The 54,051-nt window shown below is 43.1% G+C and carries 51 protein-coding genes and 1 riboswitch; of the genes, 26 read left to right on the top strand and 25 right to left on the bottom strand.

Going from position 1 to position 54,051, the window contains the following annotated elements; translation table 11 throughout:
* From HYS07_03925 to HYS07_03815, 23 genes are all read left to right on the top strand, one after another.
* On the top strand, positions 1-2,146 hold a 2,146-nt coding region (locus tag HYS07_03925), incomplete at its 5' end, for an NAD(P)/FAD-dependent oxidoreductase (GenBank protein ID MBI1870325.1).
* Positions 2,143-2,487 carry a nitrite reductase small subunit NirD gene (nirD, locus tag HYS07_03920; protein MBI1870324.1) on the top strand — a complete coding sequence of 115 codons (345 nt, stop codon included), beginning with the start codon at positions 2,143-2,145 and terminating at the stop codon, positions 2,485-2,487. The genes HYS07_03925 and nirD, both read left to right, overlap by 4 nt.
* Positions 2,488-2,638: 151 nt before the next feature.
* The gene (locus tag HYS07_03915) at positions 2,639-4,216 is read left to right on the top strand and encodes a dimethyl sulfoxide reductase anchor subunit (protein MBI1870323.1); all 1,578 of its coding nucleotides are present in this window, start codon (positions 2,639-2,641) and stop codon (positions 4,214-4,216) included.
* A gap of 442 nt (positions 4,217-4,658) precedes the next feature.
* A complete protein-coding gene (locus HYS07_03910) occupies positions 4,659-6,857 on the top strand; it encodes a nitrate reductase (protein MBI1870322.1) in 2,199 nt (732 codons plus the stop codon).
* Positions 6,858-7,065: 208 nt separating this feature from the next.
* Positions 7,066-8,307 (top strand): NarK/NasA family nitrate transporter, encoded by a 1,242-nt coding sequence (locus HYS07_03905; GenBank protein ID MBI1870321.1) that lies wholly within the window; start codon positions 7,066-7,068, stop codon positions 8,305-8,307.
* A gap of 349 nt (positions 8,308-8,656) precedes the next feature.
* On the top strand, positions 8,657-9,637 hold the full coding sequence (gene moaA / locus HYS07_03900) for a GTP 3',8-cyclase MoaA (protein MBI1870320.1): 981 nt from the start codon (positions 8,657-8,659) through the stop codon (positions 9,635-9,637).
* A 200-nt stretch (positions 9,638-9,837) separates the two neighbouring features.
* Entirely contained in the window at positions 9,838-10,320 is a 483-nt protein-coding gene (locus HYS07_03895; protein MBI1870319.1) for a hypothetical protein, read from the top strand.
* On the top strand, positions 10,286-10,546 hold the full coding sequence (locus HYS07_03890) for a nucleotidyl transferase AbiEii/AbiGii toxin family protein (GenBank protein ID MBI1870318.1): 261 nt from the start codon (positions 10,286-10,288) through the stop codon (positions 10,544-10,546). The genes HYS07_03895 and HYS07_03890 overlap by 35 nt, the downstream gene beginning before the upstream one ends.
* An 85-nt stretch (positions 10,547-10,631) precedes the next feature.
* Positions 10,632-11,948: an alginate export family protein gene (locus HYS07_03885; protein MBI1870317.1), complete on the top strand. Its 1,317-nt coding sequence runs from the start codon at positions 10,632-10,634 to the stop codon at positions 11,946-11,948.
* Positions 11,949-12,058: 110 nt separating this feature from the next.
* Entirely contained in the window at positions 12,059-13,732 is a 1,674-nt protein-coding gene (locus HYS07_03880; GenBank protein MBI1870316.1) for a c-type cytochrome, read from the top strand.
* A gap of 15 nt (positions 13,733-13,747) precedes the next feature.
* Positions 13,748-17,212 (top strand): molybdopterin-dependent oxidoreductase, encoded by a 3,465-nt coding sequence (locus HYS07_03875; GenBank protein MBI1870315.1) that lies wholly within the window; start codon positions 13,748-13,750, stop codon positions 17,210-17,212.
* A gap of 92 nt (positions 17,213-17,304) precedes the next feature.
* Positions 17,305-17,667 (top strand): hypothetical protein, encoded by a 363-nt coding sequence (locus HYS07_03870; protein ID MBI1870314.1) that lies wholly within the window; start codon positions 17,305-17,307, stop codon positions 17,665-17,667.
* Positions 17,664-18,902 carry a 4Fe-4S dicluster domain-containing protein gene (locus HYS07_03865; protein ID MBI1870313.1) on the top strand — a complete coding sequence of 413 codons (1,239 nt, stop codon included), beginning with the start codon at positions 17,664-17,666 and terminating at the stop codon, positions 18,900-18,902. The genes HYS07_03870 and HYS07_03865 overlap by 4 nt, the downstream gene beginning before the upstream one ends.
* On the top strand, positions 18,868-19,623 hold the full coding sequence (locus HYS07_03860) for a molecular chaperone TorD family protein (protein MBI1870312.1): 756 nt from the start codon (positions 18,868-18,870) through the stop codon (positions 19,621-19,623). Before HYS07_03865 ends, HYS07_03860 begins: the two co-directional genes overlap by 35 nt.
* Before the next feature lie 150 nt (positions 19,624-19,773).
* Positions 19,774-20,694 carry a hypothetical protein gene (locus HYS07_03855; GenBank protein MBI1870311.1) on the top strand — a complete coding sequence of 307 codons (921 nt, stop codon included), beginning with the start codon at positions 19,774-19,776 and terminating at the stop codon, positions 20,692-20,694.
* Positions 20,681-21,046, top strand: coding sequence for a hypothetical protein (locus HYS07_03850; GenBank protein MBI1870310.1), 366 nt, complete (start codon positions 20,681-20,683; stop codon positions 21,044-21,046). Before HYS07_03855 ends, HYS07_03850 begins: the two co-directional genes overlap by 14 nt.
* A 66-nt stretch (positions 21,047-21,112) precedes the next feature.
* A complete protein-coding gene (locus tag HYS07_03845; protein MBI1870309.1) occupies positions 21,113-21,292 on the top strand; it encodes a twin-arginine translocase TatA/TatE family subunit in 180 nt (59 codons plus the stop codon).
* Positions 21,290-21,442: riboswitch (molybdenum cofactor riboswitch) on the top strand. Its footprint overlaps the gene before it by 3 nt.
* A complete protein-coding gene (moaA, locus tag HYS07_03840) occupies positions 21,435-22,454 on the top strand; it encodes a GTP 3',8-cyclase MoaA (protein MBI1870308.1) in 1,020 nt (339 codons plus the stop codon). It overlaps the preceding riboswitch by 8 nt.
* Positions 22,451-23,353 (top strand): bifunctional molybdenum cofactor biosynthesis protein MoaC/MoaB, encoded by a 903-nt coding sequence (locus HYS07_03835; GenBank protein MBI1870307.1) that lies wholly within the window; start codon positions 22,451-22,453, stop codon positions 23,351-23,353. The genes moaA (HYS07_03840) and HYS07_03835 overlap by 4 nt, the downstream gene beginning before the upstream one ends.
* Before the next feature lie 177 nt (positions 23,354-23,530).
* Positions 23,531-25,303 carry a TSUP family transporter gene (locus tag HYS07_03830; protein MBI1870306.1) on the top strand — a complete coding sequence of 591 codons (1,773 nt, stop codon included), beginning with the start codon at positions 23,531-23,533 and terminating at the stop codon, positions 25,301-25,303.
* On the top strand, positions 25,300-25,545 hold the full coding sequence (locus HYS07_03825; protein MBI1870305.1) for a MoaD/ThiS family protein: 246 nt from the start codon (positions 25,300-25,302) through the stop codon (positions 25,543-25,545). The genes HYS07_03830 and HYS07_03825 overlap by 4 nt, the downstream gene beginning before the upstream one ends.
* A 1-nt stretch (position 25,546) precedes the next feature.
* Positions 25,547-25,993, top strand: coding sequence for a molybdenum cofactor biosynthesis protein MoaE (locus HYS07_03820; protein ID MBI1870304.1), 447 nt, complete (start codon positions 25,547-25,549; stop codon positions 25,991-25,993).
* A 334-nt stretch (positions 25,994-26,327) separates the two neighbouring features.
* Positions 26,328-26,918, top strand: a complete 591-nt coding sequence (locus HYS07_03815) for a molybdenum cofactor guanylyltransferase (protein MBI1870303.1) — start codon at positions 26,328-26,330, stop codon at positions 26,916-26,918.
* Here HYS07_03815 and xth read toward each other — a convergent pair.
* Complete coding sequence (gene xth, locus HYS07_03810) at positions 26,876-27,646, bottom strand: exodeoxyribonuclease III (protein MBI1870302.1); 771 nt, start codon at positions 27,644-27,646, stop codon at positions 26,876-26,878. The genes HYS07_03815 and xth overlap by 43 nt on opposite strands.
* A 115-nt stretch (positions 27,647-27,761) precedes the next feature.
* On the opposite strand from xth, the gene HYS07_03805 reads away from it, so the two are divergent.
* Positions 27,762-28,154, top strand: coding sequence for an HIT family protein (locus HYS07_03805; protein ID MBI1870301.1), 393 nt, complete (start codon positions 27,762-27,764; stop codon positions 28,152-28,154).
* Between the two features lie 10 nt (positions 28,155-28,164).
* On the top strand, positions 28,165-28,578 hold the full coding sequence (locus tag HYS07_03800; GenBank protein ID MBI1870300.1) for a peptide chain release factor-like protein: 414 nt from the start codon (positions 28,165-28,167) through the stop codon (positions 28,576-28,578).
* Between the two features lie 4 nt (positions 28,579-28,582).
* Here HYS07_03800 and HYS07_03795 read toward each other — a convergent pair whose 3' ends face one another.
* The 8 genes from HYS07_03795 to HYS07_03760 form a co-directional block, all read right to left on the bottom strand.
* On the bottom strand, positions 28,583-30,463 hold the full coding sequence (locus HYS07_03795; GenBank protein ID MBI1870299.1) for an ABC-F family ATP-binding cassette domain-containing protein: 1,881 nt from the start codon (positions 30,461-30,463) through the stop codon (positions 28,583-28,585).
* Between the two features lie 10 nt (positions 30,464-30,473).
* Positions 30,474-30,728, bottom strand: coding sequence for a hypothetical protein (locus HYS07_03790; protein ID MBI1870298.1), 255 nt, complete (start codon positions 30,726-30,728; stop codon positions 30,474-30,476).
* Positions 30,725-30,898, bottom strand: coding sequence for a hypothetical protein (locus tag HYS07_03785; protein MBI1870297.1), 174 nt, complete (start codon positions 30,896-30,898; stop codon positions 30,725-30,727). Before HYS07_03785 ends, HYS07_03790 begins: the two co-directional genes overlap by 4 nt.
* Before the next feature lie 13 nt (positions 30,899-30,911).
* Positions 30,912-31,115, bottom strand: coding sequence for a hypothetical protein (locus HYS07_03780; protein ID MBI1870296.1), 204 nt, complete (start codon positions 31,113-31,115; stop codon positions 30,912-30,914).
* 87 nt (positions 31,116-31,202) lie between these two features.
* A complete protein-coding gene (gene orn / locus HYS07_03775; GenBank protein MBI1870295.1) occupies positions 31,203-31,760 on the bottom strand; it encodes an oligoribonuclease in 558 nt (185 codons plus the stop codon).
* Positions 31,761-31,783: 23 nt separating this feature from the next.
* The gene (locus tag HYS07_03770) at positions 31,784-31,996 is read right to left on the bottom strand and encodes a cysteine-rich CWC family protein (protein ID MBI1870294.1); all 213 of its coding nucleotides are present in this window, start codon (positions 31,994-31,996) and stop codon (positions 31,784-31,786) included.
* Positions 31,997-32,089: 93 nt separating this feature from the next.
* The gene (locus HYS07_03765; GenBank protein MBI1870293.1) at positions 32,090-32,521 is read right to left on the bottom strand and encodes a hypothetical protein; all 432 of its coding nucleotides are present in this window, start codon (positions 32,519-32,521) and stop codon (positions 32,090-32,092) included.
* A 29-nt stretch (positions 32,522-32,550) separates the two neighbouring features.
* Entirely contained in the window at positions 32,551-32,787 is a 237-nt protein-coding gene (locus HYS07_03760; GenBank protein ID MBI1870292.1) for a DUF378 domain-containing protein, read from the bottom strand.
* 198 nt (positions 32,788-32,985) lie between these two features.
* On the opposite strand from HYS07_03760, the gene HYS07_03755 reads away from it, so the two are divergent.
* Positions 32,986-33,270, top strand: coding sequence for a hypothetical protein (locus HYS07_03755; protein ID MBI1870291.1), 285 nt, complete (start codon positions 32,986-32,988; stop codon positions 33,268-33,270).
* Here HYS07_03755 and HYS07_03750 read toward each other — a convergent pair.
* The 16 genes from HYS07_03750 to tig form a co-directional block, all read right to left on the bottom strand.
* Positions 33,238-33,639, bottom strand: a complete 402-nt coding sequence (locus tag HYS07_03750; protein MBI1870290.1) for a putative toxin-antitoxin system toxin component, PIN family — start codon at positions 33,637-33,639, stop codon at positions 33,238-33,240. The genes HYS07_03755 and HYS07_03750 overlap by 33 nt on opposite strands.
* A gap of 90 nt (positions 33,640-33,729) precedes the next feature.
* Positions 33,730-33,948 (bottom strand): CopG family transcriptional regulator, encoded by a 219-nt coding sequence (locus HYS07_03745; GenBank protein MBI1870289.1) that lies wholly within the window; start codon positions 33,946-33,948, stop codon positions 33,730-33,732.
* Positions 33,949-34,012: 64 nt separating this feature from the next.
* A complete protein-coding gene (locus HYS07_03740; GenBank protein ID MBI1870288.1) occupies positions 34,013-35,716 on the bottom strand; it encodes a proline--tRNA ligase in 1,704 nt (567 codons plus the stop codon).
* Between the two features lie 169 nt (positions 35,717-35,885).
* Entirely contained in the window at positions 35,886-37,184 is a 1,299-nt protein-coding gene (gene rseP, locus HYS07_03735; protein MBI1870287.1) for an RIP metalloprotease RseP, read from the bottom strand.
* Entirely contained in the window at positions 37,172-38,341 is a 1,170-nt protein-coding gene (locus HYS07_03730; protein MBI1870286.1) for a 1-deoxy-D-xylulose-5-phosphate reductoisomerase, read from the bottom strand. The genes rseP and HYS07_03730 overlap by 13 nt, the downstream gene beginning before the upstream one ends.
* 186 nt (positions 38,342-38,527) lie before the next feature.
* Complete coding sequence (locus HYS07_03725) at positions 38,528-39,361, bottom strand: phosphatidate cytidylyltransferase (protein ID MBI1870285.1); 834 nt, start codon at positions 39,359-39,361, stop codon at positions 38,528-38,530.
* Positions 39,362-40,072, bottom strand: a complete 711-nt coding sequence (locus tag HYS07_03720; protein MBI1870284.1) for an isoprenyl transferase — start codon at positions 40,070-40,072, stop codon at positions 39,362-39,364. It lies immediately after the preceding gene.
* Positions 40,073-40,202: 130 nt separating this feature from the next.
* A complete protein-coding gene (locus tag HYS07_03715; protein ID MBI1870283.1) occupies positions 40,203-41,804 on the bottom strand; it encodes an NADP-dependent glyceraldehyde-3-phosphate dehydrogenase in 1,602 nt (533 codons plus the stop codon).
* Complete coding sequence (locus HYS07_03710; protein ID MBI1870282.1) at positions 41,801-44,152, bottom strand: isochorismatase family protein; 2,352 nt, start codon at positions 44,150-44,152, stop codon at positions 41,801-41,803. Before HYS07_03710 ends, HYS07_03715 begins: the two co-directional genes overlap by 4 nt.
* A gap of 63 nt (positions 44,153-44,215) precedes the next feature.
* Positions 44,216-46,078 carry an ATP-dependent Clp protease ATP-binding subunit gene (locus tag HYS07_03705; GenBank protein ID MBI1870281.1) on the bottom strand — a complete coding sequence of 621 codons (1,863 nt, stop codon included), beginning with the start codon at positions 46,076-46,078 and terminating at the stop codon, positions 44,216-44,218.
* A gap of 137 nt (positions 46,079-46,215) precedes the next feature.
* Positions 46,216-47,499, bottom strand: a complete 1,284-nt coding sequence (locus tag HYS07_03700) for an adenylosuccinate synthase (GenBank protein MBI1870280.1) — start codon at positions 47,497-47,499, stop codon at positions 46,216-46,218.
* Positions 47,500-47,599: 100 nt separating this feature from the next.
* Positions 47,600-49,183: a phosphoglycerate dehydrogenase gene (locus HYS07_03695; GenBank protein ID MBI1870279.1), complete on the bottom strand. Its 1,584-nt coding sequence runs from the start codon at positions 49,181-49,183 to the stop codon at positions 47,600-47,602.
* 82 nt (positions 49,184-49,265) lie between these two features.
* On the bottom strand, positions 49,266-50,408 hold the full coding sequence (locus HYS07_03690; protein MBI1870278.1) for an alanine--glyoxylate aminotransferase family protein: 1,143 nt from the start codon (positions 50,406-50,408) through the stop codon (positions 49,266-49,268).
* Between the two features lie 47 nt (positions 50,409-50,455).
* A complete protein-coding gene (gene clpX, locus HYS07_03685; GenBank protein MBI1870277.1) occupies positions 50,456-51,736 on the bottom strand; it encodes an ATP-dependent Clp protease ATP-binding subunit ClpX in 1,281 nt (426 codons plus the stop codon).
* 216 nt (positions 51,737-51,952) lie between these two features.
* Positions 51,953-52,618: an ATP-dependent Clp endopeptidase proteolytic subunit ClpP gene (gene clpP / locus HYS07_03680; GenBank protein MBI1870276.1), complete on the bottom strand. Its 666-nt coding sequence runs from the start codon at positions 52,616-52,618 to the stop codon at positions 51,953-51,955.
* Entirely contained in the window at positions 52,608-53,846 is a 1,239-nt protein-coding gene (tig, locus tag HYS07_03675) for a trigger factor (GenBank protein ID MBI1870275.1), read from the bottom strand. The genes clpP and tig overlap by 11 nt, the downstream gene beginning before the upstream one ends.
* Positions 53,847-54,051 lie beyond the last annotated feature (205 nt).

Genomic DNA, 54,051 nt, shown 5'->3' with positions numbered 1-54,051 from the left:
TTCTTATGACCTCCTCCTTCTTGCCACGGGAAGCAATCCCTTTATTCCCTTGATTGAAGGGGTGGATAAGGAAGGCGTCTATACCTTTAGAAATATTGCGGATACGCGAAACATTCTTGAGAAATGTAAACTCTCTCAAAGAGCCGTGGTAATTGGCGGAGGTCTTTTGGGGCTGGAGGCCGCTCGAGGGATTTTAAATCAGGGCGTTCATGTGAGTGTGGTGCACATTGTGGATCGCCTGATGGATGTGCAACTAGATTCAAAGGGAGGAGAATTTTTAAAACGCGAGATTGAAAAACTTGGGATTGGTGTTTTACTCAATAAATATACAACTGGAATTTCAGGGAATGGAAAAGCTGAAGGCTTAACGTTTAAAGATGGATCTTCGATAAAAGCCGATATGGTGGTGATTGCATGCGGGATTCGCCCCAATGTCGAGCTGGCCCGTAAAGCCGGTATCACCGTCAATCGCGGAATTATTGTGAATGACCTGATGGAAACCGACGATCCTTCTATTTTTGCTGTGGGAGAATGCGTAGAACACCGAGGAAAAGTTTACGGCCTTGTGGCCCCCCTTTGGGATCAGGGAAAAGTTTTGGCGGCAACCATCACCGGACAAAAAGGGCCCCGCTACGAAGGATCTGTTTTGGCCACCAAACTTAAAGTGATGGGGATTGAACTTTTCTCGGCTGGGAATTTTAAGGGAGACGAACCGGGAGACGAGGTTTTGGTTTATGCGGATGACGGCACCGGTCTTTATAAAAAAGTGGTTGTGAATAAAGATCACGTGGTTGGAACTGTTTTAGTGGGAGATGCGTCCGCTGCAAATCGATTGCTCGATATGATTCGTAAGAAAACACCGATCGGCAAAGATCGTCAAGGTCTTCTCTTTGAACCCGTCTCTCTTCCAGGAACCCCAACCGATGTGATGTCTAAACCTGATTCGGAGACCATTTGCGGTTGTATCGGGGTTTCAAAATGCCAAATTATTTCTGCCATTCGTAACGATCATCTCAAGTCATTTTCAGAGGTGAAGACCCGTACAAAGGCGTCGACGGGCTGTGGCACTTGTTCAGGACTTGTGAAGGAAATTCTAAAAGCCACCGTCGGTTCAGAATTTGAAGAGGAAAAGAAAAATGTGCTCTGTACTTGCGTTCCTTTTCCAAAAGAGCAGTTAAGAATGATGATCCGAACTCAGAGATTAAAGACCGTGCAAGATGTTCTCGACATTTATGGAAACGGACATGGCTGTAATTTATGTAAACCGGCCTTAAGTTTTATTGTGGATGAAGTGTGGTGTGGCGAACATCAAGAAGACCGTTCCGCCCGTTTTATCAATGATCGCGTTCATGCCAATATTCAAAAAGATGGCACCTTTTCTGTGGTGCCGCGAATGCGTGGAGGGGTCACCAGTCCCGATGAACTTAGGAAAATTGCGGACGTAGCGGACAAATATAAAGTTCCTATGGTGAAGGTGACCGGAAGCCAAAGGCTAGATCTTTTGGGCGTAAAGAAAGAGGATCTTCCTAAGATATGGGCCGATTTAGGGATGACCTCCGGCTTTGCTTATGCGAAGGCGGTGCGCATGGTGAAATCCTGTGTGGGAACAGATTTTTGTCGGTATGGGACTCAGAATTCTATTGCGACCGGCATTGAGCTAGAAACTCTTCTGGAGGGGCTCTATACCCCAGCCAAGGTTAAAATGGGCGTGGTGGGCTGTCCCCGTAATTGCGCTGAAGCAACGGTCAAGGACATCGGCCTTGTGGGAATCGAAGGAGGTTGGCAAGTGGTGATTGGGGGCGCCGCCGGGAAGCGTGTTCGCGTAGCTGATATTTTATGCACCGTGAAGACAACCGAAGAAGCCTTAGAAGCCGCACTCCTCTTCTTTCAATATTATCGGGAGAATGGAGAGTACATCGAAAGAACCTATGATTTTGTGGAGCGAGTCGGATTAGACGAGACGAGACGCCATACTATTCTTGCTCCTGAAGATCAGAAGAAGTCATTGCTCGATCGACTCAAAAAATCAAAAGAGAAGGCCGTGAATCCTTGGGAAACCGAATCTAAAAAATGGGTGCATCCGATGCAATTTAAAGACTTTGTTCTTCCCAAAGATTCAGACGCCCTCATGGGGAGCCCTGTATGAATAAAACGCCTGCTTACAAATGGTACCGTGTTTGTGGAACCCGTGAGATTCCGGCCAAAGAAGGTCGGCGTGTGCAATTTGGAGACCACCAAATCGCACTTTTCCATCTGGGAAATGAGTTTTGTGCCATTGATAACGCATGCCCTCATAAACAAGGGCCCCTGGCCGATGGGATTCTTGCAGGAAGCTCTGTTTTCTGCCCCCTTCACGGCTGGAAAATTGATTTAAAAACAGGGTGTGCATTGAATGGAGGACAGGGGCAGGTCAAGACTTATCCAGTCAAGGTGGTTGAGGGGGATGTTTATGTGGCGTTTGGGGAGGGAAAACTAAACGCATCATAAATCAAATATCAAAATGCAAAAATCAAAATGACAATGCAAATATCAAAAATTAAAAACAAAAACCAAGTGCTTAAGCAAGTTAGAATTTTTAAATTTTGATTTGTCATTTTGATTTTTGATATTTGATTTTTGAATTTTCCCTGTGAGGCCTATGAGCGAAAACTTTTCCTTAATCGATTTATTAGATGAGCAGGAACTTCCCCTCAAAAACAGGGTGAACAAGAGCGGCTATTATAGCCCAAAAGAAAGTCTCATCCCCACTGAACCGCTGAAAGAAGGTGAGCAATATCGATTTCATTTTGACATGTCTCAGTGCATCGGCTGCCAATGTTGCGTCGTTGCTTGCAATGAACAAAACAATAATCCACCTGAAGTCAACTGGCGTCGCGTCGGTGAAATCGAAGGAGGATTTTATCCCAACACTCAGAAATTGCATCTTTCCATGGCCTGTAATCATTGCCTGGATCCCTCTTGTTTGACGGGGTGCCCCACCGACGCTTATGTCAAATTGAACGACGGCATTGTGAAACATAAGGCAGAAGAATGCATTGGCTGCGGCTACTGCACGTGGAATTGTCCTTATGGGGTTCCTCAATATAACTCAGAGCGCAACATCGTTACAAAATGCGACATGTGCCACAGCCGATTAAAAGACGGGGACATGCCAGCCTGTGTCTCCGCCTGCCCTGAACAAGCGATTCGAATTGAGAAGGTTAATGTGGCCGAGTGGCGCAAAGAGCACACTCAGGCTGATGCGCCAGGCGTTCCTAATTCTGAAATGACGATTTCAACCACGCGGATCACCCTTCCTAAAAATATTCCAACAGAAATGTTGAAGGCCAATCGCCATCATATCGAACCTGAAAAGCCTCACACCTCGCTTATCTTTATGACCGTTTTAACTCAAGCCTCTGTGGGAGGCTTTTTAATTCTTTGGTTGAGTGAACGACTCTCAACCTTTTTTGATTTTCTCAAACCTCTTCAGGATTTTATGGCTTTTGGAGCCAGTGGAATGATCATCATGACGGGAGTTGCGATGCTCGCAGCTTTATTTCATCTGGGACGTCCGCTCTATGCCTATAAAGCTTTAAGGATGTGGAGACGCTCTTGGCTTTCCAGAGAAGTTCTTTTTTTCTCTCTTTTTTCAGTGATGGGTAATATTTACGCTGGATTAGCCCTCGCAAGTCATTTTTTGAAATTTCAACTTTCAAATATTTTTTATTTTGGACTGGGTGGAACGGTTGCTCTCTTGGGATTGGCCGGGGTCTATGCAAGTGCAAAAATATATCTGGTTCCCGCACGTCCCGCCTGGAATACGATTAGAACTCCTTTACGTTTTTTCTTAACAGGTTTTATCCTAGGCCCTCTTTTTTCTTTGGTCATTTATTCTATTTATGTCGCCGTAACAACTCAAGAGATCGTAGCGAGAGTTTTTCAGGGACCCGCGATTGCTTTCCTTATCGTTTCCATGCTTGCCGGATTTTTTCAGCTGGTCGTTCTCCTGGCCAGGCTTTTTAACCTCCACGAGGATCAATCGACCGAGCTTTATGGTTCGACCTTTCTACTGATTCATCGCTTTAAAAAACATTTTCTGACACGCATGGGTCTTTTAGTTATCGCTTGTTTCATCATTCCAGAAATTCTTTTTCATTTTTTAAATCCAGAAAAGCTATCGGCAATGGGTTTAATCTGGCTTTCAAGTGCCGCCTTTGTTGGAGGAGAACATTGAGAAAATCAAATATCAAAATTCAAAAATCAAAATGACAATGCAAATATCAAAAATTAAAAACAAAACCAAATGCTTAAGCAAGCTAGAATTTTTAAATTTTGATCCGTCATTTTGATTTTTGATATGAAACATTCATGCCGACTGAGGTCGGCACAAAGGGGGATGAAAATCACCCTTGTAGTCGCCCCATTTATGGGGCTGCCCGATTCATCCCCCCACCCAATCTATCCAAGGTGGCGGGATTGTTTAGCGATCAATGCACGGGTCATAAGTGGAGGAGAACATTGAGAAAATCAAATATCAAAATTCAAAAATCAAAATGACAATGCAAATATCAAAAATTAAAAACAAAACCAAATGCTTAAGCAAGCTAGAATTTTTAAATTTTGATCCGTCATTTTGATTTTTGATATTTGATTTTTGGATTTTTACGGAGGCAAAAATGATTTGGTTAGAAGAAATAAAAAAATCGTTAGGCATTGATATCGCCAAGGAAAAATATGCCTATGGGCTGGATGAACAATTTGGGACCATGGCCAAAGAAAAAATTCCGGACCATTGGGTAAAAACCACCTGCGGTTACTGTTCTGTAGGATGCGGCATGTTCATCGGCGTGAAAAACGGAAAAGCAGTGAGCGTCAAGGGAGATCAGAATCATCCGGTCAATGAAGGCTATTTATGCCCCAAGGGATTGGCAGAACATTATGCCATCTCTACCCCGAACCGTGCCAAATGGCCCCTTCTCAAAGTGAATGGAAAATTTCGAAGAATTCGTTGGCCTGCCGCCATTCAAACCATGGTCGGACACTTTAAGGATATTCAGAGTCGATACGGTCCAGAATCTTTAGGTGTGATTAGTACAGGTCAACTTGTGACAGAAGAATTTTATACTTTAGGTAAATTGATCCAGCTTGGATTCAAGACAAAAAATTTTGATGGAAATACCACGCTCTGCATGGCCAGTGCCGTTTCGGGCTACAAACGCTCTTTTGGGAGTGATGGGCCGCCGGGAAGTTATGAAGATTTTGAAAAGGCTGATTTGATTTTTTTAATCGGGGCCAATATCGCGGATAACCACCCCATTCTCTGTTATCGCATGGAAAAAAACAAAAATAAAATTTTGATTGTTGCCGATCCCCGCGTTACTAAAACAGCCATGATGGCGGATGTTTTCTTACCCCTGAAACCCCGAACAGACATTGCACTTCTGAATGGAATGATGCATGTGCTGATGAAAGCAAATAAAATCGATCACGATTATATTGAGAAACATACTTCAGGATTTGAAGAGCTTAAAACCCATCTTGAAAAATACACACCTGAACACGTAAGCGAGGTGACAGGTCTTTCAATCGATCAAATCCAAAAAGTGGCTCTTCTTTATGGAAATGCCGAGGCCCCTTTTATCGGGTGGACCATGGGAGTTAATCACAGTACGCAAGGAACTGAAACAGTCAATGCGATCTGCAATTTGTCACTGATTACTGGAAAAGTTGGGAAAGTTGGTGCTTCTCCTTTCTCAATCACAGGACAATGTAATGCGATGGGGACAAGGGAAACAGGCTTTACCTCAAGTCTACCAGGCTATCGAAAATTTGACCGTCTAGAGGATCGTCAAGAACTGGCCGCCTTATGGAATATTGATGAATCTGAAATAACAACCTCCCGCGGCTTAGCTTATCCAGACATCATTGAAGCTATTTTAGCAAAAAAAATCAGGGGTTTATGGATTATCGCAACGAATCCCTTGGTCTCATTTCCCAATCAAACATTTCTCCATGAGGTGCTCGAAAACCTAGATTTCTTAGTCGTCCAGGATGGGTATCATCCGATTCCCACATCCAAAGTCGCAGACCTTGTTCTTCCGGCAGCCGTTTGGGGCGAAAAAGAAGGAACGTATACCAATTCAGAACGTCGCGTCAGCAAGGTCAATAAAGCCGTAGAACCTCCGGGAGAAGCGAAATCTGACTTTGATATTTTTTTGAGTGTGGCAAAAGAGTTGGGTGTTTACAATCACCTTTTTCCAAACTGGACGAAGCCCGAACACGCCTTTGAAGAATGGAAGAAAATATCGCGTGGAAGGCTTTGTGATTACTCTGGAATGAACTATGCGTTAATTGAAGAGCAAGGCGGCATTCAATGGCCTTTTCCAGAAGGGTCTCAACGTTCGCCTCGTGAAAGCACCTGGCTTTACGCCGATGGCATTTTTAAAACCGATGACGGTCGAGCAAAACTTTGGGCCATTAAAAATGATCCCCCTCCCGAAATTCCCAATGATGCATTTCCCTTCCTCTTGAATACAGGTCGCACAGTAGAACATTGGCATACCCGCACGAAAACAGGAGAGATTCCTATTCTCAATAGACTTTCCCCAGAGGCTTGGGTCGAGATGAACGCTCGAGATGCGGCCAGACTCAAGCTCAAGCATGGAGATTATGTCAAGGTCGTCTCACGTCGTGGTTTCATTGAACACATCGTCTTACGTGTCACGGAGACGATTGCTCCTGGACAAATTTTTATTCCCTTTCATTATGCCGAAGCGAACGCCAACAATCTGACCTTGAGCCATTGCGATCCCATTTCTCGAGAACCGAATTATAAACAGGCTGCTGTTCAAATTTACAAAATGGAGAATCTGTGAAACGCATGCACTTTATTCCCCTGGTAGTCGCCCCATTTATCGGGCAGGTTATTATAATCGCCCGATCTATCGGACAAGGTATTGTAGTCGCCCCATTTATGGGGCAATGCGATCTTGGCATGGATTTGCCCGATAAATCGGGCGACTACACTTCAGGGAAATCAAGGATATGCCTATTTAATTTTTATTGCATACAAAGGAGAGTCTCATGAAGATCAAAGATTTTCTTAAAAGTGGACATCCCCCCACCTTGTTTTCAGCATTTCTCTATTTCGATATCAGTTTTATGATCTGGGTTTTGATCGGAGTTCTAGGGGTCTATATCACCAAGGATTTTGGACTGACCGCAAGCCAAAAAGGTTTCATGGTGGCCCTTCCTATTCTCGGGGGATCCCTTGTCCGAATTCCCTTGGGGCTTTGGGTCGATCATATCGGTCCCAAGAAAACAGGTATTTTAGGACAACTTCTTGTTTTGCTTCCCCTGCTTGGAGTTTGGCTTTTCAGTTCGAATTTAAACTCTATTCTAGCGTTTGGACTTCTTTTGGGCATTGCCGGCGGAAGCTTTGCAGTGGCCCTTCCTTTGGCGAGCCAGTGGTATCCTCCTCAGCATCAAGGAATGGCTTTAGGCATTGCAGGAGCAGGGAACAGTGGAACCGTTCTCGCTTCTCTTTTTGCTCCAACACTGGCTGAACTGGTGGGCTGGAGAAATGTATTTGGTCTGGCTCTGATTCCTGTGATTCTCACTCTTTTGATTTTTATTAAACTCGCCCAAGAGAGTCCAAATAGACCCCCACCTAAAAAGCTTGTGGATTATTTATCCATTTTTCAGGAAAAAGATACCTTCTGGTTTTCTCTATTTTACAGCATTACGTTTGGGGGTTTTGTGGGGCTCGCCAGCTTTCTTGGAATTTTCTTTCACGATCAATATGGCTTAAGCAAGATCACAGCTGGATATTTTACAGCGCTTTGCGTTTTCGCAGGGAGTTTTTTTAGACCCGTAGGAGGCTATTTGGCAGATCGATTTGGAGGTGTGCGAATGCTCACACTTCTTTTTTCTCTTGTGAGCCTTTTGATGATGGGCGTAGGTTTTCTACCTATTCTTCCGATTGTAACTGCTCTCATTTTTTTGGGAATGACTTGCTTGGGAATGGGAAATGGAGCCGTCTTTCAACTGGTCCCTTTAAGATTTCAAAAAGAAATAGGTGTCATCACAGGCGTGGTTGGAGCCGCTGGAGGCATGGGCGGATTTTTCCTTCCGACTCTTTTGGGTTTTTTTAAAGATAAAACAGGTTCCTATGGGGTTGGTTTTATGCTTTTTGCATTGGCAGCTCTCAGTTCTCTGATGGCTCTTCGCATGGTCCAGTCGGGATGGAGCTTCCACCAAATTCTGTCAAAATTTCCTTCGCCAAAACTCAAAACCACGATGGCTTTTGAAAAAGTGGAGGAATAACTTGTTTACTTTTCCCCTCCTTTATAAGGAGGGGTGGTGGGACCAACCTCCCCGTGCTGTGAAAGTGAGGCTCATTTTGTAGTCGCCCCATTTATGGGGCCGTGCATAGACTGCCCGATTCATCCCCCCACCCAATCTATCGAAGGTGGCGGAATTGTTTAGCGATCAATGCACGGGTCATAAGCTTACGAACGTGCTAACGATAACAGCTGGATTGGGTGGGGGGATAAATCGGGCGACTACAAAAAAAATGATGGAGAGAACTTTCATCGCACACGGTAATCTTGAAAGATCATTGGAATTAATTACAAAGGGGAGGAGATCAGCAACTTAAAATGTGGTGACATCTATGACCGATCAATTTGGCCGCATACTTTCGTATTTAAGAATTTCAGTGGTGGATCGCTGTAATCTGCGATGTCTTTATTGCATGCCTGCCCAGAGCGCTGGATTTGATCCCTGGAATGAGCTTCTAACTTACGACGAAATGGCTCGCATCATCCGATGCTTTTCAGAGCTTGGAATTACAAAGGTCCGCATCACTGGGGGTGAGCCTTTGGTGAGGCCCCATATTGAAGAGCTGGTTTTTAAAATTAGAAAGATTCGCAGGATTCAAGAATTGGCCTTATCCACCAATGGCGTATTACTCAAAGGAAAGGCCCGGGAGCTTAAAGAAGCGGGGCTCGATCGAGTGAACATCAGCTTAGACACGCTTAAGCAAGATCGATTTCAAAAGATTACACGGATGGACAAACTTTATGATGTCCTGGAAGGGATTGATGAAGCTTTAAGTTGTGGATTAAATCCCGTTAAATTAAATACCGTTCTCATGAAAGGCATAAACAGCGATGAAATTTTGGATTTGGTGCACTTTGCGATTGGAAGATCGATCGAAATTCGTTTTATTGAGTTGATGACCACCTATGATTCTGTTCAATTAGACCCTAGAGAAAGGTTTTTTAGTTCTCTAGAAGCAAAGAGAATCATTGAAAAAAAATTTATGCTAAAACCTATGGATACTTATTTTTCTTCACCGGCTCAAGTGTTTGAAATTGTAGGAACGAACGCAAAAGTGGGCTTTATCAGCCCCCTTTCAAATGTTTTTTGCGCCCGTTGTAACCGCCTTCGTTTAAAGGCCAATGGGGCGCTTAAAACATGCCTTCATGGGAAAGAAGACTTGGATTTAAAACACCTTTTAAGAACTGGAACTCCCCTCGACGAGATCAAAAAGAAAATTCAACAGGTGGTCTTTGTTAGACCCGAAGAACATTTCTTAAATAATTTTACCGTCCGACACAATGACTTTCAAATGTCGAAGGTGGGAGGGTAAAAACCGCGGATCGGGGCCGGCCTTGTCCTTTTTCTTTTTGACCAGAATATCGTTATATTTTATTCTGTACATATCAGTACAGGATAAAAATATGAGAAATATAGCGGTTCTCCTTCAACAAAAAGAAAAAATCTTTCATGCTCAGGACTTGGCCGTGCTTTGGCACGTGAGTCATCCAAACACCTTGTATACAACACACCTTGTATACAACGCTGAAGCGCTATACCCAAAAAAAAATACTGTATCGCATTTACAAAGGAATGTATACGACCCTTCCCCTCGATCATGTCAATCCACTTGCTTTAGGGATCAAGGCCCTTCATCAGTATGCTTATGTGAGTTGTGAAACGGTTCTATCCCAACATGGGTTCATTAACTCAGCGGTTAAGGATATGACGCTGGTCAGTTCAAAATCACGTTGTTTCTCAATAGGAAACGAGACCTATCGAAGTCGACGGCTTCAAGATAGATTTTTGTTTCACCCTTTTGGAATCGAGGTACGTGATGAAGTTCGAATGGCAATCAAGGAAAGGGCCATTGTGGATATGCTTTATTTCAATCCAGAGTTTCATTTTGATAGACCCATTGATTGGGATATCATCGAGCGAGTTCAAAAAAACATTGGCTATTCACTGACAAGGGACCGATATGCTCCTACCTCATCCAAGGGATGCCGTTCATAAAGCTTGGCTCTGCAGGATTTTGACAGCCCTGGCTGATGACATAGAACTGTTAAAATTTTTGCGGTTCAAAGGGGGGACATGTGCGGCCATGTTGGATTATTTAGACCGTTTTTCTGTAGATTTGGATTTTGATCTGGAAGGGACGAAAAACCAATTTGCCGCGATTCGAAAAAGATTAGAAAGACGCTTAAAACTGAAACGCTCATGTTTTTGGAGGATGAATTAAAGCGGTTAGAATATGATTTACATCATAATCAGCGCCTTTAGACCCTGATAAGCTTCTCAAAACTTAAAAACGGGGAAGGGGCCTCATGAAAAAGATTTTGGGAATGATGGTGTTCTTGGCATTTTGTGAATCTTCTATTTTGGGAGCCGATTTGGGCGAGTGGCGTTTACAAACCTTGATTCCGAAGAAAGTCGAAAACAAGGTTAAAGTCTCAGCAGAGTTTCGGTATCGCCTGGAGGCAAGAGACAATTTTGATTTTGACGATGCGAAAGACGATGAGGATGTCTTTCATCTTTTTAGAACCCGCTTAAATCTTCAGCTGGACCCCCTCCCCTATGCACGGGGCTTTGTCCAATTTCAAGACGCACGCATCGCAAGTTCCGATTTTGCCAATGACGCCCCGTTTGAAGACCCCATTGACTTAAGACAAGGCTATGTTGAGCTTTATGACCCTATGAAAAAAGGGATCGGACTGCGCGTGGGTCGCCAGGAACTTCTCTACGGATCGGAACGCCTGATCGGGGCTTTTAACTGGTCCAATGTGGCCCAAAGCTTTGATGCCGCAAAGATTTTTTACTCATTCGAAAAAGCCAGGATAGACGCCTTCGCAGCACGAAAAGTGAAGATGGATCCCTCTACTATTTTTAATGAATGGGATGATGAGGACAATCTGATCGGTTTATATGGGTCTTGTCAAATGGTCCCGGACCACACCTTTGATTTGTATTATTTTTTGAGAGACACCGACCGCCCCATTGCCTTTGGCCCCAACGTTGGCTCTGACGAACTCAGTGAATCGTCGGTAGGCGCACGTCTGGCTGGAAAACAACCGATCGGTTTGGACTATCAATTGGAATCAGCTTATCAATTTGGCGACTTTGGGCGAGAAGATATCTCTGCCTGGATGTTCATTGGAATCCTGGGATATACCTTTGATTTGTCTGGGTCGCCGCGTGTGGCCTTTGAATTTGACCACGCCTCTGGCGATGAAGATGCCCAAGACCCTAAGCGCAATACCTTTGACAATTTATTTCCCACGAATCATCTCTTTTATGGCACCATGGACCTCGCCAGCCTTCAAAACATCAATGATTTTATTAGCTCGCTGAGCGTCAAACCCCTCTCCCAATGGACTCTGAAACTGGACTGGCATTTCCTCTTCCTGGATGAAACCTCTGATTCCCTTTACAATGCGGCTCGTCAAGCGACAAGAACGGCGGAAAGTCCCAACGTGAGTGATGAGGTGGGACAGGAATTGGATTTTACCTTGAACTATACAATCTCTCCCCAGGTAGGAGTCCTCTTGGGCTATTCCCATTTCTTTGCAGGGGATTTCCTTTCTGATACGGGGACTGCCCATGACGGAAACTTTTTTTATTTCCAGGTCACAACTGCATTCTAAGACTGTCTCTCCCACAACGAGGAAAATGTGATTTAAATCATATACATCCTATCTTTCATCCTCCATAGTGTACCCAAGTTTTAAAAAAAAGAGTCTCCAAAGGGCTTGCGATGATTCAGAACCACAGAAGAGTTTTTGCGACGGTGATCTGCCTTTTCGTTTTCTTGTTATTTTCAGCTTTCCCCATTTTTATCTTTGCACAGGAATCAGAAAGAAGTGGGGATCCATCTCCCATTGAAAAACCTGTTCCGACACAGGAAGCGTTTGTGAAGGGTAAGGCCTTGTTTGGAAAGCAATGTGCGGTTTGTCATGGGCCTCAGGGGGCGGGGGATGGTCCGGCCGCTTATCTTCTTTATCCGAAACCGCGTGACTTCACTCGAAATGAATTTCGTCTTATTTCTACGACTCAAATGAAGGCGACCGATGAAGATTTGTTTGAGACGATCACCCGAGGAATGCCCGGTTCTTCCATGCCTTCTTGGGAGCACTTGAGTGATCAAGACCGCTGGGCCTTGGTCTATTACGTGAGGTATTTGGCAGAATATCAAAATGACGTGAAGCGAGGTGAGATTTTTCCTGAGGTGAAGGGGGTCTCTTGGAAGACAATCGAGAAGATGTTAGCGACGGCCGTGGATCCTAAAATTGTGATTCAAGTGCCGAATGAGCCTGCGGTTAATCCAGAGAGTATCGAGCGAGGGAAAGAGCTTTTTGTAAAGGCGTGCGCTTCTTGTCATGGCCCGGAGGGTAAGGGAGATGGACAGCAAATGATGAAAGATAGTTTGGGCTTCCCCACCAAACCCAGAGACCTCACGTCTGGCATTTTTAAGGGGGAATCAAATTCGAGTGCTCTTTATGATCGAATCGTTGCAGGCTTACCGGGTTCTCCCATGCCAAGTTACGCCAGAGCTCTTAAAGATGATCAGATTTGGGACTTGATTCACTATGTTCAGACTTTGCCCCAACCGGAAGCAGAAGAGCGCTCAAGGGTTCATCGGGTGAAAATAGTTGCGCTAAGAACAAAGGAAAAACTGGATCTCAATCCTTTGGCTCCTTACTGGGAAACCGCAAGACCTTCCTTTGTCTCTTTAACCCCCTTATGGTGGAGGAACACCAGAGTGGAAGGGGTTGATGTGAGCGTACTGTGCAGTGACGAGGATATTGAAATTCTCTTGAGTTGGAAAGATGCGACAAAGGATATCTCGACATTAGATCCACAGTCTTTTTCAGATGGGGCCGCAGTTCAATTTTCTGCAGAAAAAGATCCGCCCTTTTTTGGAATGGGGAGTGCACAAAGTCCAGTATCCATCTGGCATTGGAAGGCATCTTGGCAGGAAGACATGAAAGAATGGAAAGATGTTGAAATGCAATATCCGAATACTGCTACAGACTGGTACGAGGCTCAAAAAAACTATCAATATGGCAGTTCGTTTGAAACAAAGGATTCCAAGACAAAATTTCATGACCCTCATTTTATTACGGGGTGGGGCGCTGGAAATCCTCTTTCAAATCCAGCTCCAGAAGTGGCGGCAGAGGAAGCAAGAGCCCAAGGAGCGGGGACGCTGACAACAATGAGGCCTCAACTTGAGAAGGTTGATGCGAAAGGTGTTTGGAGTGATGGGACATGGCAAGTGGTATTCAAAAGAAAGCTCGAGACCCAGGAAAAAGAAAGATTGCAATTTGAGCCTGGAGTTTCTTTTAGTTTTGCATTTGCAATATGGGATGGTTCCGAAAAAGATCGAAATGGTCAAAAGATGATTTCTATCTGGAACGATTTGGAAATTTAACAATAGGAGTTTGCAATGGAAATCACTAGAAGGCAATTTATCAAAAGAACCGGCGCTACCGCGATTGGCTTAAGCCTGGGGCTCAAAAATCTTTCGCTTTCGGCTCTTGAGGTGATTCCTGAAATCACAAATCCTCTGGAGTATTATCCCAACAGAGATTGGGAGAAAATTTATCGGGATCAATATCGTTACGATAGCACTTTCTCATGGGTCTGTTCCCCCAATGACACACATGCCTGTCGAGCTAAGGCCTTTGTCCGTAACGGTATTGTGGTGCGTTTGGGATCACAATATGACTATGAGACTTATGGGGATCTCTACGGGAATAAGGCCACCCCCAACTGGAATCCCCGTCAATGCGAGAAGGGCTTCACATTTCACCGATTAATGTACGGGCCTTATCGTCTCAAGTACCCGATCATACGCCGAGGCTGGAAGGAATGGGCAGATGCAGGCTTTCCGGATCTAACACCTGAATTGAAGTCCAAATACAAATTTGACTCCAGAGGAACCGATACTCTAGATAAGGCCACATGGGATGAAGCGAATACCTATATTGCCAAGGGCCTCACGGCCATCGCAAAGCGTTATAGCAATGAGGAGGGGAAGAAGAAGCTGCTGGCCGAGGGGTATCCGGAAGAGATGCTCTTGCCCATGGAGGGGGCCGGGACTAGAACCATGAAATTTCGCGGCGGGATGGGACTCTTAGGCGTTTTCGGAAAATACGGGATGTATCGCCTGGCAAACACGATGGCCATCCTTGATACGCATATCCGAGGTGTGAAGGAAGAGGACGCAAAGGCGGGTCGGACCTGGTCCAATTATACCTGGCATGGAGATCAGGCACCTGGACATCCCTGGGTTCATGGCCTCCAGGCCTCTGACTGCGATTTCAACGATCTTCGAAACAGTAAACTTATTATTCAGCAGGGAAAAAATCTTGTTGAAAATAAAATTACAGACAGCCATTGGTTTATTGAGTGCATGGAACGCGGAGCGAAGCTCGTTACCATTACTCCAGAATATAGCCCACCCTCAACAAAATCAGATTATTGGATTCCCATTCGCCCGGCGACGGATGCTGCTTTTTTTCTGGGAATTGCGCGTCTCATGATCGATAAGGGCTGGTATGATCGCGATTTTATCGAGAAGTTCACAGATTTTCCATTGCTTATCCGTACGGATAATTTAAAGCGTTTAAGGGCACATGAAATTTTTAAAGATTACACCCTGGGTCTTTCAAAAGAGGGTCCGAGTTTCAAGTATCAAGGATTGAAAGATGAACAGTATCAGAAACTCGGAGACTTTGTAGTATGGGATGAATTAAAAAATGCGCCCGCCGCATTGACTCGAGACGATGTTGGCGAACAATTTGCCAAAAAAGGGATTAGACCCGCACTTCAGGGAAAATTCAAAGTTCAGGCGATTGACGGAAGTGAAGTGGAGGTCATGACACTCTTTTCTCTTTATGAGATTCATCTTAAGGATTATGACCTTGACAGCGTTGCCGATATGACGAAAGCGCCAAAACATCTGATTGAACAGTTGGCTAAAGATCTTGCGACCATTAAGCCGGCATCGATCCATCAGGGCGAAGGGATCAACCACTGGTTTCACGCAACTGAAATGAACCGCGCGGCCTATTTGCCTCTGATGCTCACGGGAAATATCGGTAAACCAGGTGCGGGCTGTCACACGTGGGCCGGAAACTATAAGGCAGCTTTGTTCCAAGGATCTCCTTGGACGGGCTATGGTTTCAAAGGTTGGGTGGCAGAAAATCCTTTTCATCCACTACTCGATCCCAGCGCACCCGGTAAAGATGTGCATGTGAAACCCTTCTTCAAGGATGAAGAACCGGCTTATTGGAATCACGGGGATCGGCCTCTTATCGTGAATACGCCCAATGAGGGAAGAAAGGTCTTTACGGGGCAAACTCACATGCCCTCACCCACGAAGGCGATGATATTTACCAATGTCAATCTTATCAATAACGCGAAACACGCCTACGACATGATAAAAAATGTGAATCCGAATGTGGAAATGATTGTCTCGATTGATATTCAAATGACGGCCTCAATAGAATATGCCGACATTGCCCTGCCGGCCAATAGCTGGATGGAGTTTGAGGGTCTCGAGGTAACGGCTTCCTGCTCCAATCCTTTCCTGCAGATTTGGAAAGGCGGAATTAAGCCCATATTCGACAGTCGAGACGATATCATGATTTTGGCTGGAATCGCGGAAAAACTGGGAGAGCTTACTGGGGATATTCGATTCTACGATTATTGGAAATTTGCACTGGAGGGCCAGCGGGAAGTTTACATTCAGCGACTTCTTGATACCTCTACAACGACGGCGGGATACAAACTCGAAGACATCATGGCTGGCATTTACGGGCCCCCGGGCGGGGCTTTGATGCTCTTTAGAACGTACCCCAGAGTTCCGTTTTGGGAACAAGTTCATGAAGACCAGCCATTCTTCACCGATACAGGTCGTTTAAACGCCTATACGGATGTTCCCGAAGCCATCGAATATGGGGAGAACTTCATTGTTCATCGAGAGGGACCGGAGGCAACGCCTTTTCTTCCAAACGTGATTGTCAGTTCAAACCCTTTTGTTCGGCCCAATGACTACGGCATTGCCCAAACAGCTCAACATTGGGATGAGCGAACGGTACGAAACGTCAAGCTTCCTTGGGAGAAGGTAAAGCAAACGAAGAATTTTCTTTGGGAGCGGGGCTTTAAGTTTTATTGCCTGACACCCAAAAGCCGTCACAGGGTGCATTCTTTATGGAGCAATGTAGATTGGCATGAAATTTGGGATTCGAATTTTGGGGACCCGTATCGTATGGACAAGCGTACGCCCGGTGTCGGCGAACAGCAAATTCATATGAATCCTGAAGCGGCCAGAGATCTTGGCATCAATGACGGGGATTACGTTTATGTGGATGCAAATCCAGCAGATCGGCCCTATGTAGGTGCTAAGCCGAGCGACCCATTTTATAAAGTGGCTCGGCTCATGCTGCGAGTGAAGTATAACCCAGCTTTTCCCTACAATACCGTGATGATGAAGCACGGGACTTATATCGCGACAGAAAAATCTGTAAAGGCGCATGAGACTCGGGCCGACAAAAGAGCGCTCTCTGAAGGGGGCGCCTATCAGGCGAATTACCGCTATGGATCCCAGCAGAGTGTGACACGCAATTGGCATATGCCGATGCATCAGACGGACACCTTATTTCATAAGGCCAAGGTTAACCTCTCATTTATCTTTGGAGGAGAATCAGATAATCACGCGGTGAACACTGTTCCCAAGGAGGCCCTGGTTCGGATTACAAAAGCCGAGGACGGAGGGCTGGGGGGCATTGGAATTTGGAAGCCCGCGACAACGGGCTTTACTCCCTCGAGCGAAAACGAACTCATGAAAAAGTATCTGGACGGAGGATTTATAAAGATGGGCGGGGAGGAGAGTGAGGAATGGTGAAATATTCATGAGCCATGGCTCACAAATTGTTCAAGCTTGTGTAGTCGCCCGATTCATCGGGCAATTCATGCCAGGGGTAAGGCGCCCCATAAATGGGGCGACTACAAATTTGCGAACGTGGGGATTTTCATGTGAACAAAGAACTGGATCCTGAAGATCCTATGGAAATGGTCGGAGTTGAATTCTCTCTCCAGAGTGAAGCTGAAGTTCGAGATATGGCACTTTGTTATGCGGAGGAATTCGCCCGCGATGGCTGGAACGAGGAAAAGCTCCTGGCGATGTTTAGAAATCCCTTTTATCTGGGGCCGCATCTTGTGTGGCGTCAAAAGGGAGATTCATTTGTGCTATCTGTGATCCAAGAAGCAATAAGAATGTGGCAGCCTAAAACAGAAGACAGAAGACAGAGGACAGAAGACAGAAGACAGAAGACAGAAGATAGAGGAAAAGAAATATGAGTCAGGTATTCAACTGGCAATTAAATCGCAAGATGGAATATCCTCATGTGGGACACTACCCTCAGCGACAGTTTGCCTTCGTATTTAATTTAAACCGCTGCATCGCTTGTCAAACTTGCTCATTCGCTTGCAAGACGACCTGGACCTTTTCCAAAGGGCAGGAATACATGTGGTGGAACAATGTAGAGACAAAACCTTACGGTGGCTATCCCCAATTCTGGGATGTCAAATTGTTGAATCTATTGGAGCAGGCCAACCCGGGTGCTCAGAAATGGAGGGGCGATATTTTCGAGGGAAAGACGATTTTCGAGGCCGCTCAAAAAAATATTGGAGCTGAACCCCAGAGGGTTTTGGGTTATCTACCGACAGATGAGGAGTGGCGTTTCCCAAATATATATGAGGACACAGCGGTCTCAAGGCCAGGAAAGCCCGACACCTACGATACGGAAGGGACCTCTCTTCCCGTTCACAAGACTTGGTTTTTTTATTTGGCCCGGCTTTGCAATCATTGCACGTATCCCGGGTGTTTGGCGGCCTGCCCGCGCAATGCCATTTACAAGCGGCCCGAAGACGGTATTGTTTTGGTAGATCAAGAACGCTGCCGGGGCTATCGCAAGTGTGTTGAGGCCTGTCCCTATAAAAAGGCCATGTATCGGCCCACCACACGCGTCACAGAAAAATGTATTGGATGTTTCCCTCGCCTCGAAGGGAAGGATCCAGAATCAAATGGTCAACCTCTGGAAACCCGCTGCATGGCGGCCTGCATTGGCCAGATCCGGCTTCAAGGACTTGTGAAGATGGGGGAGGATGGCGAGTGGGCCCAAGACCGTTATAACCCCATTTATTATTTGGTGAAGATTGCCAAGGTGGCGCTCCCCCTTTATCCTCAATTTGGGACTCAGCCTAATGGCTACTATATCCCGCCGCGCTGGGTGCCCAGGAGCTATCTAGCGCAAATGTTCGGTCCGGGCGTGGATCAGGCTATCGAATCTTACAAAGTCCCTGACCGTGAACTTTTGGCGGTCCTTCAGCTATTCAGAAAAACGAACAAGATTATTTTTCGCTATGAAATAGAAGAAGGCCCGAAGGTCTATGAAACAGAAATTCATGGAAAGCCCTTTAAGATGTATAACGATACCGTCATCGGCTTTAACCAAGAGGGAAGTGAAATCATTCGAACACAAGTGGAGGAACCGTTTTATGTCCGGCCCGACAAACATCAAAACTCTATCTGAAATTGACGAGCTCTTGGGAAGGAGTTTTTTCTATCAGCTTCTAGCCTCTTTGTTTAGACATCCCAGCTCAGGCCTCGGTCGGGCGTTTGTAAGTGAGACGGGTTCAAATTGGGAACATTGGTTAGACGTTGCGCGTATTCCACGAGCCAATGAACTGAAAAATATTTTGAAGTCCCTGTTGGAACAACTTCATGCGTCAAGTGACGAAGAATGGACTCAACATTACGAAAGAACTTTTGGACATACCGCATGTGGGAAAGTCCCTGCCTATGAATTAGAGTATGGGGAGGAACACAGTCATCGTCAACCTCAGGAACTCTCCGATATTTCAGCTTTTTATCAAGCCTTTGGCCTGAAGGCGGCCGACACTGCACGCGAAAGAGTAGATCACGTCTCTTCGGAATGCGAATTTATGTATTACCTCCTTTATAAGACTGCGTATGCGCTAGAGAATCACGGTGAAGAGAAGGCTTTTGTTTGTCGAGATGCTGCAAAGAGCTTCCTGGAAAACCATCTGGGACGGTGGCTGCCTGGCCTTACGGTTCGTCTTTCCAATTCTGTGGGTATTGGATTGATGCATTCTATTGCTGAGTTTGCTTTTTGTTTCATTGTGAGTGATTGCGAAAAATCAGACGTGAACCCTGGCCCGAGAGATTTACCTATTCGCAGGATACAAGAGAAGCTGGAGACGGGATGCGTTTCTTGTTTGGCAGGCTGCTGAAAAAGGCCATTTTCTGCGTTGCGTGCTGCGCTCCCTTGTGCGGCGTACCATCAAACGTACGCCTCCGCGGTCGCTTGCACGCGCCTTGAAACTGGCTCTTTTTGAGCAGCCTGGACATATGAATCAATACAGTCTTGGAACATAAAGGTCATGAACTTAAAGTTCGAGCCCTCTTTTATTGAAGAAGCGGTATTTATTGGGATTCGTTCCCTTGAGAAAAGAGGGGATCAGCCCATTGTGGACTCGTTCCACCTTCAAAGAATCCAAATCTACGAACATTTCCAAGGCCTTGAGAGAGAAAAAAAATTCCATAGTTTCTTTGAAGAATTCTTTTCAAAGCTGGGATTGCGTTTCATTTTTGAGAATGTGATTTCAGAATTTCATCTACTGAATGACTCAAGCATGCTTTTATTTGTTAAGACGGTGTGGAATCGAAAAGGAGAGGGTGCTCAACTATATGTAGATGGAAATTTAAAGACGGTCCTTTTGGGTCTTCGGATTGTTGGACTAGAAAATCTTCTTTTTTTCGAGTCTTTCTTGCGCCATGAACTGTTTCATATCTCCGATATGCTGGATCCCTCTTTTCAATATTCTACGGATGCTGATCTAGGGGGATTTTGTGAAGTGGAAAATGACCTCGCGCGTGATCGTTTTCGCCTTTTGTGGAATATTTATATCACAAAGCGCATTATTGGGGCGGGTCACTTTTCTCATATAACTCCAGATGAACTGCGAGCAAGTTTCAACAAAGCCTTTTCTTCCTGGAGTGATGGAAAACAAGAGAATGTATTTCAAAATCTCTTCAGCAGTCGGTCGCTGACTCAGGGTGAATTGATACAGGTTGCAAAAGAGGCTGAATCTGGGAAACCAGGGCGACGGGAGAGTTTTCACTGCTCATTGTGTGGATTTCCATATCTTGACAAGTTCAATTGGGAGGAATTAGAAGAAAAAACCTTGGTTATCAATGAAATTAGAAAAGACTTTCCTGAGTGGCTTTTGTCTTCCAGCATTTGCCGGCAATGTTTTGAGCTGTATTTATCCAAGGCGAGGGTTATACATGAAACTGCCTGATTTTTTGACGAGTCGCCGTGAATTTTTTAAATCATTTCCTCAGTTTTTCTTGAATGAATTGAGATCTGTTACAAACGAATTCGCTCAAAGTTCAAAGTCGAAAGAAAATAAGCCCAAAATTGCCAGAATTGATGTCAGCCGTTGTCTGGCTTGGGCGGGATTGAATTGTCAGCTTTGTTATGTGGCCTGTCCGCATCGTGACAGAGCCATTGAGATAAAGGATCTAAGACCGATGATCATCCCATTGATCTGCGACGGTTGCGGGATGTGTGAAATCGCATGCCGGACAGTGAACGATACTCCAGCTGTTTGGATGGTAGATCTCAGGACAACAGAAGATAAAATTTTATGATTTTGATCATAAAACTTTATTTGCAGGTGTTTTAGCATCCTGATTTAAGTCTGGGAAAGGAACCTTATGTTCGGAAGAATAGGTTGGACAGAAATTCTCATCGTTTTGACGATTCTTCTTATTCTTTTTGGCCCGAAAAGAATCCCTGAGTTAGCCAAGTCGATTGGACAGGGGATAAGACTTTTTAAAAAGGGTCTGAAAGACGTTGAGAAAGACGTAAAGTCCGAAGAAAAAGAAGAAAAATAGAAAGCAAATCTCCGAGTCTGATTTCCTAAGTCTCTTATAAAGATAAGGATATGGGAATCAGACCGAGGGCGCTTTGGCGGAAACGTAAGCGCCTCCCGATCCCCGACGTAACGTCGGGGTGAATTGCAAAGGAGAAGAAAAAATGGTCTATCCTCATAGATTGACCGACCCCTTCGGTCGGCGCGTTAACTATCTCAGAATTTCTTTAACCGACCGCTGCAACTTTCGCTGCCTTTACTGCATGCCTGAAGAAGGGTTGCCCGTTTTGCCAGCTCATGATATCCTCACGGGAACCCAAATCGTCCGTCTGGTCCAGATTATGAGTCGCCTGGGTATTGAGCGGGTCCGACTGACGGGAGGTGAGCCACTCTTAAGGGAAGACATTCTTGATATTGTGAGAGGCATTAAAGAAATTGGAAGGATTAAGGATCTCTCGTTAACAACCAATGGGAGCCGGCTCTCGACGTTTGTCAAGCCTCTCAAACAAGCGGGGCTAGACCGGATCAACATCAGCCTCGATAGTTTGGAGGCCGTCAGCTTCAGGAAAGTGACGCGCACCCATGATGATGAGGCTGTTCTTCGCTCCATCATGGGTGCCCTTGAAGAGGCATTCCCTCTAAAATTAAACATGGTGGTCCTGAAGGGTGTGAATGATCATGAAATTCTTAACTTTGTGAGTTTGGCCTTTGACTATCCCTTGGAGATTCGTTTCTTAGAATTCATGCCGCTTTGCGGTTCAAACTGGCAGAAAAATCTTTTCATGCCGATGGCTCAAGTTCGAAGTCTCGTGAAAGAGAAATATGATTTGGCAGAGGATTTTCAAAGAGGAGACAATGTTGCCCAAACCTTTCACATTCGAAATGGCAAGGGAAAATTGGGATTCATTGCCTCTTTAACGGAACCTTTTTGTGATCGCTGCTCGCGTTTAAGACTGACAAGCGATGGGAAAATTCGTCCATGTCTTTTTTCTCATGAGGAAGTTTCTTTAAAAGAACTTTTGAAGGAAAATCGGCCTGATGAAGAAATCATTGCGGCGGTCTTGCACGCCGTAAAAATAAAACCCAGGGGGAACCCCCTCTTCTATGACCAGCCCTTTCAAGATAGGGACGGCGTTCCCTTAGCTTTAGACGAAATGCCTTATATTCGGAGCATTGGCGGATGAAATCTGTTACAGATAAAATAGATACCTTTAGGGTAGCAACGGCCTCTAGCACGATTGTGGCTAGACCAGAAACCATTCAGCGACTTCTCCAAAATGACGTTCCTAAAAAAGATGTGCTCGCGGTTGCAAGAATAGCGGGAATCACAGCTGCAAAAAAAACTTCGGAATTGATTCCCTATTGTCATCCCCTTCCCATTGACTTTGTGGAAATTGAGTTTGATGTCCAGGAGAAACAAATTGTCGTGAGAGCCTCGGTTCAAGCCATTTGGAAAACAGGGGTTGAAATGGAGGCTCTGACAGCTGCTTCGATTGCAACCTTAACCCTTTATGATATGCTCAAAGCCATTGATCAAGAGATGGAAATTATTTCAACAAAATTGATTGAGAAAAAAGGAGGAAAAACAGATTTTAAAGAGGTGATTCCCAAAAATTTCTCCGCTGCAATTATTGTTACCTCTGATGGAACATTTAAGAAAACGCGTCAAGATACCTCTGGGAGAATCATTCAAGAAAAACTCGAAAGTTACGGGATTCATCCAAGCTATATCATCCTCCCCGATGACAAAAATCTTATTTTAGAAAAATTGAAAGAACTCTGCGAACAGGATATTCATCTCATTTTAACAACCGGAGGAACAGGGCTAGGCCCTAGAGATGTTACCGTAGAAGCTACAAAAGAAATTATCGATCGTGAAATCCCTGGGATCATGGAAGCCGCACGTTCTTACGGACAAAAGCGTACCCCTTACGCCATGCTCTCTCGAGGTCTTGCAGGACAAAAGAGAAATACACTCATCGTAAACCTCCCGGGATCTTCCAATGGGGTACGTGAAGGCCTGAATGCGATTTTTCCGTCTATTTTACATGGCTACAAAATGATGAGAGGTTTAGGGCATTGATGAAATCAAAATCCAAAAATCAAAGATCAAAATGACAAATCAAAATTTAAAATACTTCCCTCACAATAGCGCTGGAAAATTTTTGAATTTTGCATTGTCATTTTGCATTTTGATTTTTGGATTTTGGATTTGTTCAGAATTTTGGATTTGTTTTCGCAACAAAATGAAAGTATGCGTATGAACCATCTCACCTTTTGGCTTCCTATCGTATTCTTTATCATCGCCTTTTCCTATTCGATGGTAGGCTTTGGAGGGGGTTCGTCTTATTTGGCTATTCTCGTTTTGACCGGACTTCCCTATCAAAATATTCCACCTACGGCACTGATATGTAATCTCATGGTCGTAGGCGCTGGATTCTGGAACCATTATCGTGCAGGTTATTTCCGATTTCGTATCCTCATACCTTTTATGGTGACGTCGATTCCGTTGGCCTATTTCGGTGGATCCATCTCCATTTCAAAAGAACTTTTTTCTTTTTTACTGGGGCTTGCCCTCTTGGCTGTGGCCCTACGTATGTTTATTTCTGAAAAAAAATTTGAAAATACAATGCCTGTTTCCTGGAAAAAAACTTGGTTCCTGGGCCTCCCTTTGGGAGGAGGGCTTGGCTTTATCTCCGGACTTTTAGGGATCGGTGGCGGAATTTTCTTAAGCCCTCTCCTTCTCATGATGCGATGGGTTGAATTAAAAGAAGCAGGCGCCTGTGCAAGTTGCTTTATTTTTGTTAACTCAGTTTCAGGACTTCTGGGACATCTCAAATGGGGCCATGTTGATACCCATCTCTTGACTGCGCTAACCCTCTGGGACAACTCTGCCATGGATGGCTTTGCACTCAGATCCGAGGACACACAAACCGCAAGCGCTGAAAAACCCGTCCGACTTAAAATCGTTAGAACAATCAAGGCTGGAGATCCACTCAAAGATCTCAAAGAATTAGGGACTTATCGAATCATGACAGGGGCCATGATTCCAAAGGGAGCCAATACCGTTCTTGCCCAGGAAAATGCTGATGTTAAACAAAATCATCTCGTGATGGATCAATTCATGCCTCAACGAAAAAATATCCGTTACCGGGGAGAAGAAGTTAAAAAAGGGACCCTCCTCCTCCATAAAAATTCTTACATTCATCCCGCAACCCTGGGGATTTTATCCTCGCTGGGAAAAGAAAGTATAAAAGTCTTTAAAAAACCTGAGGTCGCTCTCATCGTTTCAGGAAGCGAGCTTGTTCCTGTTGGGAAGAAATTAAGCCCTGGAAAAATTTATGATAGCAATTCCTGGATGATTTCATCTGCACTTCAAATGATGGGGATCCACCCTTCTTTCGTCAAAACGGTAAAAGATGAGCCTCATGCTCTAAAAAAAACAATTCAACAGTCACTTGCTCAAAATGATGTTGTCATTCTCACCGGTGGAGTCTCTACGGGAGACTATGATTTTGTGAAAGATGTTTTAAAGGAACTGAATGTTCGCTCTCTTTTCTGGAAAGTCCTTCAAAAACCAGGCAAACCCCTTTTCTTTGGAAGAAAAAGTGATAAGCTTATCTTTGGCCTTCCAGGAAATCCTGCCGCTGTTTTCACCTGCTTTTATGAATATATTTATCCCGTTCTCTCTCGCATGTCAGGGTTTCAAAACGCCTCTCTCCCCCGACAAAAAGCCATTCTTGAAAAAGATATTCAGGCGGATCCCAGTAAAGTTCTCTTTCTAAAAGCAATGACTCTGGAAAATCATGGGAAAACAACAGTGATACCACTTCAACATCAGAGTTCGCACATGATTTCTTCATTACACGCTGCAAACAGTTTGATTTTAGTCGAGCCCCAAAATCGGATCCTTAAAAAGGGAGAAAGGGTAACGGTTGATTTACTCCCCCATGGAAACGTGGGGTGCCCTCCCCTTTTTTTCAAAGGGGAGATGGAGGGGTTAGAATCTATAAGAGGGGGCCATCCTAAATGAAAGTAAAAGTTCTTTTCTTTGCACAACTTAGAGATATCTTTGGTCAAGACAAGCGTATCCTTGATTTGCCTGAGGCTATGACCATTGATGAAGCGTTAAAAATTCTCTTTGAAGAATCTAGGCTAAAATCTTTGGCTTCTCTCCCCCTTCTTTACGGCCTCAATGAAAATTGGGCCCAAGGAGACGAGAGGCTTCAGGATCAAGATACTTTGGCTCTTCTTCCCCCTGTGGCCGGAGGATAGGATGGAAAATTTCAAATTTCAAATTTCAAATTTCAAATTTATTACCCAGGAGCCGATCCGTTTAGAAAAGGTTCTTAGAACATCCATCCCTCTCTCTTGCGGAGCCATGGTTCTTTTCATAGGGATTGTTAGGAATCATGATGAAGGGAAGAGCGTCCAAAAACTTTTTTACGAATGCTATCCGGAAATGGCTGAAAAAGAAATCCACTCCATCATTGAGCAAGCCCAAAAAAATTTTTCAGTCGAAGACGTGAGGGTGGTTCACAGAATTGGGTGGCTTGAGGTAGGTGAGTTGGCCCTTGTAATCATGGTTTCCTCAGCTCACCGGCCAGAGGCCTTTTCTGCTTGTAGAGCGATTTTAGAAGAGATAAAAAAAACTGTTCCCATCTGGAAAAAAGAAGTTTACATGGACGGAACCAGTGAATGGGTTTCTCCCTGCCAACTATGAAAATCCAAAAATCAAATACCAATTTTAATGATCTTTCGAGATCATCGTGTGTGATGAAAGTTCTCCCCATCGTGTTTTTTTTTGTAGTCGCCCGATTCATCGGGCAATCCATGCAAGGGGCACACGGCAGCCCCATAAATGGGGCGACTACAAAATGAGCCCGACTTTCATATCAAAAATCAAAATGACAAATCAAAATTTAAAATGTTTCCCTTGCAATAGCATTAGAAATTTTGAATTTTAATATGTCATTTTGCATTTTGATTTTTAAATTTTGAATTAACAGCTTATTTTCATTCATCTCGGGTGACCACAAACGTTTATGGCGACAACCATGAAAATTCAAGGCATCATCCTGGCAGGTGGCAAAAGTCGCCGTTTCGGTGAGGATAAGGCATTTGCAAAATGGAAGGGAATCACGCTGCTGGAACATGCCGAGAGAATCCTAAAAAAACTTTATCTTGAATCCTGCATCATCATCAACGAAACTCAAAATTATTCCTTCTTAAAATGCAGAACCGAGCAAGATCTCATTCCTGGGAAAGGCCCGCTAGGAGGTCTCTATACGGCGTGTCGAATATTTGAAAACACGTCCCTTCTCGTCCTCACTTGTGACATGCCTGAGGTCACACTTGAAAGCCTCCTCACACTGATGAGTTCTCATCAAGTGAAAAATAAAATAACTGTCTTTCGTCATCCTGAGGGTTTTCTTCAACCCTTTCCAGGCCTTTATGAACCCGCTCTTTCCCACACCCTTTTCGAGAGAATGAATAAAGATCAATTGTCCATGATTGATTTTTTAGAATCCATCCCAGAAAAAAAAGTGATCGCGACTCAAAACCAAAAACCTTTTCTGAATGTGAATAGCAAGAAAGAGCTTTTTCAGGCTAACTCAAGACTGACGGGACAATGGTCGGAACCTTGAACTTGAGATAAAATAGAAGCATTTTTAACAGCGGGTACTAAATTTTCTGTAACAAAATGATAATCAATTCTCCAGCCTATATTTCGATCTCGAGCCCGTGTCTGCATATCCCACCACGTATATTGATCAGGGAGAGAAGAAAATTTTCGGAAAATATCGACTTGTCCCTTTTCAATCCATCGATCCAGCCAGGCTCGTTCAATGGGCAAAAATCCTGAAATCTTCTCGTTGGCCTTGGGACGAGCTAAATCAATCGGCTGATGAGCCGTATTATAATCCCCACAAATAATTACCGGCTTGCCCTTCTTCTTTAACTTTTCAACAAATCGTAAAGTTTCTTCATAAAAATCTAATTTGTATTGAAGCCTGATCTCATCACGCTTTCCATTCGGGAAATAAATATTTAAAAGGGTAAAATCTGAATACTCTGTTAAAAGCACTCTTCCTTCACGATCAAATTGCGGGATCCCAAATCCTGTTTTTACAATTTTGGGTTCCTGACGCGTGAAGGTCGCGACCCCACTATAGCCCTTGCGTTCAGCCGAATTAAAATAAACTTGATAGCCCGGAGGATGAAGAAGTGCGTCTAATTGATCTGGATGAGCCTTGGTTTCTTGAATGCACAAAATGTCCGGAGATTCCTCATCCAACCATTTGAGAAAGCCCTTCTTCTGAACGGCTCGAATCCCATTTACATTCCAGCACAAAATACGGGTCGTCTTATTCATAAATTAAACCTGGTTGAGGTTAGTGATGTCTCTGTTCCTCGATGCTGATCCTCTCGTGCTATAATAGCTCCTGAAATCTAAATCTAACATAAAATAATATAAAAAGGTTGTCTCTATGCCCTCTATTTTTACCCAAATCATTCAAGGGAAAATCCCTTGTCATAAAATTTTGGAGGATGAAAAATATTTTTCATTTTTAGAAATTAAACCGATCAACCCGGGGCATACCCTCGTCATTCCCAAGCAAGAAATTGACTATTTTTTTGACCTGGAGGACGAACTTCTTTCTGGGCTTATGATTTTTTCGAAAAGAGTTTCCCATGCGATTCAAAAAGCCATTCCCTGTGAGAAAATTGGGGTGATGATTTATGGAATGGAAGTCCGACATGCCCATGTTCATTTAATTCCTATTCTAGGCGTTCGAGGAGAACTGAATTTCCTCAACGCAAAGCCAACTCCCCAAGAAGAACTTGCCCAAACCGCCCAAAAAATAAGAGCGTTTTTATAGGAGTCTTAAGATGCCCTTCCCCGTCTCTCAAGAAAAAATAGAAGCGCTCGAAAGGAAAATGAAGGCCTTGGGCATTTTGGAGTCTGATCTGGAAGAACAGTTTGTCCGATCTCAAGGGCGAGGGGGTCAAAACGTCAATAAAGTTTCCAGCTGTGTTGTTCTCATCCATCTTCCTAGCAAGACAAGAATTAAATGTCAGGAAGAGCGATCTCAAGGGCTCAATCGCTATTTAGCTCGCAAAAGGCTTTGTGAAAAAATTGAAAAAGAGCTTCTGGGAATTCACTCGGCCCAAGAAAAAGAACGTCATAAAATCCGAAAACAGAAAAAAAGAAGATCTCGCAAACTCAAAATGAAGATTCGAGTTGATAAGGAGAAGCGACAGGAGAAAAAGAATTTACGCTCTGCAGTTAGAGGAGAAATTTAGATCGTTATCCCTTTTCATTTCCCAAAACATTTTTCAATTTTTCAAATTTTTCCTGAAGGTTTAACCAGATTGTTTCTTGTTCCTCAATGAGCTTACCTACAATAACAAGATGATCATTGAGTTTTCTCGTCCAACTGCTAGGATTCTCAGCAAATTGTTTTAAAATGGATTCCTTTTCATTGCGATGTCCATTTAAATTTTCCTCAATCCCTTGAAGACGCTTTTCTAGTTTTTTAATTTCTGCTTTTATCGACTTTCTTTCAAGATACGTTAGAGATGGCTGTGATTCAATTTTTCCCTCTTGAGGAAGAGATGAAGATTTTGAAATCTCAGAAATAGGTTTTATCTCTTTTGAGGCATCCTGTTCTTGATCCTCCTCTTCCTCCTCATTGAATTCTTGCCTAGCGTTCTTTTCAAGGGCATAGACATATTCATCGTATTTCCCAGGATAACGCACAATTTTACCACGCTTAACATCAAGAATTTGGGTCGCAACTAAGTGAACAAAGGTACGGTCATGGCTAATAAAAAAGACGGTGCCATGATATTTATGGAGGGCATTTCCCAAGGCCTCCACCGTTTCAAAATCAAGGTGATTGGTCGGCTCATCCAATAACAAAATATTGCTCTTACTCACCAAAAGTCCTGCCAGACACAATCTCGCTCGTTCTCCTCCACTTAACACCGCAACCTTTTTTTCAACTTCATCTCCTTTAAAAAGAAAGCTCCCGGCAAGATCTAATAAATCTTGATGGGTGACTCCCTCAGCTCCCATTTTTTTGAGGTGGTGATAGACTGTGTCTTCAGAATCAAGCATGCTCAACACATGCTGGGCATAATAAGCAATTTTGGAATGATTGCCCCAGCGGTATTCTCCAGATTTTGGAGAAAGATCATTCGCCAACGTCCTTAAAAAAGTTGTTTTACCCTGTCCATTCTCCCCCAATACCGCCACGCGGGAACCTCGATCAATATCAAAGTTGATCGAGTCTGCTACCAGCTTTTCAGGATAACCAATGGCAAGGTCGTGGCATTTCAAGGCAACGCCATGCCTTTGATCAACTGGAGGAATTCTAATTCTCACGTGACCGGCCGAACGACCCACCTCAATCGTTTGAAGCTTTTCAATCAATTTCATTTTTGATTGAGCAAGGCCCGCCTTTGAAGCATTCGCCTTAAAACGATCGACGAAGTTCTGTAACTGCTTTTTTTTCGTCTCAACTGTCTTGTTATAGCTCACAATTTGGTTTTTTTGGTCACTTTTAAACATTAAATAATCCTCCACGTTGCCTGGATAAAAAACCAAATTCCCATTTTCTGCCTCTAAGGTATGGGTACAAGTTCTTTTCAAAAATTCCCGGTCATGAGAAACAATCAAAAATCCTCCGTCAAAATTGAGCAAAAAATTCTCTAATAGAATCAGCGTATTTAAATCTAAATAATTCGTAGGTTCGTCCAGAATCAGAAAATTAGGCTCTGGTAAGAGCATGGCCGCAAGTTTAACTCGCGTCTGATACCCGCCTGGTAAATTTCCAATGGGAAGATTAAGAGACGTATGTTTGAGATGAAATCGGGATGCCATTTTGGCACATTCCCATTCCTCTTTTTGGGTATAGCGTGTCAGAAAACCGAGCACGGTTTCTTGGGGATCAAAGGCATCATGCTGCTCAAGATAACTCAAGCGAAGATCTGAACTCTTACAAAGATTGCCCTGATCCATCTCTTCTTGACCCGTAATCATTTTACAAAGCGTAGACTTCCCTGCCCCATTTCTCCCAATGACACCTATCTTTTGATCCGTAGAAAAAGAGGCATTGACATCATCGAAGATGACACGAGGACCGTATTGTTTAAAAGCATTTTTAATCTGAAGTTGGGCTGGCATAATGAAATCATCAGCGTTTACGATAAATAAGAATGGTTATAAGAACACAACTAAAAAAGAAAAAATTTTCCACATTAAATACCCGCCAGACCCTATCTCCAGTAACAAAACCAGAGGGGGCCATCAAAACAAGGCAGATCCAAACGCCCCCTGCCCAGTAAAGACTCATATCCCTGGAGGATTTTCTTTTGATGATACGAACAATCAGTGGAACATTCCATAACGGCAATATCACTGCTGCAACTAAACCTATTTCCTGAATCATTTTATATTCTCCAAATCCATGTTCTCACGTAAGGACACAATCGCCAAAACTTTTGGTACATACATCTGTGTTTCCAAAGGCAAATCATCTTCAATGGTATCAAACGTATGGGCATGACGCTTCTTAAGAAGCTCTGCCACCCTACCCGCCCCTGCATTATACGCAGCCAAAGTCCTCAATGTTTTAAGAATGAAGGACCCGCTCTACCTCTCTCCAGAAAATCCTCCAATCCTCTTTGGAAGGAATTTGAATTTCTTCAAGAATTTCGTCCGGCACAGGGTCTTCAACCCACTGTGCTCCCTGATCATAGACATCATCAAAAGAAACTTCATCAGAATTTTGACCTGCGGGGCTTTGAAGACTAAAGAGAATAAGGAATTCAATCATCAAAAATAAAACACAATAAAATCTCATAAGATTTAAAAAAGTTTATTTTTTACTCACGACTCACCCCTCACGACTCACCCCTTTTTTTCACTGTTGAATAAAATAATTCTTTTGATAAAAGCGTAGTTCTTCAATCGATCGGCGAATATCATCTGAAGCACGATGAGCATCCGATTTTTTAGGAAATTTCTTTTTATCCTGAGGGTACCAGCCATGAATAAGGATTTTGAGTGTACTCACATCGACATGCCTATAATGAAGATAATGGCTCAAAGAGGGCATATACTTCATTAAAAATCGGCGATCATGATGAACGGCATTTCCACAAAGCGGTGATTTTTTAGGAAGACAAAATTTCTTAATAAAACCCAACGTCAATCGTTCAGCCTTTTTGACCGTCATTTGGGAATTTTTAACCTGATCTAACAAGCCCGACTTCTTATGATGCTTTTGATTCCACTCATCCATTCCATCCAAAACTTTCGCATCCTGATGAATCACCAAATTGGGTCCTTCTCCTAAAAGATTTAAATCTTTATCGGTAATGAGCGTTGCAATTTCAATGATCCGTTCCTTTTCCGGATCAAGTCCGGTCATTTCCATATCGATCCAGACCATGTTGGTTTTATTTTTTGTTTGATGCATAAAACCCCTTTCTAAGGGGTTTATTATAAGGGAAGTTGGTCATTCTTACTATGAGAACTTATTAAAAGCCCCTTTAAACAATACTCACATAAACAATCGGAATAAGCCGCACGAATTTTTTCGAGAATCTCCTTAGAGAACTTCAATTTTGAGCACCAACATCCCTCTTCCTGTTGACAAGAAAAGGAGCGTTTACACCTCGGACATATTTTAATCTTGGTTTTAGAAAATTCCATAACATGGGCCTAAATAAAAGGGCCTCCTGAATGCGATTGATAGTAGTCACATTTCAAGAGACCCCATTTGAAACTAAAAAACCAACGCTCAGTTTAGTTCTGAGTTCCCTGATCTTGAGTATTCTCTCCATCTCCTTGAGGAGGTTGGGGGGCTTGAAACATCGGGGGATTCGGTCTCTTGAAAGGAGGACGACTCCCTCCACCCAATCTCTGGCCTAATGGATTTTGACCTTGAGGACGTTGAGGTGGATTTTCCTGTAAATAGGCCTTCCAAGCACTGGCTCTTTCTTGAATATTCAGTTTCCCATCTCCATCGGTATCAAACTCCGCTCTACGACCGGTGTCATCAAGCCATTGTTCCATGGGAGGTTTATTTCCTTGAGGACCCACAATGGGATCTGTCGGATTAGAATTCTCGACCCCTGGACCTGGATCTTGATTATTATCATCGGCAAAAGTTTGTGATGATAAACCGATCCCTAATGCCAAAAACATCGCTAAACCTGCTTTAAAAAAGCTTTTCATCGAACTACTCCTTTTTTTATTTTATTAAACTATTTTCCAGAATCACCCGTTTTTTTACAACAAGCAGGGCATTCTTTAACAAAACCAATCAAGCCCAATAACCCTGAAATCCCCACCAGGATATACGCTGCACGGCTGATCAGCGTCATATCTCCCAACAACTTTGCCACCAAATTGAAATTAAAAGCACCAATTAATCCCCAATTTACAGCCCCAATCATACAAAGAAGCCCAAAAATCTTACACAGCGGACAACGGCCTTTCATATTTTCCTCCTTGTTGAACATGGTTGAATTGTCCTTCTCTCTTTGTGAGAAAAGTTTTTTAATTATATCCTAAAATAAAGAAAATATCTATCTTTGAGTTTTATCCGACAGGATTGGGTCATACTTCAGTTTTCCAGCCAAAAGTTCTCATGATTTTTAAAAAAGCTGATTTTGCCAAAGGGATTCTAGAAAGTCCCGATGGCAGTATTAAAATTTGATCTTCGGTCAGATGCGAATGATAAGGAAAAGAGGAATGATTGCACACAAGGGGTGCTGGGATTGTGGATTGATCAGGAAGGGATTCCTCTGGGATTGGGTGTATATCCAGGGAACACCTTTGAAGGAAAGACATTGCCGGAGGTGATTGAGAGATTAAGGAAGAAGTACCGGATCAAGAGAATTATTTGGGTTCATGCAAACAAGGAAGTCAAAAAAATATTCAATCCTTTTTTATACCCCACTTTCATACTTCCAAAAACCTGAGGGACTTATGATATCTACATGGCGAAACTTTTTCAAAACAAGCAAATCTTTATCCCCTGTAACAAGGCAATGACATTGACCTGCCAGAGCTGTGCCGATCACGTGAATATCCGATGAGTCTCGGCATGCACTTGTTTCCAGAGATAAAGGAATGACCTTCTCTATTCGACTTTCTAAAAGTCTTATCGCCTTAGAAGCCTGTAATGAGGAAATCCCAAATTTTTTGACAAGATTTCGACTGAATTCTCCTAAAATAAAATCTGAACTCACTAAACGATGGCGACGAGCACAGTGTTCAAAAAGCTCAGAGCAAGCCCCTTTAGAAATAAAAGCTGCGATAAGAACATGGGTATCAAAAACAATTCTCAAGCCGTACCCCTAAGGAATATATTGAACCTCAATACTGAAGTTCAATGAACAAAAAAAGAAGAATAAGCGTTACGAGGCAAAACAGAAGGTTTATGAAACTTTATTAAAAACATCTTCGTCCGTATAAATCCCTTTCTCACGAGCCTGGGTCATCATCTTAGATCGAAGAGATCGAAACTGATGAACGAAAAGGTAGTCTCGCAAAGAATCCCGCACCACATCGCTTCTTGAAACCCCTTCTTCCGAAACCAAGTGATCTAAGGCCTTCTTGATATTTTTAGGAATGCTAATCGTAATGGTCTGTCTCATACTTGCTCCTGTAATAAAATCTATTACAGTTATTCTCTTTTGTCAAGTTCGCATGCTTTCTACATTACAGACTTCGAATCATTCCCTCAAGGTAAGAAACGATTGAATCCATCGGAATGTGTTCAACCTTTTGCCTGGGGCGGATATGAACCTCGAGAGAACGGGTCTCAAGAAATTTTTGCCCCAGGGCCACTTGAATGGGAAAACCAATCAAATCTGCATCCTTAAACTTAACCCCCGGTCGTTCTTTGCGGTCATCCAAAAGAACATCCATCCCTTTTAATTTTAAGTCGTTATATAATTTTTCTGCTGCCTCTACAATTTCTCCGACCTCCATCAAAAGAGGAGAAATTAAGACTTCAAAAGGGGCCAAGGCCTGATTCCATAAAATCCCATTCTCGGTCGAATTCTGTTCTACAAAAGCGGCCAGACATCTTGAAACCCCAATCCCGTAACAACCCATGACGCAAGGAAGCTGAGTTCCCTGTTCATTCAAATAATTTGCGCCAAGAATGGCGCTGTATTTTGTTCCCAGTTTAAAGACATGACCCACCTCAATCCCTCTTAAAACCTGAAAAGGAGCCTTGCATTTTCCACAGAGATCTCCATTTTTCGGAAAACCTAAATCCTGAAAAGCATCGATCGAGCAATCTCTTTCCAAATCCACATGGATAAAATGTGTGTCCGCTTTATTGGCTCCTGTCACAGCATCTCGAAGCCCTTTCACGCTTAAATCGGCTACCAGCGGAATTCCTTTCAACCCGAGAGGGCCTGCAAATCCAACGGGAGAAGCTGTCACTTGAGAGACTTTTTCTTCAGAGGCTAATTCAACGGAAGCCCCTTTAAAGAGCCGCCTCAATTTCCCTTCATTCACCTCAACATCCCCTCGAATTAAAATGGCATGAGGTTTTCTATCCATCTCGTAAATGAGGGTTTTAATTAATTGCTGAGGGGAAACTTTTAAAAAACGGCTCACCCCTTCCACACTTTTCATGTGAGGAGTCTGGACCTCTTCGTATTTTGAAGAAGCACTTGAAAAAGATGGAACGCAATGACGCAGGGCCAACTCCCGGTTCGCTGCATACCCACAACCTTTACAAACAAAAAGCTCATCCTCACCTGTATCGGCAAGCACCATAAATTCATGGCTCAAGGACCCGCCCATCACCCCCGTATCCGCTTCAACCATAATAAAATTAAACCCACATCGCTTGAAAATTTCCTGATAAGCCTCAACCATATTCCAATAACTCTTTTGGGCGGTCTCATCTGTTGCATCAAAACTATATCCATCCTTCATGAGGAATTCTCGAGACCTCATTAAACCAAAGCGTGGCCGAATCTCGTCCCGAAACTTTGTTTGAATTTGGTAAAAATTCTTTGGAAGATCTCGATAGGATTTAATCCGCTTAGAAACAAGATCGGTAATAATTTCTTCATGTGTGGGGCCCAGAACAAATGAACGATCCTGCCGATCTTTGGCAACCAGCATCAGATCCCGCATCACATTCCAACGTCCACTCTGGGTCCAGATTTCCTTGGGTTGAAGAATGGGAAGCAGAACTTCAATCGCCCCATGATTGTTCATCACCTCACGGACAATTTTTTCCACTTTACGAAGGGAGCGCAAACCCAAGGGTAAAAAGGTATAGAGCCCCCCTGCAAGTTTTTGGATAAGGCCCGCACGAATCATCAATCGATGACTGCGAATCTCAGCCTCTTGAGGAGACTCCCTTAAAGTTGGAATGAAGTTTCGAGTCCAGCGCATATAAAGACAGTTAAAAGTTGAAAGTGTAATGTGTAATGTGTAATGTGTAAAGTTTAAAGATAAAAGTTTAAAAATTCATAAGTCTGATTTTTCCCTTACACATCACACCTTACACATTACACCTTACACCTTACACATTACACATTACACATTACACTTTCAACTTTCGTTACCTCCATCTCATCAAATCCTGATACGTCACATACAAAATAAAACTGATCAAAACAGCCACAAAGGCATTTTGAATCCAGATCAATACTTTTTGGGGTAAAGGCTTTCCAAAAATGAGCTCAATCATATTAAAAAGAATATGTCCCCCATCAAGCACCGGAATGGGAAGAACATTAAAGACCCCTAAATTAACACTGATCAAGGCCATAAACCCTAAAAAATAAACAAATCCGACTTGGGCAAAAGCCCCGATCATCATAAAAATGCCCACGGGTCCTGCCAATCCTTTGGGCGAAACTGTTCTTGCAAAAAGGGCATGCAAAGTTTGAAAAATATTGAGGATATCCTCTTTCATGGCAAGAAAAGGATTAATATATTCATAAACAAAATCCATCCCTCGCGAGAAACCGATCAGGAATCGCTTTGAATCGTTATCCCAACGAGGCTGAATCGTCAATGTCTTTTTCTCGCCTCCACGGTCCACTTCGATTGAAATTTCCTTTCCATGGCTCGCTTGAACTTTTTCAATAAATGACTCCCATTGGTAAACAGATTCCCCAGAAACGCCTAGAATTAAATCGCCGCTTTGAAGTCCTGCCCTTTCAGCGGGTCCTCCTTTTTCTAGTTGGTCGATTTTAATGCTTTCCATTTTTGAAATTCCGATGAGACGAACCCCTTTTTTCGCGTCCATTTTTGGCTTCACGACCACATCTAAAGTGTTATTCTTTCTCGAAATAGTTAAATGAATTTGTTCATGAGAGGAAAGGGCAATCATTCCTGTTAATTTTTTCCAACTGGAGATGGGTTGATGATCTACTTCTTTAATTTGATCGCCTAATTTTATTCCAGCTTTCGCCGCTGGGGAGTTCTCAAGAACATTTCCAATGACGGTTGATTTTTCATCGACCGGAATGGGACGTCCCATGACAAAAATAGCGCAATAAACCAAAAAGGCAAAAACAAGATTCATGCCTGGCCCTGCTACACAGGTGAGCATTCTCTTAAAAGGAGAAACGGAATAATATCCCCCCTCAAGTTTTCGAGCATTTTCTTCCTGAAGTTCGTCCCCTAAAAATTTCACATAACCTCCAAAAAAAAGCCAAGAGAGGCAATATTCAGTCGAACCCCTCTTCCAGGAAAAAATTTTAGGGCCAAATCCAATTGAAAATTTTAAGACCTGAATGCCAGACCATTTTCCAACAAGGAAATGGCCCAGCTCGTGAACGAAAACAACAATCCCCAATCCAAAAGCAGGGACCACGATGTAAAAGAAAAATTTTGCGATTATCGCTTCCATTTTAAGGCCTCCTCTCGTGCCCACCGATCTGCCTCTAGAATGTTCATGAGGTTAGGATGCAAATGATTATGATGAGCTTCCAAAACATCCTCGACCAATTGTGTAATTTGTAAAAAAGGAATTCCCCCTTCTAAAAACCGCGACACGGCTATTTCATTGGCCCCATTTAAAACGGCCGGAAGTGTTCCGCCCTTTGACAAAGCCGTTCGGGCCAATTGAATCGCCGGAAATTTTTCAGGTTCTACCTCCATAAAAGTCAGTGTTCCTACTTTAGCCAAATCAAGACGCGGAGAAGGTCCATTCAACCTCGCCGGATAACTGAGCGCATATTGAATGGGAAGTTTCATATCAGGAACCCCCAACTGAGCCAATACGGAACCATCGACAAACTCGACCATCGAATGAACAATGCTCTGAGGATGGACCAAAATTTTTAATTGATGTTCCGTCACACCAAAAAGCCAAAAGGCCTCAATAAGTTCTAAACCTTTATTCATCATCGTTGCCGAATCAATGGTAATTTTAGGCCCCATTTTCCAGTTGGGATGCTGGAGGGCTTCTTCAACCGTGACCTTCTCTAAATCTTTTTTATTCTTATAGAGAAAGGGCCCGCCAGAAGCGGTCAAAATAATTTTGGCAATTTCTTGAGGAGGCTTCCCTTCCAAACACTGAAAAATAGCGCTGTGCTCACTATCGACTGGAATGACATCACATCCCTGTTTTCGAGCCTCTTTCATAAAAGGCTCTCCAGCCATCACCAAAATTTCTTTATTTGCTAAGAGAATTCTCTTCTTCGCATGAACAGCCTCTAAAGTAGGAATTAACCCTGCCGCCCCGACCATTGAGGAAATGACCACATGAGTTTCAGGATGTGAGGCTACTTTCTTCATTCCATCCAATCCATCTAAAACTTCTGGCTTAGATCGGCCATGATCCATCGAAATACCCGCCAGATGTTCTTTTAAGTGTTTGGCTTTCTGAGGATCATCCAGAGCGACGACTTGAGGCTTAAACACACGAATTTGTTCTGCTAATAAATCGATATTCGACCGGGCAGAAAGACCCACCACTTTAAAGTGATTTGGAAAATGCCGAATCACCTCAAGCGTATTTTTCCCAATCGAACCTGTAGAACCTAGAATTGATACACCCTTAATGCTATTTGAATGTTCTTGTTTTGTCATAAAATTCCAATCAAGAGTAAAATCAAAAACCAAAATCCAAACATCAAAATCACAAATCAAAAATCAAAATTTCTCAAAAGACTAGACATAAGATATATTTTGAATTTTAATCTGTCATTTTGATTTTTGATATTTGATTTTTAAATTCTGTTTTCTCATCTAAAATCGCAGCACTAACCAAAAATACATGATGGGTCCCGTCACAAGCAAACTATCGATTAGATCTAAAATCCCTCCCATCCCTGGTAAAATCCTTCCTGAATCCTTTCTCCCCGCATCGCGTTTTAAAGCGGACTCTATCATATCCCCAATTTGAGAAAAAGAACCAAATAAAATGGCTAGGGAAAATACATCCCATCTCTTTAAAGGTTGTAAGGAAGCACCTGAAAACGTAAAAAAGAGCTGACCAGCCAATAAAGATCCAAACATTCCTCCCAAAGCCCCCTCAACCGTTTTTTTAGGGCTTAAAATGGGAACCAGTTTCCTTTTTCCAAATAAAGAACCTATGAGATAAGCAAAAATATCTGTCGATTTTGTCACGAGCAATGTAAAAGTGAGAAAAACATCCCCTCTGACCCCCTCAAAATAACGAATTTTAATTAAAAAACTTAAAAGCCAGGGTATATATAAAATTCCCATTAATGTGGTTGCAACCGAAGGAACAAAAGCCACCTTTCCAAAACGAGTGAGAGCAATAATCATGGTTGCAAAAAGCACTAAAAAAAATATAAGATTCGTCAGATCAAAACTTTTTTCTAGAAACGGATACTGAATCGCCATCAATTGAGCCGTAAAAAAAAACACCCCCGCAAAAATCCCAAAGAAATGAAGCGGGTGAAGGCCCCTCTCGTCAATCATTTGATAAAACTCTTTCTGCCCCAGAATGACAAGAATCATTCCTACTCCCCAAATGAAAAGCCACGGAGCAAAAAAGATCACCCAAATCATGCTCAAAATCAAAAGAATCGATGTAAAAAATCGCTTTTGAAACATTTAAATTCCTCCAAACCTTCGCTGACGTCCTGAAAAATCGCTCATGGCCTTCTTCAATTCTTCCCTCGTAAAATTAGGCCATAATGTATCTGTAACCCATATTTCTGAATAAGAAATTTGCCACAAGAGAAAATTAGAAACACGCATTTCCCCACTTGTTCGAATCAGTAAATCAGGATCCGGAATATCCGCTGTGTATAAATATTTTGAAAAAAGATGCTCATCCAATTTCTCAGGAGAAATTTGATTACGAAGAGCCTCTTCCATCAAACGGCGAGTCGCATCAATAATTTCCGTTCGCCCTCCATAGCTCAAGGCCAGAACAAGAGAAAGACCCGTATTATTTTTAGTTTTTTCAATTGTTCGTTTAAGTTCTTTTTGGACTCCCTCAGGCAATTGACCTAAACGCCCAATGGCCATCAGACGAACTTGATTTTTCATTAATTCCGGAAGTTCTCTCCTTAAAAAAGTTTTAAGAAGAAGCATCAGAGCCTTAACCTCACTCCCCGGTCGCCTCCAATTTTCAATCGAAAAAGAATAAAGGGTCAAATACTTGACTCCCCATTCTCCACAAGCTTTAACGATATCTCGAACGACATGAATCCCCGCTCGATGTCCCTCAATGCGGGGACTATCTTTTGATTTTGCCCAACGCCCGTTACCATCCATAATGATGGCAATATGCTGAGGAATATTCATTTGATCGTCCATATGTACAAAGGGTTATAGGTCATGTCAAAATAAAAGTGAGCACAACTAAATCTGTAAAACGATGGTCTCACACTGCCTTTTCACTCCCTTTCTAAGCTAATTATAATATTTATAGCAGAATCAATCCCCATCAAAACAAATAATCTGTAGAAAGAAACTGAGAAGTACGGCCATTGACAATGGACCTTGTAATTTTAAAATTCTCTTCTGAATTCTTGGCAGCAACAACGGTCCGTATCGAAAAACTCCTCAAGGCGTCGGTTACTGACAAGGTACCTTCAGCAGAATCTTTTCTTCCACCAAAAGGAAATGTGTCAGGTCCCCTGCGGCATTGTGTATTTAAATTCACCCGACAAACCTGATTGACCAATGCGTCAATCAATTTCCCTAAAGTCAACGAATCCTTTCCAAAGAGACTCGCCTGCTGGCCAAAAGGCGAGCGGGCAAGATATTCAATCACTTCATTGGGATCATCAAAAGGAGAAATAGGAACGACGGGACCGAATTGCTCCTCCGTCCAGACTCGCATTGTCTCTTGAACAGGATAAAGAACGGCCGGATGAAAATAGGTTCGATCCATGTCTCCTCCATATTTGTTTCTAATTTTAGCTCCTTTCTGAATAGCATCATCAACGTATTGAGACATTTTTTCCACCGCAGCCTTTTCAGGCAGAGGGGTCAACGCAACTCCATCCTCAAAGGGCATTCCCCCTTTTAATGCATCCAATGATTCACAAAATTTTTCTATAAATTCGTCTGCAATTGAACGGTGAACAAATAGAAGTTTAAGAGCTGTACATCGCTGCCCGTTAAAGGTCAAGGCCCCTTGAAGGCATTCTTTGACAGACATTTCTAAATCTGCATCCTTAAGAACGATACCGACATTTTTCGCGCCAAGACCCAGGACAGAACGCAAGCGATTGGGTCGAGGATGCCTTTGATTCAACAGATTGGCCACTTTGGCCGAACCGATAAAAGCCAGCAAATCGATTTGACCACTTTCAATGATCGGCGTTACCACTGTGGAACCTTCGCCCGAAATAATATTAATAACGCCGGGTGGAAAGGAGTCAGCAAAGGCTTCCAAAAGCGGCATATTGCAGAGCATGCCAAGTCTAGGTAATTTCACAATGACAGGGTTTCCCATCATCAACGCTGGAATTAAAGTCGCGAATGTTTCATTCAAAGGATAATTATAAGGCCCCATGCAAAGGGCCACTCCATAAGGGGATCTTCGAATTTGAGCAAAAAAGCCGCTGCTTCTCACAAAACCAGATGACTGCCGGTCTAAATCCTTTAATGCTTCTATCGTCGCCCAAGCATAATCTATGGTTCGATCAACTTCTGCCAAAGAATCAGCCCATGGTTTTGCAATTTCCCAGCAAAGGAGTTGTGCAATATCCATTCTTTTTTCTTTCATCTTTTCTAAAAATTTTTCCGTACAATGGATGCGCTTTGCAACCGTAGCAGTTGGCCATTCACCATGGCCATTATCATAAGCTTTCACAGCTGCCGTTAAAGCTTCTTTGGCTACATCACAGTTCAACAAACTACAGCGACCCAGTAATCTTTGCTGAAAATTGCCTTCTCTTTTTTCAAATACTGGAGAAAAAATTTCAAACAAGTCGCCTTTCCATTCCCGAATTTCCCCTCCAACAAGATATTTTGATCCTTCCCTATAAAAGACTGGATCCCGCTGGGGAGTAGCCTTCACCCAATTCAATTCTTTCATGAAATCCCCTTTCTAAAATCGAAATTTCTCACAAATTCTTCCTGATCGGTTGTTTCAATGGCCCTTTTCGAACGTACGCGTCTAGTCTCATCAAGGGCTTCATCGGTTGAAAGACCACAACTTTTCAGAAAACAAGCGGCTACCAGTCCTGATCGTCCAAGGCCACCCACGCAATGAATAACAACATTCTTTCCCATTTTTAAATGGTTTTTAATCCACGCAATGGCTTCCTTCATTTCTCTAGCACTACAAATACGTTGATCGACGATCGGAAAATGTTTCAAGGAAATCCCATTTGCTGTATAATTACTTAAAAGATCACCAACGCCATACTGTTGAAGCTCGAGAAGGGTCACTAGACATAAAATAGCGCCTACCTGCTCATTTTTTATGGTCGCAAGATCATCCTCCAAAAATCGTCCATAATCTCGCCGTCCTGGGAGAATCGTGATTCCTAATCTACCCGCCCAGTAGCCGGGGTTCATCCAATCAATGCGAAGAGGACCTGAGCGTTTGAGTTGATCAGAAATAAGTTTGGCGCAAATCGAACCTGTATAAAGCGCCCATCTCTTTTGCCAGAGATTGGATTCATCAAAGGAGAGGGTATGCATGGCATAACGAAGCTGGCCCACCCAAAGCTGCAAAGGAGAGCGGTCCGCATGAATAAGACTTGGATAAAAGGATCGCAGTATCTGAATTGTTTCCCACGCTCTTTTAAACTGAGGACTTCGTATCTGGCCAATATCAAACTCGGGTAGTGGTGCTGCCAAATCTTCTACCTTGAGCAACTGATCAGTGAGTGTAAGCGCTTCCTTGAATTCCTGTTCATTTCTCACAGGGGTAAAAATATAAAGAACATCGTTTTCAATCTTGATCAGATCTTTCAAAACATGCCCACGATGGGTATGAAAAAAATCGATTAACCAAACATTTTCATGATCATCAACAATGATATTGGCCCCGTTCAAATCCCCGTGAACATACGCCATATAGGTAGACCCTTCGCAAAGTGGAAGACACAAGGGAATCTCTTTTTCATAAAAAAGGCAAATATTCGCAATTTTAGATCCATGGAAAAAATCAATCACCTCACCCTTGACTTCAAAACCGAGCACGGCCTCTACACGCTTTCTGATGCGGGAGCCCAGGTCTGGGAGATTATATTCGTAATATTTCAAAAGATTCACTTTCTCACGCGTTGCAGCCTGATAAAACCGTCCCAGTTGTTCCGAAAAAACAAATTTAAGAATTCGCTTGGTTTTCTCAAGAGAAAGACCTGCACAATACATCTTTTGAAACGTCGTCGAGAATCCTCCACCCATGGAGGCATAACGATATTTGATCGCCCCACGCTCATTATAATCAGCAAAATCAGCAACGTGTGGGGCATTGTTACCGAGAACTGTTTCAATTTTCTCAAAAGAAGCACGCTCTCTTCCAATCATCTGCTGGGAACCAATCTTGATCACATGAGATGCTTGTTTATGACCGTATAAATCTTCACTCTGAGTTCCCAAAACAATGTTTCCAGAAAATCCGCCGTCCAAGTACTTAAATTGAACTGTTTTGCAATCCCGAAAAAGATATTTGAGAAGAGCCTGATCTGTCTGAGACAAGGCCATACTAGCATCATCTAGCATAAGAATGGGATGATCGGAGATATGAGAAATAGGAAGAGAAATTTGATCTTCTTTTCCACCAAGAAATTTTATAAACTCGCCGATGGAAGCATGAACAATCACTCCCAGCAATCGATGAAGCTGTTCAAGCGCCAAAAAATGATGGCTACGTGAAGAACTGGCCGTCAGGGCTGAACAAACAGCAATTTCAAAGTTTGGATACCGTGTCCTCAACTCATAAGCAAGATAAGTAATTTTAGCTTCTGTCCAGACACCCATCAGGCCTACGCGGGTGGGCCTTTCACGATAGGGATTCAATAGTTTTTCCAAGTCGGTTCCCTGAAAATCATTCAGGGTCAAAGAACTGACAATGGAAACGTTCTTTGACTCTGGAGGTGACAATGGAAAAACAAAAGCTGCTCCTTGCGAATTTTTAAGGCAGTGGTTCCCAAATTGTTTTAAATGGGAGATCTGATCTGGATCATCTGGATCGTGCCAGTCTCGAATGTGAATGACTTTTAATTCCCCATTGCTGTGACAATGTGCCCAGTCCATCACTCGATGAACAGGACCCTCTTCGATTTTTTCTCCCAAAAGTCTCTTTGCCTCTTCATGACCGACATGGAGAAGATTGGGAAGAGAATCAAAACGCCCAATAGGTTTAACAAAATCACATTGAAGACATTGGGTCATCAAGATTGAGCAATGACGATCGACTGTTTCAGTCATGCCAAAAACTCCAACGGGTGGGTTAAAAATTTTACTCCAACATTGCTAAGTCGAACACAAAGTTTAAGATTCACGGGTGTTTGCAGGGTTCAACTCTGCCACTCTTTCAAATTGAAAGGCCCCATTTTCCAAAGTAATTTTTACAGGCTCACCTTGCTTGAGCTTGCCTTCAACAATAAGATTCGCAATAGGTTCGATGATCAAACTTTGAATCGTCCTTCTGAGATGCCGAGCCCCGTATTGAGGTTCATATCCAGATACAGCCAAGTGCTGTATGACTTCGTCAGTCGCATAAAATTTGACGGGAAACTTCTTAAGCATCAATGATGCAATTTTGGCCAGAGCGGCCAAATCAAGGGGGCGAAAGACAACCGCTTCATCTATTCGATTCAAGAACTCAGGCCGAAAAATATTCTTGAGCCTCTTTTGAATCTCAAGACAAATATCATCGAAATCTGCCCCATGAACATCGCCGTCATCAGATGAAAATCCCAAGGGAATTTTCTTAACATGATCGAAAAACAGTTCCGAGCCAATATTTGAGGTCATGATGATAATGGTGTTTGAGAAATCGACCGTTGTTCCTTGCCCGTCCGTAAGGCGACCCGCGTCGAACAATTGGAGAAAGACATCCCAACAACCTGGATGAGCCTTTTCAAATTCATCCAATAAAATAATTGACATCGGGTTCTTCTTCGCCCACTCGGTTAACACACCGCCTTTGTCATAGCCGACATAACCTGGAGACGCTCCAATGAGCCTCGTCACATCTGAAGGATTTACAAATTCTGACATGTCAATGCGGATCAGCCTATCTTGTCTGCCATATAAAACCTCACTTAAACAAAGAGCAAACTCTGTTTTTCCAACGCCACTGGGTCCCAAAAAATAGAAAATTCCATCGGGACGGTTGTTGCATCCAAAACCAGCTCTTACAGCCCGGATGGCTTGGGCAACAGCTTTAACTGCCTTGTCCTGACCGATGATTCGTTTAACCATGTCTCCTTCGAAATCGCGCAGTAGTTTTAAGTCACTCACCGATAGCTGTCCCAATGGAAGGCCTGTTAGATCTGAAATTGCCTCAACGACAATGGCCTCGTTTAAGACAAGTTCCGGTTTTAAATTAGAAAACGAATCAGACGCTAGTCCCTTAGAAGATCGGTTCTTCATTTTCAGGCGAGCCATGGACTCATCTAAGAGATATATCGCCTTTGCAGGAAAAATACTATTTTGTACATATTTATGGGATAAATAAATGCACGACTTGAGCACTTCTTCCGATATAGAAACGTCATACATGCGCTCTCTTTCTTGCATTGTCTCTTTCAACGCGTGAAAAGTATCTTCAGGAGAAAGCTCAGGCAGCTGAATGAAATCGAGCATTGAACCCCATTTTTGATTAAAAAATGAAATATTCTGGTTATAGTATTGAGAGCTCATCCCCCCAATGAAAACGAGTTTGCTTTTGCCAACCAAACCATAAAATCGATCTCCAAAGATTCTTACACCTCTAGGAAAATTGAATAAATCAAACATCAAATGTTCTGCATAATCAATAACAAGAAGTAAGTCCTTATCTTGGGCCAACTCCTCCAACAGCCCATCTATAAATTTGTTAATGGTATCCTCAAATTTATGTTCGTTCACGGCTTGGGTCACATCTAAATACATAGGTTTAAACCTATCCAACTCCTTTATTCCGGTCCCTTTCACAATTGAACGAGCTACAGCACCCAACACAGCTTTTACACCGATTCCTTTAGGTCCCACCAACACAATATTTGGACGCGATAAACGTAAAAGAGAACGTTGAACTTTTTCAACAATGTCGTCTCGACCCACAATCGGACCTTTAACCAATTCAGTTGAATTTTCGTTTATCGCAACAAGTATTCTGCTTTTCTGAGCATTAACAACAAAGCTCATATCCTCACCCCTTTTCTTTCATAAAACCCCTGATAGACTTTCCATCGAAAGATTGTTCCAAAGACAGCGGTTTTCACAATAATTTTGTAAAGATCCATCATCACCGTGCAATGGTAATAGTGACTTGAGATTTACTCCTAAAAACTGTTTACAAAAATTGTCTGGTCTCGATCCGCTCCTACTGAGACAATTTTAACCTTGGCTTCAAGAAGCTCTGCAATTCTTTCAATATATTGACGCGTTTTTAAAGGTAAATCTTGATAATGCTTGATATGACTGATGGACTCCTTCCATCCGGGCATCTCCTCATAGGTGGGTTCACAACCTCGAAGAACCGTAATATCATGAGGAAAGGTGCGGTAACTCTTTCCCTGATACCTATATCCTGTACAAATTTTTAATTCTTCCATTCCATCCAAAACATCCAGTTTGGTGATGGCCAAAGAATCGACCCCATTAATTAAAACAGAATATTTTGCAAGAGCTGCGTCAAACCAGCCGCATCGTCGGGGCCGGCCCGTGGTTGCCCCAAACTCTTTTCCCTGGGTACGAATCTGGTCCTGCATCTCTCCTGAAAATTCTGTTGGAAAGGGACCTTCACCTACACGAGTTGTATAGGCCTTAAGAACTCCCATGATGGAATCAAGCGCTTTTGGACTGATTCCGCTTCCCACACAAGCCCCTGCTGAAACAGGATGGGAACTGGTGACATAAGGATAGGTTCCAAAATCGACATCAAGAAGTGTTCCTTGAGCGCCCTCAAAAAGGAGCGATTTTCTTTCTTTAACGGCCTGATGTAAAAGTTCAATGACATCACAGGAAAATTTTTTTAACTGCCTTCCATACTGGACATACTGTTCAAAAATTTGGTCAAAATCAACTTTAGGGGCATGAAAAACTTTTTCGAAAATCTCATTTTCAAAATTGATATTCTCTTTCAACTTGCGGTAAAAGCGATCTTTATCATAAAGATCTACCAAACGAATCCCTGATCGAGCTGCTTTGTCTGCATAGGCAGGCCCAATCCCTTTTTTCGTCGTCCCAATTGGGTCCTTTCCTCGCCTCTTTTCCCTGAGCACATCCAATTCCTGATGATAGGGAAAAATCAAATGAACCCCTTCACTGATAAAAAGACGCTTCTCATCAACATGAACACCTTTAGAAGCAAGATATTTAATCTCTTCCAGCAAGGCTGCGGGATTAACAACAACCCCATGACCAATGACACACCGAACCTCTGGATGCAAAATTCCAGAGGGAATAAGATGTAAAATAAATTGGGTTCCATTGACTTCAACCGTATGGCCCGCATTGTTTCCTCCCTGATAGCGAACCACGTAGTCAGACTTCTGGGCCAAAAGATCAATGATCTTCCCTTTTCCCTCATCTCCAAATTGTGCGCCGATTAAAACTGTGTTCACATATACTCCGCATAAGTCCACGGTCGACAGTCAACGGTCGACAGTTTAAGGAATCATTTATTTCAGTGGATTGTAGACTATGGACTATTTAGCTGCTTTATTAAAGCACCACCATTTTCACGTCCAACACGTGAATCACCTTGGCTAATTCCTTGAGAACATTTTCTGGAATGGAGCTATCAACGTTCATGACTGTGACGGCCTGTCCTCCCACAATGTTTCTCCCCACCGTCATTCCTGCAATGTTAATATGATTTCTACCTAGAATGGAAGAAACGCCAGCCACAAGCCCAGGCTTGTCTTCATTGGACAACACCAAAAGATAACCCAAAGGGACGGCATCGACATGATAACCATTCATTCGAACGACTCGAGATTCTTTACGAGTTCCAAAAAGGGTTCCTTCAATAGAATAAACCTTCCCGTCGGTTCGAGCCTCAACCGCAATCAAATCCGCAAAATCTTGAGCAATCGTGCTCTTGGATTCTGTCACTTCAATGCCACGCCCCCTTGCCAAAAGAGGGGCATTGACAAAATTGACTGATTCTTGAAGGGCATGCCCCAAGATTCCCTTTAAAACACTCAAAGAGATCGGTTTAACATCCAGCTCACTCACAGTCCCTGTATAGCGAACAGAGATCTCACGGATCGAGCCTGTGATGAGCTGAGCCAAAAGAAGTCCAAGCTTCTCTCCCAAATAAAGATAGGGTCCTAACTGCTTCATCACCTCAGAGTCCATGGCTGGAGCGTTGACCGCATTGATCATCACCCCTTTTTTTAAGGCTTGAATCACCTGATGGGCGACCTCGACCGCAACACTCACTTGTGCCTCTTCGGTCGCAGCTCCAAGGTGAGGAGTTGCGATCACCCTATCCAGCTTCAACAGAGGGTGATCCTTAGGCGGCTCATTTTCAAAAACATCCAGGGCAGCCCCAGCAACTTTTCCTGATTGAATAAATTGACATAAGGCCCCCTCATCCACCACGCCTCCCCTGGCACAATTAATAATTCGAACGCCTTTTTTCATCTTTTCGAATGCGGCCGTACTCACCAATTTTTCGGTTTCTCGGGTCAAAGGGGTATGAACCGTAATGTAATCAGACCTTTCATAAATCGCATCTAAACCCGTAGCTTCAATATCATGCTTACTCATTTTTTCTGGAGAGATAAAAGGATCATAAGCAATGACCTTCATGTTAAAGGCCATCGCCCGCTTAGCAACTTCAAAGCCAATGCGACCGAGTCCTACAATCCCTAAAGTTTTCCCACAAAGCTCAACTCCTGTAAATTTTTTGCGCTCCCATTCCCCTTTTTTAACAGAGGCATTGGCTTGGGGAATATTTCTCGAGAGTGCCATGATCATGGAAAAAGTATGTTCGGCGGTAGAGATCGTATTTCCGCCAGGGGTATTCATGACGACAATCCCTCGCTTAGTCGCCTCTTCTACGTCCACGTTGTCAACACCAACCCCAGCCCTTGCAATCACCTTAAGTTTTTTTGAGGCCTGAATGAGCTTTGCAGTCACTTGAGTTTGACTGCGAACAATCATCGCGTCATAATCTGAAATAATCTGACAAAGAGCTTCTTCGGATAAACCGGTCTTCACATCAACCTGAAAGTCCGTCTCTTTTTTTAAAATCTCCAGCCCCTGCGATGCCAACGGATCAGAAACCAAAATTTTCATAAAAATCCCCTCTTTAGTTACGGATCCCCTATCGCCAATCTCCTGTTTCCGGCTACTGGTGACCGGTGACTATTTTTTGTAATTACGATGTTTGAAAAACTCCCTGTGCGGCTTGAACCGCTCGACCTTTTTCGGACGAATAACCCAACTCTCTCAGGGCATTTTCTACAGCGGATAAAGCAATTAAAACATCAAAGGAATTACAATATCCTAAGTGCGCAATCCGGAAAATTTTCCCCTTCAAAGAACCCTGCCCTCCAGCAACCGTCACGCCATAATTTTCACGAAGCTTTTTATTGAGGGCTGCCCCTTCCATTCCTTGAGGAACTTTGACCGCTGTGACCGCATTGGAAGCACATTGAGGAGCATAGAGCTCAAGACCCAAAGCACGAACGCCTTCACGCGTTGCTTCAGCCAATTTGGCATGGCGTTCAATCACACGATTCATCCCTTCACTCTCGATCATTTTCAGGGTTTCACGCAAGGCCATCAAAAGTGAAATCGGAGGAGTAAAAGGATTTTCCGATGCCTCTAAGGCCTTTCGAGCCGCTTGAAAGCTAAAATAAAAAACCTTCCGTGCACTCACTTCAACGACTTTCCAAGCCTTCTGACTTAAAGCCGTAAAGGCTAAACCCGGAGGAACCATCAAACCCTTTTGAGAGGCGCCAATGGCAATATCGACATTCCATTCATCCGTTCTTAAATCATCGGCTGCAAGTCCACTGATCGCATCGACGACCAAAATAGCGGGTGTCTTTGCAACAATGGCTCCCAAGGCTTGAATGTCATGAACCACCCCTGTCGAGGTTTCACACAAGGTAGAATAAACGGCCTTGATCTTGCTTCCTTGCTCTTTTAATTTTTCTTCAACGACTCCAGGCTGAACAGCTGTTCCCCATTTGACAGGAATCTCAATCGCTTCAATCCCATAAGCCTTACAGATATCCAGAAAACGTTCGCCAAACTTTCCTCCATTAATCACTAAGGCCCGATCACCCGGTGAAAGAACATTGGTGACAGAAGCCTCCATCGCTCCCGTTCCACTTGAACCAAAAGTCAGAACGGAATTTTTCGTTTGGAAAATCACTTTCAGAGATTCTGAAACCTCTTTAAAAATCTCTCGAAATTGTGCTGTCCTGTGATGCATGATGGGTCGAGCCATCACCTCTAGAGCCTCCGGTGGAACCGGGGTGGGTCCAGGCGCAAAAAGATACTGTTTTTTCATAATCACTCACCTCTCTTAATTTATTTCTGGAAGGTTTTTTATGGGAGTCAGGCAATCCGTTTTTTTAAATCGTTATCTATTTCTATATTTGTCTTAAGTGTGAGGGAAGGCAACCCTTTATTTAAGATAACATCCTCTGTAACCAAACACTCCACGACATCCTCCCGTGAAGGAATTTCAAACATTATGTCCATCATCATGTCTTCTAAAATGGCCCGAAGCGCACGAGCTCCTGTTCCCTTTTGAATCGCAACCTTCGCCAAAGCTTTCAAAGCATCATCAGAAAATTTAAGACTCACACCCTCCATCCTAAATAATTTTTGATATTGTTTAACGAGGGCATTTTTAGGCTCTGTTAAAATCCGAACCAATTCATGTTCTGTCAAACCTCCCAAAACTCCAACCACAGGAAGCCTTCCAATAAATTCAGGAATCATACCATATTTAATCAAATCCTCCGGCTCTACCAAGGATAGAACCTCCTGGCGATACCGATCCTGAGAAGCCTTCACCTCAGCCCCAAAACCAATCACCTTATTTCCAAGCCGGCGGAGAATCACCTTATCTAAATCAATGAAGGCCCCCCCGCAAATAAATAAAATATGACTGGTATTGAGTTGAATATATTCCTGATGGGGATGTTTTCTTCCTCCTTGAGGAGGAACATTGGCAACCGTCCCTTCCAAAATTTTTAAAAGGGCCTGCTGTACTCCCTCTCCCGAAACGTCACGGGTAATCGAAACATTATCTGTAGTCCTACGAATTTTATCAATTTCATCAATATAAACAATTCCCACCTCAGCACGACTCACATCAAAATTTGCCGTCATTAATAATTTGAGTAAAATATTTTCGACATCTTCACCCACATAACCAGCCTCAGTCAAAGTGGTCGCATCGGCCATACAAAAAGGGACATCCAAAATTCTAGCAAGCGTCCGGGCCATTAAAGTTTTTCCACTCCCCGTCGGCCCAATTAAAAGAATATTGCTTTTCTCCAATTCCACATCATCCGCTTCAACACTGCCGTGATTGATTCTCTTATAATGATTATGGACTGCAACGGACAAGGCTTTTTTGGCCCGATCTTGACCAATAATATATTCGTCTAGTTTTTTCTTAATAAAACCCGGCTTAGGAACTTTAAGAACATCTCTTTGCTGCTTCTTTTTAGCAAAAGAGGCATCGCGACCTAGAATATCTTCACAGCGTTTAACGCATTCATCACAAATGTAAACGCCAGGCCCCATGATTAATTTACGGACTTCCTCTTGCCCCTTTCCGCAAAAAGAGCATTCCGAAAGATCCCCGCCCGGACTTTTTTTCATATCCATTGGATTCCTTTAAAGCTTTGAATTTTATTGTTAGATCCAACCCTCGCGCTCAGAGCCTGTCTTGAGCCCCTCGAAGGGTTGGGTATTATTTTTTTGTGTGACATTACTTACTTTGTCATACATGCAATCTCGTAGGTTTCTCTATCTCTTTTTATTTTAAAGTTAACAAGTTCGTCATCTATTTCACCCATCGATATTCAAATCAATAAATCAATGAACGTCCCCCATCGTCTTGCCATCGGAGCTGGCTCGGACAACTTTATCCACCAGTCCATAATTCTGTGCTTCCTCAGCCGACATAAAAAAATCGCGATCGGCATCCTGAACAATTTTTTCCATCGATTGCCCCGTATGATGAACCAAAATTTTGTTTAAGTCTTCCTTTAGTCTTAAAATTTCTTTCGCTTGAATATGAATATCACTGGCCGAACCTTGCGCTCCTCCCCAGGGCTGGTGAATCATAATTCTTGCATGAGGAAGCGCAAAACGCTTTCCCTTGGTCCCTGCCGCTAAAAGAAGAGCCCCCATACTCGAGGCCTGCCCAATACAATAGGTCGTGACCGGACACTTTACAAATTGTATCGTATCATAGATCGCGAGGCCCGCCGTAACAGATCCTCCAGGAGAATTAATATAAATATTAATATCCTTCTCAGGATCTTCGGTTTGGAGAAAAAGCATTTGGGCAACCACCAAATTGGAAACATTATCATCAATCGCTGTACCCAAAAAAACAATACGATCCTTTAATAACCGGGAATAAATATCATACGCACGTTCAACCCGACCCGATTGCTCTACTACCATTGGAATCAACATCTTCGCTTCTCCTTTGTCATCGCTATTTACCCCTTTAGAAAAAGTTCTACTTCCCATTGACTGTTTTTATTATAGCATTTTCAAGAATGAAATCTATCACCTTATCCTGAGTGATTCTGGACCTTAAAACCTCTAAGCGATTCTCCTTTTCAAAGCTCGCTCGGACCTCCTCAGGAGATTTTCCCACATTTTGTGATATACGTAGAACTTCATTTGTTAATTCTTGATCCTCTACTTTCAAAGTCTCTTTCTCGGCAATATGATGAAGAAGGTAGGAAACCCGCACTCGCCGAAGAGCCTCTTTATGCAGATTTTCATCAAGCTTAGGATCCTCCAAGTTTTTTCGAGAAACGAGCCCCTGGCGAACTTGTCCCAATAATTCTGAATAAAGATTCTCGACCTCTTGACGTGTTTGAGAAGAAGGAACATCAAAAGTGACTCGATCGGATAATATCCGAACCGCTTGATTGCGAAGGGCCTGCTCTCCTGTTTTTGTCTTATAAACCTCAATTTCAGACTTTACTTTAAGCCTTAAGCCCTCGAGATCTGCCACCTGAAATTCCTTAAAAAAATCTTCGTCAAGCTGAGGAAGAATTTTTTCTTTCACTTCATTCAGCGTCACTTGAAAAGTCAACTTAGGCCCTTCTAACATGACTTTGCGTGTCTCGCCCACTTGCATCCCCACCAATTGATCACTCAATTCGTTCTTCCCTTTTTCAGTGATTGCGATTAAAGCATTTTTATGATCTTCTTTCTTACCTTTAGGATCGACTGTTGAATAATCGACCACGGCATAATCGTCATGAGCCAATATTTTATCGGGAACAGGTTTAAAAAGGGCTCGATGTTCCTTTAATTCTTCAATCATTTTATCCATTTCTTCTTCACTCACTGTGATGGCAGGTTTTTCGAGCTCTAACTTCTTGTATTCGGGCAGATCCACTTTAGGCAAGATATCCACTACCGCTTCAAAAGTAAGCCCCTTTTCTAAATCATATTTAATTTGATCTACAACCGGATCACTGATCGCCTGAATTTTTTCAGAGTGCAAGGCATCGCGGCAAATTTTGGGAAGCAAAAACTTTAAAACCTCTGACTTAATCTCACTCGAGAAACGAGATTCAACCATCTTGAGCGGGGCCTTCCCCTGTCGAAAACCAGGAACGCGAGACTGCTTCTGAAAATCGTGAAGGACTTTCTGATGAGCTTCCTTCAAATCATGGCTCGGTAGAGCAATCTTTAATGCCTTCTGACAAGGCTTTTTATCTTCAACTTGAATGTTCACAGTAACTCCTTACAAAACAGTTCAAAGTTCAAAGTTTAAAGCTCAAAGAAAAACCCGACTTGCTAATCCTGTCGAGTAGACATATATTTCAATGCCCCTCACGGAACCGTACGTGCGGATTTTCCGCATACGGCTCTTCAGTAAGCCTCACTCAATTTTGACGGTATATAAAAGCGATGGACGATCCGTGGCTTCGGTAAGGGGA

This window comes from Chlamydiota bacterium (assembly GCA_016178055.1).
GTDB lineage: Bacteria > Auribacterota > JACPWU01 > JACPWU01 > JACPWU01 > JACOUC01.
The sequence above is the reverse complement of the archived record's forward strand: the minus strand, read 5'-3'. Positions and strand labels throughout refer to the sequence as shown.

Bases quoted from the DNA above. Each gene is read 5' to 3' on its own strand.
- HYS07_03780 (MBI1870296.1), bottom strand. From the start codon at position 31,115: ATGATTGAATTCCTTATTCTCTTTAGTCTTCAAAGCCCCGCAGGTCAA.
- HYS07_03755 (MBI1870291.1), top strand. From the start codon at position 32,986: ATGGCAGTATTAAAATTTGATCTTCGGTCAGATGCGAATGATAAGGAA.
- HYS07_03745 (MBI1870289.1), bottom strand. From the start codon at position 33,948: ATGAGACAGACCATTACGATTAGCATTCCTAAAAATATCAAGAAGGCC.
- HYS07_03715 (MBI1870283.1), bottom strand. From the start codon at position 41,804: ATGAAAGAATTGAATTGGGTGAAGGCTACTCCCCAGCGGGATCCAGTC.
- HYS07_03705 (MBI1870281.1), bottom strand. From the start codon at position 46,078: ATGAGCTTTGTTGTTAATGCTCAGAAAAGCAGAATACTTGTTGCGATA.
- HYS07_03795 (MBI1870299.1), bottom strand. From the start codon at position 30,463: ATGCCAGCCCAACTTCAGATTAAAAATGCTTTTAAACAATACGGTCCT.
- HYS07_03815 (MBI1870303.1), top strand. From the start codon at position 26,328: ATGAAAATTCAAGGCATCATCCTGGCAGGTGGCAAAAGTCGCCGTTTC.
- HYS07_03860 (MBI1870312.1), top strand. From the start codon at position 18,868: ATGTCCGGCCCGACAAACATCAAAACTCTATCTGAAATTGACGAGCTC.
- HYS07_03825 (MBI1870305.1), top strand. From the start codon at position 25,300: ATGAAAGTAAAAGTTCTTTTCTTTGCACAACTTAGAGATATCTTTGGT.
- HYS07_03910 (MBI1870322.1), top strand. From the start codon at position 4,659: ATGATTTGGTTAGAAGAAATAAAAAAATCGTTAGGCATTGATATCGCC.
- clpX (MBI1870277.1), bottom strand. From the start codon at position 51,736: ATGAAAAAAAGTCCGGGCGGGGATCTTTCGGAATGCTCTTTTTGCGGA.
- HYS07_03710 (MBI1870282.1), bottom strand. From the start codon at position 44,152: ATGACTGAAACAGTCGATCGTCATTGCTCAATCTTGATGACCCAATGT.
- HYS07_03760 (MBI1870292.1), bottom strand. From the start codon at position 32,787: ATGAAAGGCCGTTGTCCGCTGTGTAAGATTTTTGGGCTTCTTTGTATG.
- moaA (MBI1870308.1), top strand. From the start codon at position 21,435: ATGGTCTATCCTCATAGATTGACCGACCCCTTCGGTCGGCGCGTTAAC.
- orn (MBI1870295.1), bottom strand. From the start codon at position 31,760: ATGCATCAAACAAAAAATAAAACCAACATGGTCTGGATCGATATGGAA.
- HYS07_03740 (MBI1870288.1), bottom strand. From the start codon at position 35,716: ATGCGCTGGACTCGAAACTTCATTCCAACTTTAAGGGAGTCTCCTCAA.
- HYS07_03915 (MBI1870323.1), top strand. From the start codon at position 2,639: ATGAGCGAAAACTTTTCCTTAATCGATTTATTAGATGAGCAGGAACTT.
- HYS07_03720 (MBI1870284.1), bottom strand. From the start codon at position 40,072: ATGGACGATCAAATGAATATTCCTCAGCATATTGCCATCATTATGGAT.
- HYS07_03725 (MBI1870285.1), bottom strand. From the start codon at position 39,361: ATGTTTCAAAAGCGATTTTTTACATCGATTCTTTTGATTTTGAGCATG.
- HYS07_03850 (MBI1870310.1), top strand. From the start codon at position 20,681: ATGAAACTGCCTGATTTTTTGACGAGTCGCCGTGAATTTTTTAAATCA.
- HYS07_03845 (MBI1870309.1), top strand. From the start codon at position 21,113: ATGTTCGGAAGAATAGGTTGGACAGAAATTCTCATCGTTTTGACGATT.
- HYS07_03770 (MBI1870294.1), bottom strand. From the start codon at position 31,996: ATGGAATTTTCTAAAACCAAGATTAAAATATGTCCGAGGTGTAAACGC.
- HYS07_03905 (MBI1870321.1), top strand. From the start codon at position 7,066: ATGAAGATCAAAGATTTTCTTAAAAGTGGACATCCCCCCACCTTGTTT.
- HYS07_03830 (MBI1870306.1), top strand. From the start codon at position 23,531: ATGAACCATCTCACCTTTTGGCTTCCTATCGTATTCTTTATCATCGCC.
- HYS07_03820 (MBI1870304.1), top strand. From the start codon at position 25,547: ATGGAAAATTTCAAATTTCAAATTTCAAATTTCAAATTTATTACCCAG.
- HYS07_03835 (MBI1870307.1), top strand. From the start codon at position 22,451: ATGAAATCTGTTACAGATAAAATAGATACCTTTAGGGTAGCAACGGCC.
- HYS07_03875 (MBI1870315.1), top strand. From the start codon at position 13,748: ATGGAAATCACTAGAAGGCAATTTATCAAAAGAACCGGCGCTACCGCG.
- HYS07_03805 (MBI1870301.1), top strand. From the start codon at position 27,762: ATGCCCTCTATTTTTACCCAAATCATTCAAGGGAAAATCCCTTGTCAT.
- moaA (MBI1870320.1), top strand. From the start codon at position 8,657: ATGACCGATCAATTTGGCCGCATACTTTCGTATTTAAGAATTTCAGTG.
- HYS07_03800 (MBI1870300.1), top strand. From the start codon at position 28,165: ATGCCCTTCCCCGTCTCTCAAGAAAAAATAGAAGCGCTCGAAAGGAAA.
- HYS07_03865 (MBI1870313.1), top strand. From the start codon at position 17,664: ATGAGTCAGGTATTCAACTGGCAATTAAATCGCAAGATGGAATATCCT.
- HYS07_03870 (MBI1870314.1), top strand. From the start codon at position 17,305: ATGGGGCGACTACAAATTTGCGAACGTGGGGATTTTCATGTGAACAAA.
- rseP (MBI1870287.1), bottom strand. From the start codon at position 37,184: ATGGAAGCGATAATCGCAAAATTTTTCTTTTACATCGTGGTCCCTGCT.
- HYS07_03890 (MBI1870318.1), top strand. From the start codon at position 10,286: ATGCTCCTACCTCATCCAAGGGATGCCGTTCATAAAGCTTGGCTCTGC.
- clpP (MBI1870276.1), bottom strand. From the start codon at position 52,618: ATGGGAAGTAGAACTTTTTCTAAAGGGGTAAATAGCGATGACAAAGGA.
- xth (MBI1870302.1), bottom strand. From the start codon at position 27,646: ATGAATAAGACGACCCGTATTTTGTGCTGGAATGTAAATGGGATTCGA.
- HYS07_03690 (MBI1870278.1), bottom strand. From the start codon at position 50,408: ATGAAAAAACAGTATCTTTTTGCGCCTGGACCCACCCCGGTTCCACCG.
- HYS07_03855 (MBI1870311.1), top strand. From the start codon at position 19,774: ATGAACTTAAAGTTCGAGCCCTCTTTTATTGAAGAAGCGGTATTTATT.
- HYS07_03765 (MBI1870293.1), bottom strand. From the start codon at position 32,521: ATGAAAAGCTTTTTTAAAGCAGGTTTAGCGATGTTTTTGGCATTAGGG.
- HYS07_03695 (MBI1870279.1), bottom strand. From the start codon at position 49,183: ATGAAAATTTTGGTTTCTGATCCGTTGGCATCGCAGGGGCTGGAGATT.
- nirD (MBI1870324.1), top strand. From the start codon at position 2,143: ATGAATAAAACGCCTGCTTACAAATGGTACCGTGTTTGTGGAACCCGT.
- HYS07_03790 (MBI1870298.1), bottom strand. From the start codon at position 30,728: ATGATTCAGGAAATAGGTTTAGTTGCAGCAGTGATATTGCCGTTATGG.
- HYS07_03880 (MBI1870316.1), top strand. From the start codon at position 12,059: ATGATTCAGAACCACAGAAGAGTTTTTGCGACGGTGATCTGCCTTTTC.
- HYS07_03885 (MBI1870317.1), top strand. From the start codon at position 10,632: ATGAAAAAGATTTTGGGAATGATGGTGTTCTTGGCATTTTGTGAATCT.